We start from the raw sequence: 57,671 nt of genomic DNA, 5'->3' as shown, positions 1-57,671 counted from the left end.
ACTCGAATCATGCCCCCAGAAGAGACCGAGCAGTCGTTGACTCAGGGTTCCATCGACACCCCTGACGAAGACTATCGCCTGCTCATCGAGAACCAAACGGATCTGGTGGTGAAGGTCGACCCCGAGGGTCGCTTCTTGTTCGTCAATCCGAGCTACTGTCGTACCTTCGGCAAAACGAAAGCCGAGCTGCTCGGGAGTACCTTTATGCCGTTGGTCCACGAAGACGACCAGGCGGCGACTGCGGCGGCAATGGCGAAACTGTGTCAGCCTCCGTACACCTGCATTGTCGAACAACGTGCCTTGACCCTGGAAGGTTGGCGTTGGCTCGCATGGTCCGACACAGCGGTACTGGATGCCGAGGGTCGGGTCACGGCCATCATCGGCGTCGGGCGCGACGTGACGGAGCGCAAAGCGGCCGAGGCGGCGTTGGCGGAGGCAACCAGACGGCTCGAGCTTGCCGTCGAGGGTGGTGATATCGGCATTTACGACGGCTCTGTATTGCCGTTCGACGTGACGGTGGATGCTCGCTACCTGGCCATGCTCGGCTATGGCGTCGGCGAGATTCAGGTCGACCTGCAAAGCTGGCGGCAGATGCTGCACCCGGAGGATCTCGACCGCGTTCTGACTCTTGCCGAGCAGGTGACGAACGGCGAACTCGATCGGTTCGAGGCGGAATACCGAATGCGTCATCGTGACGGACACTGGGTCTGGATCCAGGACCGTTCGCGGATCTACGAGCGGGACGCGGATGGCAAGGCGATGCGGGTTGCCGGCACCCACATCGACATTACCCGGCGCAAGGTCGCCGAGCTGAAGCTCGCATATCTTGTCGATCATGACGAGTTGACCGGCCTGCTGAATCGACGCGGCGTTTGGCAGTCGGTGCAGCGGATTCATGCCCAAGGTCTGCGTTCGGGCAGGCCGTGCTGTCTCGCGATCCTGGATCTCGATCACTTTAAGCTCGTCAACGACGCCTATGGTCACGGTGTCGGCGACGCGGTGTTGAAACGGGTTTCGGAGACACTGCTCCGGGAGGTGCGGCAAGCCGATTGGTTGGGGCGTTGGGGTGGCGAGGAATTCGTAATCGCGCTGCCCGAGACAAACGAGGTGCAGGCCCGAACCGGCCTTGAACGCATTCGCGAGAGCGTTGCCGCGCGGCCACTCGAGATCAATGGCCAGGAGATTCGCGTAACCCTGAGCATCGGTTTCGCGACCTGCCATTCCCACGAGAGCGACCCGAGGGACGTTTTGGCCCGAGCGGATATGGCCCTTTACCATGCCAAGAACGCAGGACGGAACCGGGTGTGCTACGACGGGAACGACAGCGGCGTTTACGCCGTTTCGATGGCTGTCTTGGTCCAGTCCGCGCTTCAGACCGCACGCATTCTTCCGGCGTTTCAGCCCATCGTGGACCTTCGTGATCGCCGGGTGGTCGCCGAAGAGTCGTTGGCCCGCATCGTCGCTGCGGACGGCCGTGTCCTGGCCGCATCCGCCTTCATCGCGATCGCCGAACAGCTAGGCCTGCTGCATCGCATCGACAGCATGCTCCTAAATGCGACCGCTGCCCGGCTCAAATCCCCCGGTGAGTCAACAGAATGCCCGCTGTTGGACTTCGTGCACCTGTCGGGCGACTTGATCCGCCATCCGGATATCCTGAGGGCCTTGACGCGCGAGCTGGACGGGGTGTGCAAGGCGGCGAACGGCGTGCTGCCCTTGGTGCTCACGCTCAACGAGCGACAGATTACGGCAGAGACGGAGCAGGTCGTTCGGGCGCTGTCGCCTCTGCTGGATCTGGGATGCAAGATCGCCGTGAGCGACTACGGCGGGGACGATTCGTCGTTTCGTTTTCTGATCCATCTGCCGGTCAGTTTTATTCAGCTCGACGCGAAGCTCGTCCGGTTGGCCGGCGAGTCCGCGCGTGCGCGGTCCATCCTGGCGACCATTCAGAATACCGCGCAGGATCTCGGCGTCACGACCATTGCCAAGCAGGTCGAGGACGAGGCCACGTTGCAGCGGCTCGTCGAGCTGGGTGTCGATTGGGGTTCGGGGTATTTCTTCGGGCGGCCCTCGGAGCCGAGTTAAACCGCGTCCAGAGCGAGTGAGCGATGCAGGGCCAGCAGAGCGGCACCGTAAGCGGCATCCTGATGTTCGGCGCTCATCACCGGGATCCCGAGGATGCGGGTGCGCATCGCCGTCCACGTCGGATTTGCCGCGCCGCCTCCGATGCTCGCGATCCGACGAGGTGGCGGTGCGCCCAGCTCGGCCAGACGTGCGTAGCCTTCCGCCTCGATACGGGCGATGCCTTCCAGAAGAGCGTGCAGAAAGTCCCGCGGCTCGCTCGGGCGGGGCGAGAGTCTCGGTGCCAGATCGGGATCGTTCCTCGGGAAGCGCTCGCCGGGTCCGATGAGCGGGTAGTAGTCGAGGCCGGAGGGGCGCTTCGGGTCGATGCCGAGGCTGAGCGAGACGATCTCGGTATCGCTGAAGTACCTGCGCAAGACCGCGCCGCCGCTGTTGGAGGCGCCCCCGACTAGCCATGCGTCGCCGAAACGATGGCTGTAGATTCCGTAAGCGGATGCCGTCACCGGACGCTCCGAGAGGATCTTCAGCACCAGCGTGCTTCCCAGGCAGGTGACCGCATCGCCGGGCTGCCTTGCTCCGGCGGCGATTACCGCGGCCGTGCTGTCCGTTGTTCCGGCGAGCACCTGAACGGGTGATCGCCAGCCAAGCCGGTTTGCGAGTGTTGCGTCGAGGGTTCCGATCGGGTCACCGGGGGCGACGACCTGCGGCAGTCGGATCCCTTCGGGGATCAGTGCCGAGACCCAATCCGGCCAGCGCAGATGCTCGGCGTCGTACCCCAGTTTCAAGGCGTTGTTCCAGTCGCTGACTCCATGGTGGCCGGTTAGGCGCCCGATGATCCAATCCGCTTGGTGCAGTGCCAGAGCCGGGGTGCCCTGCGGATAGCGCCCAATCAGATGGAGGAGCTTCGCGAGACTCGCGCTCGGGCCGCAGGCGGGGCTCTCGGTCGGGGCCGCCCGGTCGATCGCGGCGGCTTCCGACAGCGCGCGCCGGTCGTTGTACATGAGGGCCGGGCCGCAGGGTTCACCGTCCGGCGTCGTCAGCAGAAGGGTTGCGGAGGTCGCATCGACACAGATGGAAACCGGCTCCCGGTCGGGCAGCGCGGCGCCGAGCTGTGTCAGGGTGTCGAGCACGGCCTGCCACCACAGCTCGGGATCCTGCTCGTGCCGGCCGGGAGCCGGGCTCAGCGGCTCGGCAAGGCAGGTGCGTGCACAAGCCAGCTCCCGGCCGGCGTCGTCGATCGCCACCGCGCGACATCCGGATGTGCCCAGATCGATGCCGATCCAGGCGGGACCCTGTGTCGACCTTGCGCTCGGGGACATCGCGCTTCGGGATCCCTGGCGGAGATCTGCCGAGATCAGGGGAGTTGAACGGGATCTGCGGGACGCCAACCGGCGGCACGGTGCTCGGCGACTACCGTCGTATAGATACCGCCGCGGACGTTGAAGGCCGCGGTCAGACGCATAAAACGCGGCTCGGTCGCTGCCACGAGGTCGCCGAGGATCGCGTTGGTGACCGCCTCGTGAAAGGCGCCTTGGTCACGATAGGTCCAGACATAGAGCTTCAGCGCCTTGAGCTCCACGCAACGCGCCTCCGGGACATACTCCAGCGTCAGCTCGGCAAAGTCCGGCTGGCCGGTCTTGGGGCACAGACAGGTGAACTCCGGGATCTGGATCCGGATGCTGTAGTCACGCTCGGGTTGAGGGTTGGGGAAGGTCTCGAGCGCACGGCTCGGGGTGGTGGACATGGTGCTTGGTCTCCGGGAAACAGGGAACTCGATTGCGGTCGCCGTGGGCGATCGATCGGGGGGTGAAAGTGACTGTGAAAGGTTACCATGCCATGCCCGCGCGGCGCGCTGCGGGTCGTGCCGCAGGTGGCTCTTCGGCCGGATCCGGGTCAGGTCGAGAGCGCCGATTTCGCCGATCGAGACTGTGTACAGCACCCGAAAAAGGTGATTTACCGGCATTTTACGTTCGGTCTCAGGCACCATCCCGGCCAAAAAAGGGTGTTTGCTCATGGCCCAGGAGTTGCGTTCCGATTTCCGAGAATCGGAAAGTATTTCGAGTCCGTCGGAATTGCGGAGATGCAAAATGGCTTCACGATGGCGGGTCAGCGACCTCGCATCCCTCGGTTTGCACCCGTGTAGCCCGGGGTGGAGCTACGATGTTGTATCGCGCTCTCAGCGGTTCGAGCGCAAGGGGTTGCGTCGCATCAAGGGTCATCGAGCGAGCGGATTTACGCTCGTAGAGTTGATGATCGTCGTGGCCATCATCGGGATCTTGGCGGCACTCGCCGTGCCGGCGTATCAGAACTATGTGATCCGAGCGCGCGTCAGCGAGGGCCTGGGGCTGATGTCCGGTGCCAAACCTTCGATTGCGGTTCACTATGCGTCCGCGGGAAAGATGCCGGCGTCGCTTGAAGACTTGGGGTGGAGCGATGTCGTTTTCTCGGATCCGGGGCACGGGGGGACAAAAACGAATCGTGCCGCGTTCGAGGACGTCTTCGGATTCAAAAGCGATCTCTGGAGCCATCTCGAATGGCAGGTCAAGACGAAGTGCCCCGAGGCCGGCAATTGCGGAATCCTGGTCCTGCGGACAATCGGGTCAAAGGTCACCGGCGGCGTCGATATCGGCCTCCATCTTCAGGCAAAGGGTACCGACGGCGGCGTGCGTTTTCGCTGCGTGGTCAACGATAACGTTGCTCGGCGTCCCTTTGTGCCTGCCGTGTGCCGGAACGGCAGTGCCGATGACTTTACGACCTGGTGATCTTCACGGTACCTAAGGTGATTTCCGGGAATAGTCATCCCGACTGCGTATGCCTGGAAAACCTGTTGGGACTTTAGGGGCGAATGAATTCGCCCCTACACGCAGGTTGATCCTTTCCCGGAAATCACCTAAACCGCGTCTAGCGCGGATCCCTCGGCATGGACCGGGATGCGTCTCTCAACGCACCCCGGTTGTCCGCTCCGGACGCGGTTTAGCTCAACACCCCGGCTTGTAACGCAGATCCAGCGTATAGGGATGCTCCCCGGCCGGCTCGTGTGGCGGCGGATCGATCGGCCCCGGGGTGTGACCCATCAATCGGAACCGGGCGATACGCCGACTCTCGGCTTCATAGCTGTTGACCGGGAAGTTGCTCTCGCTGCGACCGCCGGGGTGGGCGACATAGTAGGTGCAGCCACCCAGGCTCGCCCTGTTCCAAAGGTCGACGATCTCGAACAGGAGCGGGCTGTGCGCGGGGATGGTCGGGTGCAGACCGGATGGCGGGCTCCATGCTTTGAAGCGGATCCCGGCCACGAACTCGGCCTTGCGTCCGGTCGGGCGCAGCGGGACACGCCGGCCGTTGCAGACCAGGACATGACGGTCGCCGACCATGCCGTTGACCTTGACCTGCATCCGCTCCACCGAGCTGTCGACGAAGCGCGAGGTCCCTTGCGCCGTGACCTCCTCGCCCAGGACGTGCCAGGGCTCGATGGCGGCGCGCAGCTCCATGTCGATGCCGTTCTCGGTGACCAGATCCCCGTAGTGCGGGAAGCGGAACTCGAAGAAGGGATCGAACCAGGCCGGATCGAAGGGATAGCCGGCGCGCTGCAGATCGCAGATGACGTCGTTGAAGTCCTGCCGCACGAAATGGGGCAGCAGGAAACGGTCATGCAGCTCGGTGCCCCAACGCACGGGCTTGCGACGGTAGGGCTCCTTCCAAAAGCGCGCGACCAGGGTGCGCAGCAGGAGCAGCTGGGCCAGGCTCATGCGGGCGTGCGGCGGCATCTCGAAGGCACGGAACTCGACCAGGCCCTGACGCCCCGAGGCGCTGTCCGGCGAGTAGAGCTTGTCGATACAGAACTCGGTGCGGTGGGTGTTGCCGGTGACGTCCGTCAACAGGTTGCGCAGCACCCGATCGACCACCCAGGGCTGCGGCACCTCGCCGGGCGGCATCTGCTGGAAGGCGATGTCGAGCTCGTAGAGCCGGTCGTCGCGCGCCTCGTCGACCCGCGGGGCCTGACTGGTCGGGCCGATGAACATCCCCGAGAAGAGATAGGACAAGCTCGGGTGATGCTGCCAGTAGCCGATGAGGCTCTGCACCAGATCGGGCTTGCGCAGGAGCGGGCTGTCCGCCGGGGTCGGGCCGCCGAGGGTGACATGGTTACCGCCGCCGGTGCCCGTGTGGCGCCCGTCGAGCATGAACTTCTCGGTGCCGAGCCGGGCCTGGCGTGCCTCTTCGTAGAGGATATGGGTGTCGCGCACCATGTCGTCCCAGCTCTCGGACGGGTGGATGTTGACCTCGATGACGCCGGGGTCGGGCGTGACCGCCAGCTTCTGCAGCCGATGATCGCGCGGCGGCTCGTAGCCCTCGATGATGATGGGCATCTTGAGCTCGGCGGCCGTGTCCTCGAGACAGAGCACCAGATCCAGCCAATGCTCGAGATGCGTCAGCGGCGGCATGAAGCAGTAGAGCCGGCCTTCGCGCGGCTCGATACAGAGCGCGGTGCGGATGAGATCCGGATGCAGGTCGTCCGGGAGGGCCACCTGCGGATGGAGCGACTGGTGCGACTCGTCCAGCGGCGTCACCCGCCCGTAGCGTGCGGCGAGATCCTGCGGCCGGTGGCCCTGCTCGCGGATGGTCTGCGGCGCTTGGGCCGGCTCGACCACGCGGCTGTATCGACGCGCCACCTCGTCGAAGGGCGAGCGCAGCGCGGTGACCGGCTCGAGAGGATTGCGCTCGGGGACCGTGTCCAGCTCGCCCTCGGGGACGTAGGGCAGGGCATCCAGGGGCAGGCGGAAACCCATCGGCGAGTCGCCCGGGATCAGGAAGAGGTTGCCGTCGCGGAAGGTCCAGCGCCCGCTCTTCCAGCGACCCTCGGCACCGAAACCCCACCAGCGCAACGGAAGCACATAGCCCGCGACACGGTTCAGGCCCTGTTGAAACAATCGCGTCAGGCGTTTGCGTTCGTTGGGGTCCTTGAGCTTGTTGTCGAGCGGGTCGACGTTCGCCGGCAGGCGCGCCTCTTTCCAGAGGTAGTAGAAGACGTCTTCATGGGCCTCCGACGCGAAGCTCGGATCCACGCCCAGGTGACGGGCCAGCGTGCGCACGAAGGTCTCGGCCTCCGCGGGTCCGTGGCCGTATTGGGTGTTCTCCAGGCCGAACAGCTCGGGGTTGCGCCAGACCGGTTGTCCGTCCTTGCGCCAGAAGCAGGACAGCGCCCAGCGCGGCAGCTGCTCGCCCGGATACCACTTGCCTTGCCCGATGTGCAGCAGACCGCCGGGCGCGAAGTGGCGCTTGAGGCGCAGCATCAGGTCCTCGGCCAGAATCTTCTTGGTCGGGCCCAGCGCGGCGATGTTCCACTCCGCACCGTCCATGTCGTCGATCGAGACGAAGGTCGGCTCGCCCCCCATGGTCAGGCGCACGTCGTTGGCCTTGAGTTCGGCGTCGACCTGATGGCCGAGCGACTCGATCGCCGCCCACTGCTCGTCGGTGTAGGGCTTGGTGACGCGCGGATCCTCGTGGATGCGCGTGATCTCGTTGTGGAAATAAAGCTCGACCTCGCACTTGTCCGTCGCGCCCGTGATGGGCGCGGCGCTGCGCGGTGCCGGCGAGCAGGCGAGGGGGATGTGACCTTCGCCCGCGAACAGCCCCGAAGTCGGATCGAGCCCGATCCAGCCGGCGCCCGGCACATAGACCTCGGCCCAGGCGTGCAGGTCGGTGAAGTCGGCCTCCGGACCGGACGGGCCGTCGAGTGATTTGACGTCCGCCGTCAACTGCACCAGATAACCGGAGACGAAACGTGCGGCCAGACCCAGATGGCGCAGGATCTGCACCAGCAGCCAAGCGGTATCGCGGCACGAGCCCAGACGCCGAGTCAGGGTCTCCTCGCAGGTCTGGACCCCGACCTCCATGCGGATGACGTAGTTGATGTCCTGCTGAAGACGCTGGTTCAGATCGACGAGGAAATAGACCGTCTCGCGCTTGGTCCGGTCCACGGCGGAGAGCCACTCCTTAAGCAGCGGTCCGCTCTCGGTGACCTCCAGATAGGGTGCGAGCTCCTTGCGCAGGTCGGGCTCGTACTCGAAGGGGTAATAGAAGGCGTAGTCTTCGAGAAAGAAGTCGAAGGGGTTGATCGTGATCATCTCGGCGATCACGTCGACCTCGACGGTCAGCGTCGTCGCCTTTTCGGGAAAGACGAGCCGCGCCAGATAGTTGCCGAAGGCGTCCTGTTGCCAGTTGATGAAGTGTTCGGCAGGTTCGATCTTCAGCGAATAGGAACGGATCGGTGTGCGGCAGTGCGGGGCCGGGCGCAGGCGCACGACATGCGGCGCGAGGTTCACCGAGCGGTCGAAGCGGTATTCGGTCTTGTGATTAATGGCGACGAGGATCGACATCGGGGCTGGGTTCCTAACTGAAGTGTCGGGTTTCGACTCTGACTGTTGCACCGCTGCGCCGACGCCGGCGCGGCTGGCTCAGACAAAGAAAGGCGGTTCGAGGTGCTGCTGTCTTGCCGTGGGGTGGCGATCCGCGGTGATCACAAAGCAAAGATCGTTCCGTGAGATGGCCGAAGGATTCGGTTCAGGTGTCAACGATCCCACAAAAGACCGGCGCTGTCTTGCGAAACGGCTTACCCGTCTGTTGCCCGGGGGTCTCGAGGTCAACGCATTTGGAGAGTTGGCTGCGCTCGGGCACGCGCCGTTCGGTCAAGCTCAAGACGGGCGCGGGGGCGGGGCCGTTCGCAGATCCAGCGGGGTGCCCCGAGTTGGCCCAGTCGGCTTGCCCGTTGTTGGTGCGTTCTCTGCTTAAGGCACGGTCCAATGCCGGTCTTTGAAGCGGGGACCGCGAACCCGGACGCAACGGGTATACCATTCACCGCATCTTGAGTGTTCTCCGGAGAAGCTTACGCCCATGGACCTGCGCGCCCTCTACCTTGCCCTCTTGCTGATCCCTTTGGTTCAGGCCTCGGATGTGCTTGCCGAGACGGGTGCACCCCGGCCGACAGCGCATGAACCGTCTCCGGACCCGCATCTGGACCCGGAGCGTGCGCAACGGGGTTATGTCGGTGCTGCGGTCTGCGCAGAGTGCCACCAAGCCGAGTTTGACCTTTGGGAGGGGTCCGACCATGACCTGGCGATGACCCAGGCCACGCCGCAGACCGTCCTCGGCGACTTCGACGACGCGCAGGTCGAGGCCCACGGCGTCGAATCCAGATTCTTCCGTCGAGACGGCGGCTACTTCGTCCGGACCGACGGACCCGACGGCGAGCTTCGGGACTATCCGATCCGCTACACCTTCGGCCGGTCGCCGCTGCAGCAATATCTGATCGCGTTTCCGGGCGGCCGGCTCCAGGCGCTCGGCTTGGCTTGGGACACACGTTCGCCGGAGCAGGGCGGACAGCGCTGGTTCCATCTCTATCCCGACACCGATCCGAGCGCGCCGATGGACCACCGCAACCCGCTGCACTGGACTGCCGCAGAGCAAACCTGGAACTATCAATGTGCGGACTGCCATTCGACCGATCTGCAAAAGCGCTACGACGCCGAGCAGCAGGTCTACGACACCCGATATGCGGAGATCAACGTGGCCTGCGAGGCGTGCCACGGACCGGGTGCCGGCCATGTGGATTGGGCCAGGCAGGAGGCCGCCGGAGAGAACGTCGAATCGGCTGCGGTGACCGATGCCGCCGGCCGAGGGCTGCTTGTGGACCTGAAGGATCGCGACGGCGGTATCTGGCAGATCGATCCCGAGACGGGAAAACCGCAGCGATCCGTGATCCGCTCGCCCCGGGGTGGTCCCCGCGTCCAGACCGAGACCTGTGCCCGCTGTCATTCCAGACGCGGACGCATCCAGGATGAGCTGACCCCGGGCGAACCCCTGCATCAGGGTTTCCGCCTTGCCCTGCTTGATCCCGCGCTCTACTTCCCTGACGGCCAGATCAAGGACGAGGTCTTCGTTCATGGCTCCTTCATCCAAAGCCGGATGTACCATCAAGGCGTCGTCTGCAGCGACTGCCACGAGCCCCACAGCCTTGAACTGCACGCCGAGGGCAACGCCGTCTGCGCTCGCTGCCATACCGCTGCCCGTTACGATGCACCCGAGCACCATCATCACCAAGCCGGCTCGACCGGTGCCGCCTGCGTGGCCTGTCATATGCCGCAGCGCTATTACATGGTCGTGGACGAGCGCGCCGATCACAGCCTGCGCGTGCCCCGGCCGGATCTGACCCTGACGCTCGGAACGCCCAATGCCTGCAGCGCCTGTCATCAGGACAAAGATGCCGCCTGGGCGGCGAACGCGGTGGGGACCTGGTATCCGGACCCGGCGTATCGGGGACCTCACTTCGGCGAGGCCCTGCACGCCGCAGACGCCAATGCCCCGGATGCAGGCGAGCGACTGCTTGCACTCGCGGCCGATCCGGCACAACCCGCCATCGCCCGTGCCAGTGCCCTAGACCGGCTCCGTAACCACGCGGATCCGGCGGCACTCATGACGGTGCAGCGCCTGCTCGCTGACCCGCAGGTGCAGGTACGCGCACAAGCGGTGCGCTTTCTGGATCTCGCGGACCTGCAGACTCGGGTCGAGCTGGCCTGGCCGCTGCTGTCCGATCCGGCGCTCACGGCGAGACTGGAGGCCGCTCGCGTGCTGGCGCCGGCCATGACTCAAGGGATCGGCGGCGAGCTGGCGGACCGCTTGAGTGCCGCCTTGGAGGACTACGCGATCGCCGAGATGGTGAATGCCGACCGACCCGAGGCACATCTGAATCTCGGCCTGCTGGCGTTCGAGGCCGGCGAGCCTCGCGTGGCCGAGCAGGCGTATCGCACCGCCCTGAGCCTGGATCGGCGGTTCACCCCGGCGCGGGTGAATCTGGCCGATCTCTATCGGGCGCTGGGCCGCGAGTCCGAGGCCGAGGCGGAGCTGATGGCCGGACTTGCGGCCGAGCCCGTCACGGCGTCCGAGCGCGCCGACCTGCACTACGCCTTGGGTCTTGCCCAGGTCCGAACGCAGCGCCTGGATGCGGCTGTGGAAGACCTGGCGCGTGCGGCCGAGCTGGCGCCGCAAAACAGTCGCTATGCCTATGTCTATGCTGTTGCACTCGACGGTATCGGCCGCACCCGGGAGGCCCTTTCGGTTCTGGAAGCTGCCCAAGGGCAAACCCCGTCCGATCGAGACGTCTTGATCGCACTGATCCAATACAATGCCAAGCTCGGTCGCGCGGATGCCGCCGAGCGCTGGCTCGATACGCTCCGTACCCGGACCCCCGGCGATCCTGTCCTGATGCAGCTCGAGGAGCAGATCAAGAACCTGCAGGACGCGGGCGCGAGCGAGATCCCGCCCAACGGCTGACGCCGTGCTCCGCGGCGGCCATTTGCGAAAACCCGCCGGGTAGGGTGGACGAGCGAGAGCGAAGTCCACCAAGCCCCGCTCCATGGCTCGCCGACCGTGCCGCGTCTCGTCCTCATACTCCGAGTCATCGAAATCGCCGGACTCAAGATCATCGCACCCCGTTTCCTGGAAGGACCCGCATGCCCAGCCTGAATCGCATCATTCTCATCAACACCCATCTGCAGGGTGTGGTCGAGCTTCGCGTCGACAACCACACCAACATCTGCGGCACCAATGCCTCCGGCAAGACGACCCTGCAGCGGCTGGTACCCGTGTTCTACGGCGAGTATCCGAGCCGTGTCGTGCCCGCCACCCGGGACAGTTTCCAGCGTTGGTACCTGCCCACCGAGCAGAGCTTCATCATCTACGAATACCTGAGCCTGGACGGCGAGCTTTGTCAGGCCGTGTTGGCCGCCGCCGCGGACGGAAAGGGTGTCGCCTATCGTCTGATCCGCAAGGTGTTCGACCTGGGCGACTACACCCGCGCCCGCCCCGGCGACACCTTGATCTGTCTCGGCATGGCCGAGTTGGGTCGTCAACTCAAGCAGTCCGGTGTGAGCGTCAGCGGCTTGCTCAATACACGCGAGTACCGCGCCATCCTGCAGAACGATCGTGGCCAGCTTGCCGCGCGCGGCAACAGCGGCGAGCTGCGCGCGCTGGCCCGGCAGTTCTCGCTTTGCGAAACCGGGCATTCGCTGCGTCATATCGAAAAGCTCGCCCAGGCCGTGCATTCGCGGGAGGGCAAGATGGAAACCGTCCGCTCCATGATTGCGGCCATCCTCGAAGAAGACGGTGTGAATCCGCCGACCTCGCAGCTCAAGCCACAGCAGGTGGAGACCTGGATTCGCGAGAGCCAGCTCGTGCAGGGGTTCGATGCCCTGCGTCCCGACTTCGAAAAGCTGGAGCGCGAGTACCAGGATCTGCTGGACTGCGAGCGGCGCCTCGGCGGACTGCTGCGGGGCTACCGGATCGACGAGCCCCGGCTGCAGCAGACCCGGGACGAGAGCAGCGCGGCCATCGAGCAGGCCGGTTTCGCACTCAAACAGTTGGAAGACGGCTGGAATGAGCGGCGCGACGCGCTCAACCAGGACCTCTCCGTCGCCCGCGCAGAGATCAGCCGCGCCGACGACGAGCTCAAGCAGATCGAGCAGCAGTACCAGGTCTTTTTGGATGCCGATATCGAGCAGGCGCGCGCCGATCTGGACAAGATCCCGGTCTGGAGCGACGCGCTGGACAACCTGCGCGCTCGCTTTCGTCTGCTCACCGAGCAGCATCAGGATGTGAAGCAGGCCTATCTGGAGCGCTGCGACGCGATCAAGGAGCAGCGCGAGCGTCGCCTGGAGCAGTTGCGCCATCAGCAGACCGGTCTCGGCGAGCAACGCACCGCCCGGGTCGAGCAGCGCAACAGCGAGCTCGAAGCCTTGAAGCAGCGCCAGCACCAAGAGCGCGAGAGCGGGATCGAGACCTTTCGCAAGCAAGAGGGTCAGTACGCGCTCGAACGCGAGCGTCTGGACGTCTGGATCCAGAGCGCCGGCTTCACCGAGGAGGAAAACCGTTCGCTGGCGATCCTTGATCAGCGTTTGGAGGAGGCCGAGGCCGCGGTCGAGGCTACCGATGTCCGGGTGCGCGAGCAGGACGGCCGCGAACAGACTCTGCGCCGACAGCGCGATGACGCGAATGCAGCACTGCGCGAAGCCGGTCAGCGGGTCACCCAACGTCAAGCGCAGCGCGAGGATGTTCAGCGCTTGCTCTATCCCGGTCGGCACAGTGTGCTGGAGTTTCTGCGCAGCGAGCAGCCGGGCTGGGAGGAGCATCTCGGTAAGGTGATCGAGCCGACCCTATTGCAGCGGGCAGACCTCAAACCGGCGTTGATCGAGCCGACGCAGGAGGCGCTCTTCGGCGTGCGCTTGGATCTCTCGGTCATCGATCCGCCCGAGCATGCCGCGTCCGAGACGCAGCTGCGTCAGCGCCTGCAACTCGCCGAGGATGCGCTGACGGACGCGGAGAATCGAAAGCAGGCCGCCGAGAAGGTCCTGAGCGATCTCGTCGGCACCTTGGAGGAGCAACATCGCGCGCTGACCCTCGCCCGCGCCAAGCAGCGGAGTCAGCGCGACGATTTGCGCCGCCTCAAGGACGAACGGCGCGCCCGCAAGGAACAGCTCGACGCGACGCTACGCGAACGCAAGAGTGCTGCGCGCGCGTCACTGACCGAGCTGGATACGCGGACACGGCAGCTCGCCGGCGAGCACCGACAGTGGCTGGACGACCTCAAGGCCCGGCACGGCGACGCAGACTTGGAGCTCAAGGCACACTGGCAGGAGGTCATTGGGCGGCTGGATCTCGAACTCGTGCAGTTGCGCGACTCCATGAATGAGAGCACGCGCGCCGCCAAGACCGAGCTGGACGCCTGTTCCGCCTGGTTCAACGGCGAGCTGAAGTCGCGTGGCGTGGATGAGCAGGACATCATCGGGCTGAAACAACAGATCGACGCCTTGACCGCGCAGATCCAGACCGCGGAGCGTCGCCGTGCCGAGGTGCGGGACTACGACGACTGGTTTCGGCTCAGTTGGGTCACGCGCAAACCGAAACTCCAGGGCGAGCTCGACGACAGCCGCCGCCGCGCAGCGACACTCGACCAAACGCTCAAGTCCGTCACCGGCGACTTCAAACGCGAACGCGGCCGACTGACAGAGGGTCGGGAGCACGCCAAGCGTCGCAAGGACGAGACCGAGGCGCGGCTGACCCGCCTCAAGGTCTTGCTCGCCCGTCTCAACGCCCTGAAGCTACCCCGCGACGACGTGCCTCCGGAGGGCGAGCTCGACGAGCGTCTGCGTCTCGGCGACGAGCTGTTGTACCGCCGCGAGCGGGTCATGGACGCGGTCAAGGCGCACGTGGAGCGTTTCGACACCCTGATCGCCGGTCAGTCCGGCTCCAGCCTGGCTGAATTCTGGGAACGCAGCCGCGAGGAGAGCCTGCTGGTCGGCGAGCAGGGGATTCGCCGAATGGATCACCGCAAGCTGGTGCCGCACCTGGAACAGCTGCTCACCGTGATGGTGCCTCAGAGCCTGACCGCACTGCGCGAGCAGGGTCGGCTTTTCGGCCTCGACCTCAACAACTACTACGACGTCCTGGCCGATATCGATCGGCGTATCGCCGCGCAAAGTGCGCGCATCACCCGCGAGGTCAGCGAGGATCTGTGCCTCGACGGCGTTTCGGACTCTGCGGTACGCATCCGCTCGCGCATCGCCGAGCTGGAGTTCTGGCCGGACCTGCGGGCCTTCATCTCGGCCTTCCATGCCTGGCGCGAGGACGACTTCAACGGCCTGCCCGGCGAGGACTACATCGGCAGCCTGCGCCGGGCGCTGGACATCATCGGTCGCTCGGCCCTGAGCGGAGGCGTCGCCGGGCTGCTGGAGATCGAGCTGCGCCTGCGCGAGGGTCACAGCGACCTGGTGATCCGCACCGACCGTCAGCTCAACGAATCCTCCAGCCACGGCATGGCCTATCTGATCCTCTGCAAGTTCCTGCTTGCCTTCACCCGGCTGCTGCGCGGCGGCGCGCCCGTCACCATCCATTGGCCGATCGACGAGCTGGGGACATTGCACCATCAGAACGTGAAGAAGATCTTCGACGCCTGCACCAGCAACAACATCCGCGTGCTCGGCGCCTTTCCCAACCCGGACTCCGAGGTCTTGGGACTCTTCGCCAACCGCTATATCGTCGACAAACAGACCCGCCAACTCCAGATCGTCAAGCCGCGCGCGGATCCCATCGCGGCCAAGCTGCGTGAACGCCGAACCACGGAGGTGCTTTAGATGTTGTCGACCAAGGGACAGGTCATCGAGCGACTGCTCGGTGGCGCCTTCATCTGCCGCACCACCGACGAGGACGGCTGGCGCTTTTTGCGGATCCCGGCCAATCGCGAGCAGGTGGACGTCTATCTCGGGCAGCTCAACCGATTGGTGGCCACGATCGGCACCGGCCCGGACAGCGAGGTGTTCTTCTGCGGCTACGGCACCTTGGGCGACGCCGAGCGCAAGACCATCAGCGAGCAGTTTCGCGACATCTGCCAGGCCCTGACCCCGCTGGTCGAATGGCTGGTGCTGGTGCAGGACGCCGCCGGCCAGGACGCGCCCTTGACCGAGGGCATGCCGGTTCGCCTCAACGAGCTGCAAACCGTCATCGAGGACACGCCGGCCTTCCGCGAGCAGTTGAGCCACCTTTGCCGCCATCGGTTGTTCAACTCGAAAAGCGTCGACGTCGATGGCCAGATCAAGCAGATCTTCAAGCGGCTGTGCGATCTGGGCTACCTGATCCGTCCCAACCCCGAGAAGCAGATCTATCTGGCCACCGGCAAGCTGGATTATCTCTACGAGGTCATTCGCTTCATCGACGACGCCGAGGGTCTGAACCTGGAGGGCCAGGCCGAGTCCGCCGTTCAGGGGCAGTTGCTGTGAGCGACCACCTGCAGCAGGCCGGACTGCGCTTTCTGCGCCGGCTCGCCCGCCATGCCGAGCCCATCATGGACGCCTATCTGGCCGGCTCGATTGCGGATCAGGCGCTCGAACCCAGCGTGCGCGAGCGCCTGCTCAAGGACAGCATCCTCTATCGGCCCGAGCCCGGCGCAGATCTGCATCTGCGTCGCGCGGTGCGGGCGCTGCTTGAAGAAGCCCTGCGCGATGACCGCAACCGCCGGATCGATGCCAACACCGGCTCGGCGCTGGCGACCTTCAAGACACTCGCCGACCACTACAAGGAGGCCCGTCACCAGGGCGACTATGCCGCCGCCGAGGCCTATTTGGGCGATCTGAAGGAGCACGTCTATGCCTTCGGAGAGACCCTGAGCCACGGCATCCGGGTGCTCTGGAGCCGCATCAACAATGAGTTCGGGTATGTCGGCACGCTCGACGCCAAGATTCGCGAGAACGAGCTGGCGCAGTCCCAGGTGAGCGAGCTGCTCGCCGGGTTGGAGCTGGTCAGCTTCGAGTCGCTCGCCGAGACTGCCGGCGACCTGCGCGAGCTGCGTCATCTGCTGGTGACCAACCTGCAGCGCACCATCGGCAGCTGTGCCCAAGAGCTGAGCATCGTGCAGGGCCGGCTGCTGGAACTCCTGGGACGCTTCCGCGAGATCCGCGGGCGCACCCGGCTGATCAAGGGTTGGCTGCTGCACCTGAACCAGCACCCGGAGTATCAGGTGGGTCCCCACGCCGCCGGCAGTGCTATCCCGACGCTGGTCAACCGCGCCGAGCCTGCATTGGCCCCGGCAAGTCTGAGCCTGCATGACCCGACGCAGGAGGCCGACCTGCTGGCCCTGCTGGCGCAGGTCCGATCCCTGCACCCGCGCGAGTCGAGGGTCCAAGCCCTCGCCGATGCACCCGCGCTGACGCTGACCGTCCCCGATGACTTCGAGGTGCGCAGCAGCGCGATCCGTGCCGCCGTGGACGCCTATTTCTGCGAGGTCATCGACAGCGGCGAGGCGCTCTCGGCACTGGAGTATCGCGATCGCCGGTCGCTGTCCGAGGACGCCGAGAGCTGGCTGTATCAGGTGCTCGGCGGCTATGAAGGTCTGCCCGAGGAGCAGAAGCGTTATTTCGAGCTGGAGACGATCGGCGAGGTCCATCCGCTCTTCAGCGGCAACTTCATCATTCGGGACCTGCGTCTGTGCCTGGCCTAAGCAGGCGCCACATGCAGGCGGTCCATCGCCTGTTGCGCGAACGTCTCGACAAGGTGCCGCGCTCGGCCGTCTGGGAGCAGATCAACAGTGCCTTCGAGATCGGAGAGCCGAGGGGCCGAGATCTGCATTTCAGTGTCGAGCAGCGCCAGCTCCTGCGCGAGCAGTGCCGGTCGGCCTGGGGCTTCGATCCTCTGGAGGGGGTTCCGCACGGCAATCGGCGCGAGGTCGCGGCCGCGGCCATCGACGAGAAGATTGCCCGTGAGCGCCCCGACGATCGGTATGTCCTGGTCAAGGGTTGCGTACCCGAACCCCTGCCGCCGCTCGGGTCCGATCTGAGCCTGCGCGTGCCCATCTCCGGCCTGAACCCGGACGCGATCGGTCAGGTCGTGGTCATCGAAAACCTCGACAGCTTCGATGACTGGTACGCCTTCCGCTCGCCCCCGGAGCTGGCGGACGCGCTGGTGATCTATCGCGGCCACGGTGGATTGGCCCGAGGTACTCGGAACCTGCTGTCCGTCTTGCCCGAGTCCGTCACCGTGACGGTCTTTCCCGATTGGGATCCGGCCGGACTGCTCATCGCCCGGACCTTGCCCCGCGCCGATGCCCTGCTTGTCCCTGTTTTGAACGAGACCTTGCTGGCCAAAGGCAGCCCGGAGCATTTCGCCGGGCAGTATCGGGAAGCCCGTTATCTGGACAAGGCCGATCTGGGGGGTTGGCAAGCCGTCTGGGACGCGATGAATGCCGCGCGGACCAGCCTCAAGCAGCAGCATATGCTGGCGCTCGGAGTTGCGTTGCGGAGGATTTCCCTCGGCGATCGTACAACGACCTTACAGATGGGCGACGACGCTGAGTGACCAAGCCGCGCCGTCATCGTCCTTCGCGGCGCAGCGCAGCGCAGTGAAATCCATCCTTCCAAGCCGCGCCGGTGACGGGGTTCGGTCTGATGCGCGGCCTCGCTCCTAAGACCGTTGCGCCAGGCAAAGCCTGGAAGGAGAGGAAGATAGCGAACGGATAAGCCAATCGGAAACTCCTTTTTGCGACCCACCGGGTGCAAGTCCCGAGCCGGTAAGGAGTGGCCATCCACCGGAACCGAGTGTTGTGTGGTGCGGGAGCGATCCCGCCTGCGAAGCGTACACAGGGGGCGTGCAGGCCGTGTGATGGAGCCCCGTTACTGAGTTCAGCGGAGCCGACGTATTCGGAACACCGGAAGGCAACAGTTTCGGCATCGTAACGGCCTGATGTCGAGACTCCGCCGGGGTCTAAGAGCAGGGCATGTACGCACGGGTCGTCCAGGAACCTGGGAGCGCTCAGTTGCTCCTTGCCCGAGACGCGGCGCGGGCACCGCGTAAGAAGCCGCCCCGGCCCGACGGCGCTGGTCCGGCCGACGGGAGCGAACAGGACCGACGGCAAGGTAGCGCCAAGCGAAGGCAACGAAGTGCGGCGCGATGGCGACTGAGCAGTCAGAGTCGGCTGATAGTACCGTTGAGCGTGGGGAACGCACCCGAGCGGACCCATGGGAGGGAAGCGGCCGATCGGTTGAGACACCTTCTGAAGGGACGATGGCGTGAACATCGAGTCACCTGACCATCTGAACAGAACGACAGGAGATCGCGACATGGGCTGAATGGTCCATCGGGTGTGCGACAGTTGTCGTGCAGCGAGCGCTCAACCGAGGAGCCGGATGCGGTAGTCCCGCACGTCCGGATCTGTGGGAGCCGCGGGTGGGTAACCACCCGCGGCCACCCGGTGCCACCCAAAAAATCACGCGCTCGTGACACCCGCTCTGCGGTGTCACGTATGCCCCCGGAGCTCTGCACCACGTACCACGATGGACGAAGTTACGAGCAATGCCTGATGCGCTTGGTGCGGGCTGGATGGGTTTCGCTTTGCTCTACCCATCCTACGCGTTTCGGTTTTTTTGAATCGTTGCTTACGCGGTCATGGCCAGGGGAGGACCGTCGAGGGCGGCGACCAGATGTGGGATTTGCGACAGGGCCGGCGCGCCGTCCATGAGCAGGGCGATGGGCATGACCTCGAAGATCTCCTCGGGCGGTGCACCGAAATCGAGCGCGGCACGCGCGTGCAGATGGATATGGTCGCGGCGCTGCTCCACCAGTGCGATGCCCAACGCGATCAGCTCGCGGACATGATGCTGGATCGGTCCGCGGCCAAGGACGTATTCGCGCCAGGAATCCTCCCAAGAGTCCCACATCTCGCCGCCTTCGCGTGGGCTCGCCTTGAGAAAGAGTGCGATCTTGCGGACTTGCGTGAGCTCGCCGGGCATCACGTGCAGGCGAATGGCCTCCTTGGTGTGGATATCGATGCAGCGTCTGCACTGCTTCGTCAAGGCCATGCCCAAGGTGATCAGCTCTTTGTTTTTACGATCGATGATGCCCTTGCGGGTACTGACCTGAGACATCTCGCTGATGATCTCGAGAAACTCCTCGAGACCGTACTCGCGTGCGCGGGTCAGGGACTGCTTGAAGGTGTCGATACTGCTCATATTCGCTGCTGCCGATGGATGCGTGGATAGAACGTTAGAGAATTAGCAACTATTGTACCGCAAATGGTGCGGTGCAGCAGGCGTCGGTTTGTCAGGGGTGCGTTTGATACGAGCCGATCGACTCGGGTGATCGTCGCGAAGCGGCAACCTCCCGGGATCGACGACTTGCAGTCGTCTTCTTCGGCCGGCCTGACGGCTCGCAGGGTTGCGTGTGCCCGGTTTGACCGCGGAGATTCGGGTTCAGGCGCGCCCGGGAAAGGTCCGGGAGGGACGGGTCGACTCTCTCTACCCTGAACTCGATCCGAAAACCCTTGCCGAGGCTCTTCGCCACCTCGGCCATCTTCCTCATCCGACACCGACGTGCGTTTCGCTCTACATAGCATACAAATGTATGCTATAAAATCGGTCATGGGATTCTCCGACGGAGCGAGGGCAAACTGATGGGTCGAACACCGACCGGACAGACGCGCGAGCAGGTGTTCCAGCTCATGCGCGAACGGCTCCTGGCCGGCCAACCGCCGACCGTGCGTGAGGTCCAGGAGGCGTTCGGTTTTCGCTCCGTGCAGACCGCGCGCGCGCATCTCGAGGCACTGGTGTCCGAAGGTCGCCTCGACAAACAGTCGGGTCGGGCGCGCGGCTATCGGCTCGCCGACTCGGCGGTGCTGGCGCTCGGCGAAGACCGGATCGCGCCGCCGCGATTGGTCCCCTTGCTCGGGCGCGTCGCGGCCGGCGCCTTCGGGTTGGCGGTCGAGGATCTCGAAGGTTATCTCCCGGTGCAGTCCGATCGTGTCGGCGCGAACGAGGAGCTGTTCGGTCTGCGTGTGCGCGGCGAGAGCATGCGCGACGCCGGCATCCTGCCCGGCGACATCGTCATCGTGTGGCGTCTCCCCAGTGTCGAGGACGGTGCGATCGTCGTCGCCCTGGTGGGCGAGGAGGCGACGATCAAGCGTCTGCGGCGGCGCGGCGAGCGGATCGAGCTGCATCCGGCAAACCCCGATTACGCGGTGATGACGCCGGATCCGGATACGCTTCAGGTGCTGGGGCGGGTGATCGAGGTGCGGCGTTATCTCGATTGAGAGGGGCTTTCGGCCTCCAGCCTCCAGCTATCAGCCTCCAGCTATCAGCTATCAGCTATCAGCTATCAGCTATTAGCTATTAGCTATTAGCTATTAGCCGTCAGCTTCCAGCTAATAGCTAAGGTGATTTCCTGGAAGGGATCTCCCGGGATAGACGACTTGCAGTCGTCCTCTTCAGCCGACCCGACGGCCCGAGAGCGTCGGGTGGAGCGCGACCCCGCCGGCACTCGGGACGCGGAACGCTTGAAAGAGGACGACTACAAGTCGTCTATCCCGGGGAGCGCCGCTTGGCGGCGTTGCTTCGGACCGATCGGATGTGCAATGCACGATCGACGTGTCGATGCGCATTCAGGCGCACCTTGGGCTTCTTCAGGTCGTGCGGGCATGCGCAGTCGGGATGCTGATTTCCAGAAATACCCTAACAGCTAACAGCTAACAGCTAACAGCTAACAGGCATCGGCCTTCGGCCAGTCAAGAGTCATGTCACACGATCGGAGCATCTCGATGAAGGCGGCCTTTTCTGATCTTCAAAGAGGGCTTGAGCCGAGCCGGACGCCTGTCTCTTGGGGGCTTGCGTCCTTTCGCGGTCGCTTTGCCGAGATCTCGGGCGGGGAGGCGACGGCGGCGCTGACACTCACCATGGGCCTGGTGGCGGAGGCTCAGCAGTGCGAGGAGCCGGTGGCCTGGGTGACGGGGCGCGACAGCAGCTTTTATCCGCCGGATGTCGCGGCGGTCGGGATCGATCTGAGTGCCCTTGTGGTCGTCTGGGCGCAGGGTGCGCTCGAGGCCGCGCGGGCGGCCGACCTGCTGTTGCGCTCGGGTGCCTTCGGTTTCGTCGTGCTGGATCTGGGCTCCGACGATGACCTTCCGCTTGCCGCGCAGACACGCCTTGCCGCGCTCGCGAAGAAGCACGAGACGGCACTTCTGTGCCTGACGCGCAAGGGGCGGGAGCGTCCGTCACTGGGGTCGCTGATCTCGTTGCGTGCCGAGGCGACGCGCACGGAACGTGCGCCGCCACTGTTCCGCTGCGAGACGCTCATCCTCAAGGATAAGCGCCAGGGACCGGGTCGGACCTACGCGGAGCTCTGTTATGGACCGGATGGCCTGTCTTGATCTGCCGGCCTTCCCGCTTCAGCTCCTGCTGCGGCAGCACCCCGAGTGGCGGGGGCATCCGGTCGCCGTCGTCGACAGCGATCAGCCGCGGGGCATCGTCTTGTGGGTCAATGCGTCCGCACGCGCCGCACGTATCCTCTCGGGCATGTCCTTTGCCGCGGCCCTGTCGTTGAGCGGGGATCTGCGCGCCGCGCCGGTGCCCAAGACGCAGATCGATCGGGCCGTTGTCGCCGTCTCTCGCCGGCTGCGCGAGCACAGCCCGCATGTCGAGCCGTCCGCGGAGGAGCCCGGTGTCTTCTGGCTCGATGCGTCCGGGCTTGAGCCGCTCTACGGGTCGCTCGACGCCTGGGCCGCGGGGATCGAGACGGATCTCTCGGCGATCGGTTTGAGCGCCGTCGTGGTCGTCGGCTTTCGCCGCTTCGCGACCTATGCACTCGCCAAGTCCGGCGGCGGGGTACGCGTCCTGCGCGAGGCGGGAGAAGAGCAGGGCGCCTTGCAGGATGTGCCCCTGGAACGGCTGGCGATCGCGCCCGGGACACGGGACGCGCTCGCCAAGCTCGGCGTGCACGACCTCGGGGCCTTTCTCCGGCTGCCGTCCGAGGGCATCCGTCGGCGCTACGGGAAGGCCGCCTTCGACCTGCACCGGATGGCCTCGGGCGAGCTGAATCTCCCGCTGCAGCCCGAGCGACCTGGCCCGCCGGTGACGGCACACTTGATCCTCGATCGGCCCGAGACCGATGTCGATCGTCTGATGTACCTGATCGAGACGCGGCTGCCGCCGCTTCTGGAGGCGCTCGCCGGGCGCGGTCAGGTCCTCGAAGAGCTGCGGCTGCTGTTTCGTTTCGAGCGTCTGGGCGAGCATAAGGAGCGCATCCGTCCGGCTGCACCGACCCTGGATGTCCGACAGGTTCTGGAGCTGATCCGTTTACGTCTGTCGGCGACACGCCTGCCGGATGGTGTGGAGGAGCTGCATCTGCTGACCCGTGCTGTCAACCCGGAGCAGCGCCAGCTCGAATTGCTCGCCGCCCGGCCGCGCCGCGACCTGGAGGCGGCCAATCGTGCCCTGGCGCGCGTGCGGGCCGCATTCGGCGAGCAGTCGGTGGTACGGGCACGACTGCGCTCGGGTCATCTGCCCGAGAACAGCTTCGCCTGGGAGCCCTTGTCGCGACTGGAATCGGCACGCCCGCGCACGCGTCTGCAACGCCGTCTGGTGCGCCGTCTCTACAGGCGCCCGATCCCCTTGCCGCCGCGCCCGCGCCACGAGCCGGACGGCTGGATGCTGCATGGCTTGGAGCAGGGGCCCGTGGTGCGGGTCTGGGGCCCCTATGTGATCGCCGGCGGCTGGTGGGTGCGTGCACTGCACCGGGAGTATCACTTCGCCGAGACCCGCAAAGGCGAGCTCTTGTGGGTCTTTTACGATCGGGTGCGACGCGGCTGGTTCGTGCACGGGCGGGTGGAGTGATCCCGGGATGGTCCCGCTCTGGTGCAAGAGCCATTTCTCGTTTCTCGAAGGGGCGAGCCACCCCGAGGAGCTGGTGGAGACCTGCGCCGCGCTCGGGCTCGCCGGTCTGGCCCTGACGGATCGCGACGGCGTCTACGGTCTGGTCGAGGCCCATGTGAAGGCGCGCGAGCTCGGCGTGCCGCTGATCGCCGGGGCCGAGGTCTCGATCGAGGACGGCTCGACCCTGATCCTCCTGGCGCAGAGCCGCGACGGCTACGCCAATCTCTGTCGACTGCTGACCCTGGGCCGACGCCGTTGCGCCAAGGGCGAGAGCCGGGTCGGCTGGCGCGAGGTCTACGCCCATGCCGGCGACCTGATCGCGCTCTGGGGCGGTGAGTCCGCCCTGCTCTGCGGGGAGGCCGATCCCTTCTTCATCGCGCATCAGTTGCGCGAGGCCTTCGACGATCGGCTCTATGCCTTGGCGGCGCGTCATCGTCGCGCGGACGAGCCGGGGCGCGAGGCGCGCTTGCGACAAAGGGCCGCACGTTATCGGCTGCCGATCGTCGCAGGTTATGAGGTGCTCTATCACGCCCCGAGCCGACGCGAGCTGCAGGACGTGCTGACCTGCATCCGCCAGGGCATCCGGCTCACCGAGGCCGGGCGCCGGATCAAGCCCAATGCCGAGCATGCACTCAAGACCGTTCATGCCTTCGCCAAGCTGTTCGAGGACGACCCGGGCGCCGTCGCCCGTACCTTGGAGATCGCCGAGCGCTGCCGCTTCAATCTGGATGCGCTGCGGTATCGCTATCCCTCGGAGCATCTCCCGGACGGCTCGACCTCAGCGCAATGGCTGCGGAGGCTTACGCTCGAGGGGGCGCACGAGCGTTACGGGGCTGCACTGCCCGAGGCTGTCTCGGCTCAGGTGGCGAAGGAGCTGGCGCTGATCGAGGAGCTGGATTACTGCGGCTACTTCCTGACCATGTGGGAGATCGTCCAATTCTGCCGACGCGAGCGCATCCTCTGCCAGGGCCGCGGCTCGGCGGCCAATTCCGCCGTCTGCTACTGCCTGGGCATCACCGCCGTGGATCCGGTGCGCATGGGGCTGCTGTTCGAGCGCTTCCTCTCGCGCGAGCGGGCCGAGCCGCCGGACATCGATCTGGATATCGAGCACGCGCGCCGCGAAGAGGTCATCCAGCACGTCTATGCCAAATACGGCCGAGATCACGCGGCGATGGTCGCCAACATCATCCGGTATCGGGTGCGCTCGGCGGTGCGCGACGTGGGCAAGGTGCTTGGTCTCTCCGAGACCTCGCTCGATCGTCTGTCGAAGCTGCTGGCGCACGCGGGCGACGCGCTGTCGGGCGAGGTGCTGCGCCAGTCTGGTTTGGATCCCGAGCAGCCAGTGCATCGGCACCTGATCCGGCTCGCGACCGAGATCCTGGATGTGCCCCGTCACCTCTCGATCCATCCCGGCGGTTTCCTGCTCGGACACGAGCCGGTTTCGACCCTGGTCCCGATCGAGAACGCCGCGATGCCCGACCGGACGGTGATCCAATGGGACAAGGACAGTCTCGAGGCACTGGGGTTGTTCAAGGTCGACCTCTTGGCGCTCGGTGCGCTGCATCTGCTGCATCTCGGCTTCGATCTGATCCGCGGCCATTACGGGCGCGACGAGACCATGGCGAGCATCCCCGCCGACGACGCGCCGACCTTCGAGATGATCCGCCGGGCCGACACGCTCGGCGTCTTCCAGATCGAGAGCCGTGCCCAGATGGCGATGCTCCCGCGTCTGCGGCCGCGCACCTATTACGACCTGGTGATCGAGATCAGCCTCGTGCGCCCCGGTCCCATCACGGGCGGCATGGTGCATCCCTATCTGCGCCGTCGCGCCGGCCAGGAGCCCGTGATCTATCCCCATCCCTGTCTGGCGCCCGTGCTCGAGAAGACACTCGGCGTGCCGCTTTTTCAGGAGCAGGTGATCCGCTTGGCGATGGTCGCTGCCGACTACACCCCCGGCGAGGCCGATCAGCTGCGCCGCGACATGGCCGCCTGGCGCTGCAGCGGTCGAATCGAGCGCCATCACGCGCGACTGGTGCAGCGCATGATCGCCAAGGGCATCGACGCCGCCTTTGCCGAGCAGGTGTTCGAGCAGATCCGCGGCTTCGGCGAGTACGGATTCCCCGAGAGCCATGCGGCCAGCTTCGCCCTGATCGCCTACGCCACCGCTTGGATGAAGTGCCGATTCCCCGACGTCTTCGTCTGCGCATTGCTCAACGCCCAGCCGATGGGTTTCTATTCTCCCGCGACCATCATCGAGGACGCCAAGCGCCACGGCATCGAGGTGCGTCCGATCGATGTGGTCCGGAGCGAGTGGGACTGTACGCTGGAGCCGGGGCAAAACGGGTCGGTAGCGGAGGTCGGTAGGGTGGACTGCGCTGCGCTTGTCCACCCTACGGCGCTTGTCCACTCGACCGATCGGGTCAACGACATGGCCGGGCCGGAGACGCGGCGTTTCGCCGTGCGCATGGGCGCGCGCTATGTGAAGGGTCTGGCCAGGGCACAGTGGGAACAGCTGACGGCGGCGCGGGCGGAGGGCACTTTCGCGTCGGTCGAGGATCTGGTGCGGCGCACCGGGCTGAATGCCGGCGTGCTGTCGCGCCTGGCCGAGTCGGGGGCCTTGAGTGCCTTGGAGCCGCAGCGCCGCTCGGCCCTGTGGCAGGTTGCCGGGGCCGTTCACGATGAGGATGCACCGCTCGATCCGGGACCCCGAGAACACGCCGCGCTCTTCGACGATCTGGATGCCTTCGATGCCATTGCCTGGGATCACCGCGCCAGCCTACACAGCACGCTCGGGCATCCCTTGGCGCCCTTGCGCGAGCGGTTTCGCGCCCAGCGTCTTCCCGATGCCGCCGCCGTGCGGGCGATGCCGCATGGCCGACGCACGCGCTACGCCGGTCTGGTGATCTGCCGTCAGCGCCCCGCGACCGCATCGGGCGTCCTCTTCATGACGCTCGAAGACGAGACCGGCTTCGTCAACCTCGTGGTCTGGAATCAGGTGCTCGAACGCTACGCCCGCCTGATCAAGACCACGAACCTGCTCGGCGTGACCGGACGGATCCAGCAGCAGGATGGCGTACCGCACCTGATCGCGGACGCCTTCTGGGATCCGCAGTCCATTCTGCAGGTCCGGATCGCGGCGACCTACAGCCGGGATTTTCATTGAACCTAAACCGCGTCCAGAGCGACATGCGTCGTTTTCATTGTTCGTTTGGCTTCGGAGATATCCTTCATCCCAGAGAGACGCGGTTTAGAATTTAAGAGCAGTTGAACCGCAAAGGCGCAAAGGACGCAAAGAAAAACAACGATGTGTCTTGTCGCTCACCTTCACCTGTCGGGTGAGCCTCGCTCTGCCGGCAATCGATCGAAATCCTTCGCGTCCTTTGCGCCTTTGCGGTTCCAATTGCCGAATTTAGCCCAAACCCAAGCGCCGGCCCGCTAGTTGCTCAGGTCTCTGCCGGCGACGCTGTCGGCGTTGCTACAACCGCCTGCCCCGATGCCTCCCGAGCCGTCCGCCGATCAAGCCGCGACCGGATCGCCACGAAGAAGAGCGGCACGAACAGGATATTAAGTAGGGTACCGGCGATCACGCCGCCGAGCACGCCGGTACCGATCGCATTCTGCGCCCCCGAGCCCGCCCCCGAGCTGATGGCCAGCGGCACCACGCCGAAGCCGAAGGCGAGCGAGGTCATGAGGATCGGCCGCAGCCGCATCCGCGCTGCCTCCAGGGCCGCGGCGACCGCGTCCTTGCCTTGCTCCTGCAGGGTCTTGGCGAACTCCACGATGAGGATGGCGTTCTTCGCAGAGAGTCCGATGGTCGCGAGCAGTCCGACCTGAAAATAGATGTCGGCCGGCAGCCCGCGACCGGTCACGGCGAGCACGGCGCCCAACACCCCGAGCGGCACCGCCAGGATCACCGCGAAGGGCACCGACCAGCTCTCGTAGAGCGCGGCGAGCGCCAGGAAAACCACCAGTGCCGAGAGTGCATAGAGCAGGGGCGCCTGGGCACCGGCGGCGCGCTCCTCGAACGACAGCCCGGTCCATTCCAGACCGATCCCGGGCGGGAGCTTGGCGACCAGCGCCTCGACCGCGTCCATGGCCTCGCCCGAGCTCACCCCGGGCGCGGCCTGACCCATCACCTGCGCAGAGGGCAGCCCGTTGTAGCGCTCCAGGCGCGGCGAGCCGAAGACCCAACTGCCGCTGGCGAAGGCGGAGAAGGGCACCATCTCGCCGTCGGCGTTGCGCGCATGCCAGTCGTCCAGATCCTCGGGCAACATCCGATAGGGCGCGTCCGCCTGGAGATAGACCTTCTTCACGCGGCCCTCGTGGACGAAGTCGTCGACATAGGCGCTACCCCAGGCGGCGGAGAGCGCGGTGTTGATGTCCGACAGCGAGAGCCCGAGCGCGCCGGCCTTGGTGCGGTCGATCTCGACCTTGAATTGCGCCTCGTCCTCGCGTCCGTTGGGTCGGACCGCGGCGAGCGCGGGATCGGCGTTCGCCATCCCGAGGAACTGACCGCGCGCGGCCATCAGCGCCTCGTGGCCCACCCCGCCGCGGTCCTGAAGCTGTGCGTCCCAGCCCGTGCCGGTGCCGAGCTCGATGACGGCCGGCGGCACGAAGGCGAAGACCTGCGCATCGCGGATCTGCGAGAACGCCTTCATCGCCCGTCCGGCGACCGCCTTGACCTTGAGGTCCGGCCGTTTGCGCTCGTCCCAGTCCTTCATGCGCACGAACCCGAAGGCCATATTCTGGCCCTGTCCGGCGAAGCTGAAGCCGGCCACGGTGATGAGCTCCTGGACCGCCTCGGATTCGTCTTCGAGGAAGTGGCGCTCGACCTCGCGCAGCACCTCCAAGGTCCGCTCGCGTGTCGCACCCGCGGGCAGCATCACCTGGGTGATGAGGATGCCCTGATCCTCGTCCGGGAGGAACGCGGTCGGCAGGCGCGCATAGGACAGACCCAGACCCACGACGAGCATGAGATAGACCACGAGGAACAGCTTGCGCCGTCCCAGGATGCCCTTTACGCCCTTGATGTAGCCGCCGGTGCCGCGGTTGAAGTTGCGGTTGAACCAGCCGAAGAAGCCGCGTCGCTCGCCCTGATGTCCGGGCTTGAGCAGGGTCGCCGCCAAGGCCGGGCTTAGGGTCAGGGCGACCACCACGGACAGCAGCATGGCCGAGACGATGGTGATGGAGAACTGTCGGTAGATAACCCCGGTCGAGCCGCCGAAGAAGGCCATGGGCACGAACACGGCTGAGAGCACCAGCGCGATGCCGATCAGCGCACTGGTGATCTGATCCATGGAGCGGCGTGTGGCCTCCTTGGGCGGCAGGCCCTCCTCGTGCATGACGCGCTCGACGTTCTCGACCACCACGATGGCATCGTCGACCAGCAGACCGATCGCCAGCACCATCGCGAACAGGGTGAGCGTATTGATCGAATAGCCGAAGGCCGCCAGCACGCCGAAGGTGCCGAGCAGCACGACCGGGACGGCGAGCGTCGGGATCAGGGTCGCGCGGAGGTTCTGCAGGAAGAGATACATGACCAGGAAGACCAGGATCACCGCCTCGATCATGGTCTTGATGACCTCGCCGATGGAGATCTTCACGAAGGGCGTGGTGTCGTACGGGAACACCGCCTCGACCCCGGCCGGAAAGAAGGGTGCGAGCTCATCGAGCCGTGCGCGCACGGCCGCGGCCGTCTCCAGCGCATTGGCCCCGGTCGCCAGGCGAATCGCCATGCCTGCGGACGGGCTGCCCTTGTGGAAGGCGACGGTGTTGTAGCTCTCGCTGCCCAGCTCGATCCGCGCCACGTCCCGCAGATAGACCGTCGAGCCGTCGGCCGTGGTACGCAGCCGGACTGCACCGAAGGCTTCGGGCGTGTTGAGCCGACTCTGCACGTTCACGGTCGCGTTGAGCCGCTGGCCGGGCTCGGCCGGGACGGCGCCGAGCTGACCTGCCGAGATTTGGGCGTTTTCGGCCTTGATGGCGGTTGCGACATCGGTCGGTGTCAGACCGTACTGATTGAGTCGGTTCGGATCGAGCCAGATCCGCATCGCATACTGGGCACCGAAGAGGGTGATCTCGCCGACACCGGGCACGCGGCTGAGCGGATCCTTGACCAGACTGGCCATGTAGTCGCTCATATCCGCGCTTTCGAGCCGCCCGTCGCGCGAGACGAAGGCGACGACCATCATGAAGTTGCGCACCGATTTGGCGACCTGCAGCCCCTGCTGCGTCACCTGCGCGGGCAAGAGCGCCGTGGCCGTCTGCAGCTTGTTCTGGACCTGCATCTGCGCGGTGTCGGGGTCGGTGCCGTTGTCGAAGGTTAGGGTCACGGTTGCGATCCCGGTCGACTCGCTGGTCGAGGACATGTAGCGCAGCCCGTCGAGTCCGTTCATCTGCTGCTCGATGACCTGGGTCACGGAGTCCTGCAGCGTCTGGGCCGAGGCACCCGGATAATTGGCGGTGACGGAGATCGCCGGGGGCGCGATGCTCGGATACTGGGCGACCGGCAGGGTCAGGATGGACAGCACCCCGGCCAGCATGATGACGATCGCGATGACCCAGGCGAAGACGGGTCGATCGATGAAGAAACGGGCCATGGGGTTGGGGTCCTTGGTTCGGGAGTGTGCGGCGCGAGGGGTGAATGGCGTGACCAGCTCTCAGCTCTCAGCTCTCAGCTCTTAGCCATCAGCTCTCAGCTCTCAGCTCTCAGCTCTTAGCCATCAGCTATCAGCCGTTGGCCCAGAGCCATTTGCTTTCGGAAACCCGCCGGTATCTCGTAGCTGACAGCTGACAGCTGACAGCTGACAGCTGACAGCTGGCGGCTCACCTCACCGCCGCAAAGCCCGGCTGATCGCTCATGTCCATCACCCGGACCTGCGTTCCCGGCCGGGCCTTCTGGCTGCCCTCGACGATGACGCGATCACCCGGCTCGAGCCCGGCGTCGATCAGCCATTGGTCGCCGATGGTGCGCGTTGTCTCGATCTTGCGCTCCTCCACCGTGCCCTCGTCGTTCACGACCAAGGCGATCGGGTTGCCGCGGCGATCGTGTTGGACACCTTGCTGCGGAACCAGGATGGCGTCCGGGCGGATGCCTTCCTCCACCCGAGCGCGGACGAACATCCCCGGCAGAAGCTCTTGCTCGGGGTTCGGGATGGTGGCACGCAACGTGACCGTGCCTGTTCCCTGATCGACCGTGACCTCGGAGGATTCCAGGCGTCCCGCATGCGGATGGATCCTGCCGTCCTCCAGGATGAGTGTCACCTTCGCCTGCTCTCCGTTGGGGCTCTGAAGACGGCCATCGGCCAGGGCGCGGCGCAACTTGAGCAACTGGGTGCTCGACTGGGTGAGGTCGACGTAAATGGGATCGATCTGCTGCACGGTCGCCAACTCCTCGGACTGGTTGGCCGTCACCAAGGCACCTTGGGTGACGGTCGAGCGGCCGATCCGTCCGGCGATCGGCGACTCGACCCGACTATAGGCGAGGTCGATTCGCGCACGCTCCAAGGCGGCCTGATCGACGGCGACACTGGCCGCAGCCTCCTTGAGCGCCGCCTGGGTGTCGTCGTTGTCCTCCTGGCTCACCGCCTTGGAGTTGGCGAGACGCGCATAGCGATCGGCCTTCAGCCGCGCCCGATCCAAGGTGGCCTGCGAGCGTGCCAGCGCGGCCTCGGCGCTGTCGTAAGCCGCCTGGTAGACGGCCGGGTCGATCTGATAGAGCACTTGGCCCGCGCTGATTTCGCCGCCTTCGGTAAAGAGTCGATCCTGGATGAGGCCGCTGACGCGCGGTCGCACCTCCGCGATCCGATAGGGTACGGTGCGGCCGGGAAGCTCGGTCGTCAGCGTGGTCGGGCGGGCGACGATCGTGAACGTGCCGACCTCGGGGGGCGGGGGTGCTGCGGCCGCGACCGCGCTGCCGGGGGTTTGATTGCAGCCGGCGAGGAGCAAGGCGATACCGATCGGCAAGGCCAGAGCGATGCCGATCTGAAGGCGGGCGGATCCCATGAGATACCTCGAAGTGCGGTGCCAGAGTCGACTGTTTGAGGTGTCGACCGTTGACTCTTCTAGAGTGAACGTTCATTCTAGTTCTTGTCGGAACTTTAGACCCGCAAGTCGACGAGGTCAAGGTGTCAGGTGGTGTGCGCGGCTCGTGCCGTTGCGGCGCTGTCATCGAAGAGCGCCCGCGCAACGGCGCGAACAATCAACGGAGGAACAAGAATGCATGGACCGGATCAAGATCAGGAACCCAGCCGCGGTCAGGCGAGGCGCCAACAGATCCTCGATGCGGCGGCCACCTGTTTCGTGCGCGAGGGATTTCACGGGACCAGCATCGCGAAGATCTCGAAGGCGGCCGGGATGAGTCCGGGCCACATCTATCACTTCTTCGAGAGCAAGGAGACGATCATCGGCGCCTTGGTGCAGCGCAAGCTGGAACGCTCGCTTGAGATCGTCCTTCAGTTCGAGAGCGAAGAGGACCTCTTTCAGGCGATGATCGACCGCGTCGAGGTGGGCCTGAACGAGAAGACAGACCTGGACACCGCAGCACTGGAGATGGAGATGCTCGCCGAGGCCGCCCGCAATCCGGCGGTGGCCGAGATCGTCCGCGCCGCCGACGCCGCCAAGCGCGAGCGCCTCTGCGCCCTATATCGCGCCGCCCGGCACGCCCGCGGGATGGACGTCGGCGACGCCGACGCCTCGATCGAGGTGATCATGGCCCTCTTCGACGGGCTGTCGGGTCGCGCCATCAGTCATCCCGATCTCGACAAAGCGGCGTTGCTGCCGCTGCTGCGAAGCGCCCTGCGCGCACTCCTCTGACCCTTGGTCCGCCCGATGATCGGAAACGCCTGTGCCATGTGGCCGGATCCGAGCGGGCGGACATGCATTGCACGTCGTCCGAGACATGGTTCGCCGTCAGCTCCGGCGATTATCGGAGCCGGGGCGGCCAAGCCAATCCGATAAACCAAGTATACCGCTCTGGCTGCGGTTTAGAGTCGAATGAACTCAACGCGCCTGTTTTCGGCTTTTCCGTTCTCGGTCGTGTTGTCGGCGACGGGTTTGGAAGCGCCCCATCCTTTTGACGTCAGGCGATCGGGACCGATTCCCTTCTCGATCAGCGCACGGACGACGCTTTCAGCTCGCTGCTGAGAAAGACGCTGGTTGAGTTCGCCGTCTCCGTCTGAGTCCGTATGGCCTTCCACCGAGAAACGGAGGTCTTGGTGATCCCGCATAAGCTGAACGACTTGGTCGATGATCCCCGCGGATTCCGGTTTGATGTCGGCCTTGTTGACGTCGAACTGGATGTCGGTGGTTGAAAAACGTCCTTCCGACATGACTGTTTCATAAAGCGGCATGCCGCCTTCGGCGACAACCACGTTTGTGATGAATGTATCTGAATTGGGTCTGGCGTTATTGGGACGCCCTCCCTGGATCTGAAAACTTCGCAGTTCCTCTTCGAAACGAGGCACGTTCAAAATACGGACACCATTGGAAAAAACCCGCATTTCATGTTGATTGAACGAGAGGGCCAGTCGTCTCCATCCCGGCTGAAATCCGGCTCTGGTCTCGGTGGTTTTGCCTTCAGAGACGGCGCCGCCGCGCGATGAAACCAGTATGAAGCGTTCCCCGGTAAATCTCAGCGAACCGGATCTTCTGCCTGTGTCGTTGAAGAAAGTAATTTCGTAAGCATGCTGCCTGAGCTCGTTCATCAAATAATCGAACTCAATCGTGAACGCCTGGGGTAAGGAGTTGTTTTCCTCCATGAGCGGCGCGACTTGCGTCTGGGTAATCAGGAATGAAAGCGCGTTTTCCCCGTCGTGTCTGGCGACTTCCGCGCTTCCTTTGACCAGTCGCCACTTTGAAGGGAACTCTCCGACCCTTTCGTGCTTTAGACTGTCCTCGAAAATGATAGTGGATCCACGTGTAAACTCGGTCTGACCATAAGCCGCGGCTGATATCAGGATGAACGCGGCCACGCTGATGAAGCGCTTCAGAAGAATATGTTGCATGCTGTTTCCTTTCTATGACAAGCGATACACGTCAAGTGGCACGGGTATCGGCTCACGGGTTTCATGCTGAAGTCTAGAGAAAATCATCCTCATCGTCGTCATGCCCAAACACCTCTTGCAATTGGGGCATGTAAGGGGTTATGGCTTGAATATGCGACTCAGGCACGGATGCAAGCTGAATTTTCATCTCCGAGACCATCTGAAACACCGGGGAGCCTTGGAATGATTGCCGTTGTTCCGGGCTCATGGAGGCCATTGAACTTTCAAGTTCGCCGATTTGCCCTCTGGCGGAAGAGGCTATGTATGCACGAATGATGTGCGCGTATTGTTCCGCATAGTCTTCCATTGAAGCGTATCCGTTGCTCCCGACGATATTCCGCACCTCGGGTTTCCCGGACATGTCTTCCAATATCAACTGCTTTGTGCTCTCGACGTCCAAGATGCCTATATCGTCTTCTTCTTCATCATCATCATCATCATCATCATCTCGGTCGTCATCGAGCTCGTCGAAATATGGCGCAAGCGCTTCAGTCGTCGTGATGAATCGCTCCATGTCCGACGAGGAGAGATTCATTGCATAAGCGCCACTGAAAACGAACAACGAGACAAAGACGAACAGCACTACTTTTTTAACCATGGAAACGACCTTGTTGGGTTGGGGGTGAACAGGGGCCGCCGTAAGGCGATCCATCCCGGCTTCGAGCGCTGAGCCGCGTCCCGGCCGTGAAGACAGGGCGGGGTTCTCCGACGCGAATCCCGGGCTCGGCAGCACGGAAAGATCCAGGCGTCCGTGGGGCCTCGGCCACCACCTCGGCCCGGGGCGGAATCTCCCAGCGCACCAGCGCCTCAACCGACCGCAGCGCATCGGGGTCGACCAGCTCCCCTTTGTTCAGAAGCACCAAGTCCACCCCGGAGAAACGCTACACACATGTGATGTTTCCGCTCCGCCGCCGGTCTGCCCGCTGAGGGTGGATCAGGCATCCTGCAGGCCGGTCTCCGGGCTCGTGGCTGTGAGGAAGAACGCACGCGAGTGCGGGGGCAGTACCGGCCTAGTCGCGCGGGCGACGCCACCGGCTTGCCGTTTCGCCCGAAAGGCACGACCTTTCGGGCGCTTGCTGGAAGATTGGATAAACCATGCAAGTTTACCGGGAATGACGCGATTCGGCCAACCCGGATCCATCGCTTGGACCCCAACGGTCTGACCGGCCGTCACATCGCCGGGCGTGGCCGGCTTCGAGGTGCACCTTGCGCAGACCCTGGTTCTGCTGGATCTTGCGGTGCGCGGTGCATGGCCTCCGCAAAGGCGTCCGAGTCGAAAAGACCTGCTGCTTGAAGCACTCCCACGGGGGCTAGCCGCCTTGCCGGCGGCCTCGAAGGAACGGTGCTCCGCGAGCGCTTGCGCTTCCGTCCGACCGAAGGCCGAGAGGATCGCGCGCGTGTCAGTCAGACGTCAGTTCCTGTATTTGGCCTTACTCCGCTTTCATCGATCGTCACTCGTCGTCAGTGCTTTCGGCGTTCGCTTCCGGCGCGACGTCGGGACTGATCTCGATCTCTACGCTGTCCGGGAACGAAACCGCACCCCCACCCGGTGCCGGTGCAGCGTCCCTGGCCCCAGCGGTCTTGTTGACGGCGCTGAATGCTGCTTCAATTGTTGCCGCCATCGCCACCCGCTCGCCGACGATCGCAATGAAACGGACCAACTCCGGAAAGCTGGCGCCGGTTTGGGCCTTTAGAAACACGCCCTGTACAGAGGCGATGACACCATTGACCGGCATCACGACCAAACTGCCTCGTTCCGCCTGAGCGCCCTGTCGATTCCAGAGCGCGAACTCTTGTGTGATCCGGGGGTCCTGTTTCACGAAAGCGTCTCCCTGGGCCGGGCCGTAGACCAAGGTTCCCCGTGGGAAGCTGTAGGCGACGATCCGACCATAATTCTCGCCGTCGTTGCCGGCGACCACGAGGGCGCGCATGTTGTTCTTGCCCTTCGGGTTCATCGGCGCGAGCAGGCTGAACTCTAACCGCTCAGGATCCAACAGGTTCAGCGTCACGTAATAGGGCTTGATGACACGAACCTCATTCTCCCATTGCACCTCCGGATAGACCCACAGATCTTCCTGTTTGAAAAACGTGCGGGGATCGCGCTGCTGATAGCGTCCATAGATTCCCAACTGGATGTCGAACAGGCGCTTCGGATAACGCACGTGTTGCTGCAACTGGTCCGGCATCTCTGAGAACGGTTTGAACACGCCGGGATACGCTCGCGCATAGGCCCTGATGATCGGGTCATCGGGTTCGGACACATAGTAGCTGACGCTGCCATCATAGGCATCGATCACCACTTTTGCAGAGTTGCGGATCGTGTTGAAGGTGTGTGGGACGCCTGCGAAATCGGCAGTGGCCGTGTAGGAGTAGGGATACCATCGGGACAGGGTATAGGTATCCTGAATCCAATAGATCCGTTCCGGCGTGACCACGGCGTAGGGATCGGGGTCCAATAACAGGAATGGTGTCAATGTCGAGACGCGTTCGACGATATTGCGGCGAAACAGGATGCGGCTGTCCTGGTTAATCTGATTGGTAAGGAAGATGTTGATCTCGCCGAAATAAAGCGAAAAGACGATCCGGCGAAACCAGTTCGAGATCTTCACACCACCGGTGCCGTTGTAATCCGACAGGACGATCTCATCGTCGCCGGCATAGTCGATCTCCCGGCTGTTATTCGGCGCGATCACCGGCGAATAGTTGCTGGCGCCAAAATAGATACCGGGCTGCTCGATGGTTAGACCGAATGCCGACTGCGGCGGGATCCCCTGCATGAGCCAGCGGATGGCGCCCGCCGCCCGTTGCGCCGTCGGTGCCATCACGGCGCCATAGCCGTGTGTGTACTTCATCCATTCGTTGACCCAGTTGCGGGAGCCCTCCGGCAGATTGTCGAGATCGATCTCGCGCGGCGATACCGCAACCTGCTGATAGACGCCATCGACGGTGTAGCGGTCGACATCAATGCTGTTTAAGGTGTAGTAACTGCGAATCTCTTGGAGTTCCTGGAAGACCCTGTGCAGGCGGAACTCATCCCAAATCGGGATGTTGACAATCGTTTCCTGGAATTCGGGCGATGTCGTATCCCAGGGAATATCCTGGATCGGGTATTGGCGGGTTTCGACCTCGTTCAGATCATAGGCGGCCAGCGTCGCCCGGATGTTGTGGTCGATAAAGGGCGATTGAAGCGAGAGCTCGTCAGGCTTGACAACGTACTCTTGCAGCAGACCCGGCACCACCGGCGAGTAGCGCAGGGCCAGTGTTCCGGCAAACAAGACCGCGACAATGGCGAGGGCCGGCAGTCCTTTGCGGGTGTTGACGAGCCAGATGAACAGAGCGCCCAAGGTCAAGGCCAGGATCATCGCGGTCCAGATCAGCGGCAGGATGTAGTTCATCTCGACATAACCCGGACCAGAGAAGACCGGGAGGTGTGGGTCGGCGTAGAGCAGCAGATGACGGTCGAGCATGAAATACCAGGCACCGATCAGCACCACGCCGCCTGCCGCGAGGTTCAGATGCAGCTTTGCGCCCCGCCGCAGTGGCCGTCCGGACCCGTTGACGATCCATCGTTCGAGCCAGTACAGCAGTGCAAGGCCCAACAACAGGACCATCGAGGCAAACAGCAGGCCACGCCAAAGCAGCAGATAGAAAGGCAGGGCGAACAGGTAGTAGCTGATGTCGTGACCGAACGCAGGGTCGGTGATGCCGCTGTCCCGGGAGAAAATGTACAGTATTGCCGTCTCCCAGTGCCCGTAGACGGGAAGTGCAACGAGCACCGCAAGTCCCAGCGTCAGTGGCAGATAGAACAGCAATGAACGGCGCTGGAAGCGATCGTAAATGCGCTGGTATCGCGTCGTCCGCGCCGGACCGGCAGTCGTCGGCCGGGATGTCCCGTATGAGCCGCCGGCCGAACTGGGGGTTGGAGCCGATGCGCGCGGTTCTCCGTCTGCTTCCGCGGGGACCGCGGCGCCGAGGTATCTTGACCCGACCCAAAAGTTGAGAAAGAAGACAAGAAACAAGAACAGGGTGACGACCAGAAACATCACTGACTGGTAGAGCAGCCGCAACCAGAAGTAGAACCCATAGTCCAGTGCCTGGAACCACCAAAGGTTGGCGATGAAGTCATCCGTGATGTACACCGCAATCAGGATCGCCGAGACGACGACCGGAATGAGCATCGCAAGGGTCAGGCGCTTCCAGGTTTTCATTGTTTGCTCCGCGTTGATGCAGGGCCCATTGCCGACACTGTCGCGACAGGGCCGCAACGCAGCGGGACCCTAGTCGTCGGTTCGGACGTCGGCCGGGGACAGGTAATCGGGGCGGGAATACCACGAGGTACTCGCTGAATGATCAGCGTTGGCCGCGCGCCGGCGTCGCGAGCGGCTTTCGGGCGCCGATCGCCCCCGAGGATGGGCGTTTTCACTGTCTTGCCAGTCACAACGTATGGCCCCGGGCGGGTAGGATGAGCAGCGATCGGTCGGACCCTTCATATGCCTGGGATATGCCTGTGATATGCCTTTGATATTCGCCTGCTGCAAGGAAACAATCAGCCATATGCCCGCATCGCTCGATGCAATATCGACCAGCAACGATGCCCGAAGGGTCAATGCTTCGAGGGCCAATGCGTCGATCAGGTTCCCAAGGCGGGGAGTTGGGTGCGCGGTGTCGAAACCTGCGGGGCCACGCCTGGTAATCCAAGCCCCCCACAGATGGACAGGATGCGGCAATCGGGCGCGCGGAATCGGGCGAGCAATCCGTCAACACAACATCGGCCCTTCGGATACTTCACGGAAAAGGCTAGACCACGACCCGTTGTCGGTCAAGCCCGCGCGGGTCGTGCGGGTTGGCTCGCTCGATCGGCGGCGGTCCGACGCTTTTCGGGCGCTACCGGCAGGGCGCAATGATCAGGCTTCAATGAATTAAAGGGCACTGGCGCGGGCATGGAGCCGCCCTTGGGTGCGCAGGACCGTGACGGTGCTTGGCACGATCGACCGATCGTCCACCCATCCAGCCGATGAGATCCGGTGCGCCGGGAACGCCTGGTCGCTGGGAATCGTCAAGCGGAGCTTGGCGTGAAATCTCGTCTATACTGAAATGGATTGGCCCGCCGATCGGATCAAAACGTGTCCAGTCGAGTAACTTGAGTTCGAGTCAGTGGCGAATTGTTATTGCCTCATCACGAATCACTAGTCTGGGGGAAACGATATGCACGGTTTCGAGAATCGCGGTTGGGATGTCCAGCGTGGACGCTTTGTTCAAACGGGCCGCTTCGGCCGAATGTTCCCGGAATTACGCAGCCTCACGGAGTTCAAGCCGGGAGCGGCGGAACTCGGCAAGGTTGGCGGGGCTATGGATGGCGGAAACCCGCCGCCGACCGATACCAGCCAGAATAATCCGCGCATCAAGGCGGGGTATACCTTTCTCGGCCAATTCATCGATCACGATCTGACCCTCGATACCACCTCGGTCCTGGAACAACAGATCGACGTCAATGCCACCCATAATTTTCGCACGCCGGCGCTGGAACTCGATTCGCTCTACGGCCTGGGCCCGGCGGCTCAACCCTTTCTCTACGACCGGAACAATCCGTTTCGCTTCCTGCTCGCGCCCGATGGGCAAGATCTGCCGCGTAATTCGCAAGAGGCAGCACTGATCGGCGATCCGCGCAACGACGAGAACATCATCGTTTCGCAGCTTCACCTGCTTTTTCTCAAGTTCCACAACAAGGTATTCAACGACCACACCGACCCGGCATTGGGCGACCAGGAACGCTTCGAGGCGGCGCAAACCCTGGTGCGCTGGCACTATCAATGGATCGTTCTCAACGAATTCCTGCCACGGACCATCGGCACGAAAACGCTCGCCCGAATCGTGACGGAAAAGCCTTTCACTTATTCGGGCGAGGCGTTCATGCCGGTCGAGTTCAGTGTCGCAGCTTACCGCTTCGGTCACAGCCAGGTCAGGCCCGGCTACCTGATCAATACCCGCGGCGCGGCGCTCTTCCCGGACAATCCCGCAGAACCATTCGGCATTGGCGATCTTCGCGGCGGACGCGCGGTGCCCCCGGAACTGGTGATCGACTGGTCGACCTTCTTTGGCCCGAGCGCTCAACCGAGCAAGTTGATCGACACCAAACTTTCCACGGTCGTGCTTCGCCTCCCGGACACCGTCGTTCCGCCCGACACGCCCGTCTCCCAGCGCTCGCTCGCCACGCGCAATCTCCAGCGCGGCCTGGACGCATGGCTCCCCGCCGGTCAGCACGTGGCCTGTTATCTTGGCATCCCGCCGCTGGACGAAAAGACACTCTGGGCCGGCGTCGACGGCGGCGAGGGATTGGCGCCGCTGTGGTTCTACATTCTGCGAGAGGGCGAGGCGCGCGGCCAAGGACATCGGCTTGCCGGAGTTGGCGCTGAGATCGTCGGGCGCGTGTTCGTGGCCATCCTGTTGGCGGATCGGGCCTCCTTTCTCGCCAGCAATCCAAACTGGACACCGGTTCTGCCCAGTGCCGTTCCCGGGCGCTTCACCATGACCGATCTGGTGAATCTGACGCTTGAAACCGCAATCCCGTCCGAGGCGACGGGTGGCTTGCCGGGTGACGATTGACCTGATGAGCCAGTCGCGACACCGAGTGTCAAGGACTCGCATCTGATCGGATCGCGCATCGCAACCCGTCTGCCAAGGCCCCGCAAGGGGCCTTTCATTCGTCCGGACAGCAGTTTGGCCCGAGACTTGGCAGACGCACGCGCAATCAACCGAGCCAAATTGATCGGCCGCGGCTTTATGGCTCAGAGATCGCCGCTCATAAGATCCTCTTATCGTTGGTCGAGCCCAACGGAAGAAAGCCGGGGTCTCGACTTGCCCTTCGGCCCTCGCGGTCACTAAAATCGTCGATGAGAGAAAAAGAAAAGGCATACCGATATGGCAAAAAAGATGTGGGTCTTTGATCCGCAGGCCGGGGGGCAAAAAATCCCGGATTCAATCAAGCCGCTGCTTACTCGGCGCATCTTGAATCATGCCGCGGAGAATTACGCGGGAAAGTACAATAAGATCGATGTTCGGTTCCGGGGCCAGTTTTGTTACATTGACGCCTACACGGAGCCGTATGTTCCGGCAGATTACGATCCGACGTTTTTCGGGGAATCCCGAGAAGCCCGCATCGAGCGGCTGCGTAATTTTCCGACTCATCTATGTCGCCTTCGATACTTCGGTGATCAGGACCGGTGGTCAATGGCGTTCTATACTTACAGTCACGACGAATACGAGCCTTGCGTTTTCGACAACGGGAGTTGGTATGGGACACCGGAAGAAGCATTCGACGCTTCCGCGATTTATTTAATGGAATAAGATAACCTTTCGGCACTGCCGGAGGATCCGCCGTCGGCGTGGATGTTGGAGAGCCGCCCGTGAGCAGAGTTTACATTCCAACTTCAAGTGCGGAGCAATGGTAGCAATTTCTTGCCGAGCCCGTCAGGCATTGGCGTCGGGGATATTCCGCCCGCACCCTAGCCTATTCGTGGCAGGAGGCTAATGGGGGCCGGCGCAGCAGAGGACAGAATGGTGTCGGTGGGTTCACGTTCCGGTGTCTCGCTTCATCTGGCATGGGTTCGTGGCAATGCCCACTATCTTTCCCGATAGACCGCGGCAGGGCCGATCATCGCCATGTACCGGGACGATCATGATCCGCTAAGGTTCTCTCGCGGGTGTTGTTCATAAGCTCGTCCGGTAGGGTGGACGAGCGAGAGCGAAGTCCACCGAATCCCGCGCCGGCGCTGGTGGACTGCGCTGCGCTTGTCCACCCTACAGATCCCCCCTACAGATCCGATCAGCGACGTGACCGGGGCTGAGCACGAGGCATCATCGGCGCAGTGCGGGGCTGCGCGGGGGTGGTGTCGTCACAAGGAACCGATGCGCCTCGTACCTCAGAACCTGACCTGCACCCGCCAGCTCAGGGTGGTCGAGCCGTCGGCGGGGATCTCAAGCGTCCAGGAGGCGAGATTCGATGCTGCCTTGTCGTGAGGTTGACTCTCGTTCTGCATGGTCCAGTCGCCCGGGATTTGCTCCGTGACCTTGACGTTGACCGGGATCTCTTTGGCGTTTTTCAGCTCCAGCTCGAACGCGGTCTCGTAGGCGTAATCGTAGGCGCTGGTACCGGCGAGCTTCTTGAATTCGGTCTGGCGACGCCGTGCGGTCACGTCGAAGCTCTCGCCGAGCTTGAGCGTGACGGTCTCGTTCTTCGGGGTATGGTCGAGGGCGTCTTCGCCGACGAATTGGGCGTTGCCTCGGCTGTCTTTGGCGTAGACGCGCATGATCCCTTTCGGAAGCGGGATGCCGAGGCTGCCGTCCTTGTTGTCGAAGCGCAGGGTTGCTGCGACCGGCAGCTTGGTCCAGCCGTCCGAGGAGCGGGATTGATAGGCATAGGCTTGGCCGCTCACGACGAGCTCGCGCGTGACCGGCACGCGCGGTGCACTCAGCAAGGCGACCTGCTTGGTCTGGTTGTTCAGAATGTCGGTGGGGCGGGGCAGGGTGTAGAGATGGTACTCGGCGAGACTTTCTTCCTCGGGCATCGCTGCATCGGCAGACATGACCATGCCGCGCGCCATCATCGGCACCGGCACCTGTTGAACGACTTGATTGACCTCCCCTGCCACCAACTGTACCTGAGCGCCGCGATAGGCGATGCCGCTCTGGTTGGTCAGGGTGACCCATCCGTTGATGTCCATCTGCTCTGCGTCGGCGGAGAGATCTGCGACATAGTCCGCCTTCCAGGCGAGCCCGCCGGTTAGGTAGGACAGCTCGAAGAGTCCTTCGCCGCCGGTCGCGGCATTCAGATGCAGAACGAGTGTGGGCTGATCGCGCAGATCCGCCGGCACGTCGGGGAAAGCGAGATGGCCGACGACCTTGGTCTCGATCCGATCGGCATAGCGCAGGACCGGAGCAGGATTCGCGGCGAGGACGATGGCGTCTTCGATCTCCTGCTCCCCCGCGTCGTTGGTGCGGATCACCTGCACGGTTCGCCCGACATATTTCTGGAGCAGGCTTTCGGGGGTCAGCAGATCGAAGTCGAAGTTCTGCTCCAGCAGGTTGACCGACAGTGTCCCCGAGGTCTCGGCGAGTAGGGCGGTTTCGGGTCGGATGCGTTGGGAGACGTTGCGCCATGCGAGACGGTTCTCGGCGGCGTTCAGGGTGGCGCGTCGGCGGTCCTTCACCAGGGCGAGATCGGCATTGTAGATGGTGACCGCGAGCGCTTCTTGGGCGTTCTCGTCGATGCGTTGTTCCTGATCCACGGCGGCTCCGATTGTGGCGAACATCATGAGGCTCGCCGCGATGCCGGCGAGTACGGGCGGGCTCGCGGGTAAATGATGTGGTTCGAAGAGATGCGGTGACTTAGGCATGGTGTGCTCGTCGTGATCGTCGCCTTAGGCTCGGTTCTGTCGGCTCTCGGTCCGGCGGAAGAGGGCGACCTCGAGCCGTTTTCCCCGGGTTCTTGCCGTTTCGGGACGATCGCCGGCGTCGCCTCCGGCCGGTCGGATCAACAAGGCCGACGGAGGCGATCTCTCGGGCTATTTGAAGCGAGAGAAGGCGTCCATGAATGCCTTGCTCGTGGCGTCCCAAGCGGTCTCCATGCCCTTGCGCATGTCTTCCCAGGCCGCTTCGCTCGCGTTGGTCATCTTGCTCAACATCTCGCGGGCTTCGTCCTGTTGTTGCTTCAGGCGCTCCATCTGCTCCTCGTATTGCAGCCTGATGTCGGCCTGTGCACTCTCGGATTTGGCCTGCAGCTTCTCCATGTCCGCGTCCCACTCGTCCATCTTGGCCTTCATCTTTTCGATGTAAACTTTGCGGTCGATCATTGTTGTTTCCTCCATCGAGACTTATCAGGGCATGCACGGATTGCGGGTCGGAGTATTCCGCGTCCCCGTGCCGAAAGCAACCGGGTCCGGCGAGGTCATCGGGTCGGATCAATCCAGCCGAGAGCGATGCCCGTAGATGCGCGACAGCCTGTCCGGGTGGACGCCGAGTGCATAGGCCAATCGCAACGACCACATGAGCAACAGGGTGCGAACGACACCCGTGCTCTCCCAGCGACGCCCGGAGGTGACGACGCGATCACGAACGCACAAGGGTGGGCCGTCGCGCTTGAGTCGACGCGAGAGTGCGATGTCCTCCATCAAGGCGATCTCGGGATAACCGCCGACGCGTTCGAACAGTTCCCGAGCCACGAAGAGGGTCTGATCCCCGGTGGCGATGCCCGTGAGACGCGAGCGTTGGCTCATGCTCCAGGCGATGAGCGTGAAGAGCGGATGGCGGCCCTCGATCCGCACGTCGAAGCGGCCCCAGGATCGCCCGCTGCGCGCGAGCAGATCGGGAAGTCGGAGCAGTGTCTCGATCGGCGCTCGCGTGTCGGCGTGCAGAAAGACAAGAAGATCGCCGCGGGCCGCCGCGGCGCCCGCGTTCATCTGGGCGGCACGGCCGCGCGGCGCGCTCAGAACGCGGTCCGCATGGGGTGCGGCGATATCGGCCGTGCCGTCCGGACTGGCCCCGTCGACGATCAGGATCTCGCCGCCGGCCTTGCGAACCGGCGCGAGTGTCGCGAGAAGCGAGACGATGCCCTTCGCCTCGTTGAGGGTCGGGATAATGACGGAGATGATCGATTGTGTGCGCATCGCTTCGTTAAACGCCTCGGTACTTTCACGCGGATGTGTGGGCTGAGTGTTCATGCTAGCCTCCGCCATGGCCCATGACATCACAGGGAATACGATGAAAGACGCATCAGGTACACCGATCCTCGTCACCGGCGGCGCAGGCTATATCGGCAGCCACGCCTGCAAGCTGCTGCACCACGCCGGTTATCGACCCATCGTCTACGACAATCTGGTTTATGGCCATCGCTGGGCGGTGCGTTGGGGGCCGCTCGAGGAGGGCGATATCCAGGATCGCGCGCGTCTGGATGCGGTGTTCGAGAGCCATCGACCCGCGGCGGTGATGCACTTCGCCGCATTTTGTTACGTCGGCGAATCCGTCAAGGACCCAGGCAAGTACTACCGCAACAATGTTGCCGGGACCCTGACGCTGCTCGAGGCGATGCGCGATCACGGCGTTGCCCCGCTCGTCTTTTCGAGCACCTGCGCTACCTATGGTGTTCCGCGCAGCGAGCGCATTGCCGAGGATCATCCGCAGAACCCGATCAACCCTTACGGTGCATCCAAGCTGATGGTCGAGCGCATGCTCGCGGACTTCGACACGGCCTACGGTCTGCGCGCAATTGCGCTGCGGTATTTCAACGCCGCAGGTGCGGACCCGGACTCCGAAATCGGCGAGGACCATGATCCGGAGACGCACCTGATCCCGCTCGCCATCGCGGCCGCCGCCGGAACCGGACCCGGACTCACCGTCTACGGCACCGATTACGACACGCCCGACGGAACCTGCATCCGCGACTACATCCACGTCGCCGATCTCGCCCAAGCGCACCTCCGGGCGCTCGACGCGTTGCTCGGCGGGGCGTCGAGTCGCATCTACAATCTGGGCAACGGTCAGGGCTTCTCGGTGCGCGAGGTCATCGCGGCCACCGAGCGGGTCACGGGTTTGACCGTACCTGTCGAATACGGTGCGCGGCGTGCCGGGGATCCTTCTCGACTGGTCGGGGATGCGAGCCGCATCCGCAGCGAGTTGGGTTGGGTGCCCGCCTACGCGAGCCTCGATGCCATCATCCGCACCGCGTGGGATTGGCACCGCGGGCCGGCGTTGGAGCGAAAGGGCACGGGTTAGTCCCTTTCGCCGCAAATTTCGAGCAAACCGTCTCGGAATTTTTAGTTGTCGTCCGGAATCCGATTACGACAACGACAACGACAACGACAACGACAACGCATGTAGGGGCGAATGAATTTGCCCCTACATGTCATCCACTTTGCATCAATGCTCGTGCCCGACATACAGTCGGGTGAGCGCCTCGTGATAATCCGCCAGGATCTTGGCCCGTTTGAGCTTCATCGTCGGGGTCATGCGGTCGTTCTCGATCGACCAGGGACAGGCGGCGAGTGCGATGCGGCGGATCTTGGCATGACCGGGGAAGCCGGTGAGCCGGCTCTCGATCCGCTTGTGCAGGATGGGCTCGAGTCGGCCGTCGGCATCGGCGACCATGGGATCGCTCGGCAGTCCTTCGGCCCTCGCCACCTCCATGTAGACCTCCGGGTTCAGCACCACGAGCGCACTCAGGAAGGGACGCCCCTCGCCGATGACCAGGACCTGCTCAAAGAGCGGATCGCCGGTGATGGCCATCTCGATATCCGCAGGCGGAACCTTCTCGCCGTTGGCGAGCACCAGGATGTCCTTGATGCGGCCGGTGATGACGATGTGGCCGTCTTGGACGCGGACCTGGTCGCCGGTTCTGAGCCAACCCTCGCCGTCGAGCACCTCGGCGGTCGCTTGTGGCTGTTTCCAGTAGCCCGACATCACGCCGGGCGAGCGCACGATCAGCTCGTCGAGGTCTCCGATCCGGTACTCGAGTCCGGGCAGCGGCCGGCCGACGCTCTCGGGGATGTTGTCTTCGAGGGGGCTGACGCTGATGACGGGGCTGGTCTCGGTGAGGCCGTAACCCTGGACGAGCGGGACGCCGAGCGCGATGAAGACGCGCGCGATGTCCGGTGCCAAGGGGGCGCCGCCGCAGACGGCAACCCGCAGTCGTCCGCCGAAACGCGCGCGAATCTTGGCGCCGACCAGCGCATCGAGCAGCGGTGCTGCGAGGAGCAGACTCGGGTGCCCCTTCGCGCGGCCTTGGCTGTGCTCGAAGCGAGCCCAACCCGAGCTGACGGCGTGCTCGAAGAGCCGGCGCTTCAACGGGGACTCGCCGTCGAGCCGTTCGCGCAGTTTTGCATGGACCCGCTCGAAGATGCGCGGGACCGCAATCATCACGGTCGGTTGGATCTGCAGCAGATCCTCGGCCAATTGCGGGATCGACCGGGCAAAGGCAACGCTGCAGCCGGCCATGATGGGTAGAACACAGCCGCCGGTGCGTTCGAGGGTATGCGAAAGCGGGAGGAAGGACAGGAAGCGATCATCGGGTCGTGCCGGAATGAGCTTGAGCGATGCCTCGGCGTTCCAGAGGATGTTGCGATGACTGAGCATCACGCCTTTCGGATGTCCGGTCGTGCCCGAGGTGTAGACGATGGTTGCCAAGGCGTCGGGGTTGTCGGCCCGATCGATGGGCCGATGATCGGCGGGGGGCAGCGCCTCGTCGAGCCACTCGCTTACGGCGCGGGTGCCCTCGGGCAGTGCCGCTTCGCCCGGTTCGAGCACCAGCAGACGCTTGAGCTCGGCGAGCGTCGGATCGATTGCGGACAACCGGGCACGTTGCTCGGCGCTCCCGAGCAGCAGGAGGCGAACGCCGGCATCCTCCAGGATGTGCCGGACCGCCTCTGCGCGGTCGTCGGGATAGAGCGGCACCGTGACCAGGCCCAAACCGAGCGCGGCCAGGTCGAAGGCGATCCATTCGCGCCGATTGCGCATCATGACGGCCACACGGTCGCCGGGGGAGAGACCTTCGCGCGTGAAGGCGGCCTGCCAATGCGCGACCGCCCGGGCGGTGTCGCGCCAGGTGGTCTCGATCCAGGTCTGGGTTTTCGCGTCGAATTGAAGGTAGGCCACCGCATCCGGGGTGCGCGCGACGCGTTCAAGCAAGAGGCCGCAGAGGCTGCCTGCCGCCTCGGCCGAGATGAGATCGAGCAGGCGGGTCGAGACGCCTGTCGTTGCGGTTTGTTCGAACAGCAGCATGTCAGTGTCCTCCTCGATAGAGCCCGGCCGGTGTCAACTTCCATCCCCGGTCCGGTCTGAAGTGGCGGCCATGGTCGCGTTGGAGTGTATCGAGACGCTCGCGCATGCGGTTCCAGCCGCCTTGGGCGATCTCGTGAAGCGGGCCGCCGCGATGCGGGGCGAAGCCGGTGCCGAAGACGACGCCTGCGTCGAGCAGGTCAGGATCCTCGACGATGCCCTCGCGCAGGCAGGCGACACACTCGTTGAGCAGGCGGAAGATCAGCCGCTCGGTGAGATCATCCGCCGGTCGGGCGCCGCGCGGGATGGGCTCGCGCATGGCCTGTCCATCGCGGTAACGATAGAACCCTTGTCCGCTCTTCTTCCCGAGCCGTCCGTCCGCGACCATTCGACGCAGCCGCTCGGGCGTCTCTTCCGGGGCGGTCAAGGCGGGTCCGAGCGTGTCGGCGACGGCCAGACAGATGTCGAGCCCGACCGTATCGGCGAGCGCCAGCGGACCCATGGGCATCCCGTAGTCGAGCGCGGCCTTGTCGATGGCGGCAATGGAGACGCCCTCGTCGAGCAGATCGACGGCCTCGAGCAGATAGGGCATGAGGACTCGGTTGACCAGAAATCCCGGACTGCTGCGCACCGGCAGCGGGAGCCGGTCGAGTGCGCGGACCGCCGCGAGTCCGCGCTGAAGCGACTCGGGTCGTGTCGAGGTGCCGTGGACGACCTCGACGAGCTGCATCCGCGCGACCGGGTTGAAGAAATGCAGGCCGATGAGGCGTCCCGGATCCCGGAGACCCTCGCCGATGCGCTCGAGCGGGATGCTCGAGGTATTGGTGGCGAGCAAGGCATGCTCGGAGACGCGCTCCTCCATCTCGGAGAACAGACTCTGCTTGAGCTCCGCCTGCTCCGCGACCGCCTCGATGACCAGGTCGGTGCGTCGCAGCCCCTCGCCGTCGGGGTCCGGGATCAGGCGGTCCCAGGCCGCGCGGACCATCCGGGGGTCACGCAGGCGTTGCTCGAAGAGGCGATGGGCGCGCTTCATGGCTTGTCCGATCTGATCGAGCGAGAGGTCCTGCAGGGTCACTGTCAGACCGCTGAGTGCGCACCAGGCCGCGATGTCTCCGCCCATCACGCCGGCCCCGACCACGTGGATCCGCTGCGGACGCGGGACCTCGACGTCGGACAGGGCCTTGAGCCGTTCTTGGAGACGGAAGACGCGGCGAAGATTCGTCGAGGTCTCGCCGAGCAGCAGCTCGGGTACGCGTCGGGCCTCGCCGTCGAGCAGACCTCGTGCGTTCTCGCCGTTGGCGCGCCAGTGCTCGATCAGAGCGAAGGGGGCAGGGTAGTGCTCCTGCCTGACCTTGGCCGCCGTGCGGCGGGTCATCCGGCGCGCGACCCAGCCGCGCACCGGAGGGAGATTGGGCAGACGCTGCGAAAAGTTCGCCCGGCTTGGTACGGGTGCGGCGCGAATCAGATCGCGAGCGCCTGCCTCCAACTGACGTTGCGGTAGGACTCTATCGACCAGACCCATCCGTTGGGCTTGGCGGGCCGAGTAGGTTTTCCCGGTCAACATGGCCTGCATGGCCGGGATGGGGCCAAGCGTGCGGATGGCGCGCCAGGTGCCGCCGTAGCCCGGAAAGATCCCGAGCCGCACCTCGGGGAAGCCAAGCTTGGTCGCGGGGTCATCGCTTGCGATGCGGTAGCGGCACGCGAGCGCCAGCTCCAAACCGCCTCCGAGACAGATGCCATTGATCAGCGCCAGCGTCGGGATCGGCAGATCCTCGATGCGTGCGAGCAGGGCATGGACCCGGCGGATGTGGCGCTCGGCCTCTGCGGGATTTGCGAGCCGATCGAACTCGCCGACATCCGCACCGGCAATGAATCCCTTGGGTTTGCGCGAATAGATGATCAGGCCCTTAATCGGGTGCGGGTGCGGTCCCGTCTCGATGCCTGGTTCCAGCTCGGTTTCCAGGCCGGTTTCGAGCCCGGTTTCGAGCCCGTTCTCGACTCGGTCGATGCAGGCGTCCAACGCATCGAGTGCGGCGACCGAGAGCAGGTTGACGGCGTGCGACGGGTCGTCGATCCCGAGTCTGCAGAGTCCGTCGGTGGCGTCTTGTTCGATCGTCCAGAGTGTCTTCATGAGATACCTCCTTCGGCTCGAAGCAACAGGGCGCCGCCCTGACCGCCTCCGATACAGAGGCTTGCAACGCCCAGGGCCAGCCCTCGACGCTTCATGGACAGCGCCAGATGCAGGGCCAGACGAGCGCCGCTCGCACCGACCGGGTGACCGATGGCGATGGCGCCGCCCTCCGGGTTCAGGGCATCGTCCGGGATCGCTTGGTCCGGCTCGTCGCCGAGCACCTCTTCGCGATAGTGGCGATCCGACCAAGCCTCCTGGCAGGCGAGGATCTGCGCGGCGAAAGCCTCGTTGATCTCGAAGACGTCGATGTCGCCGGTCGCGAGTCCCTGGCGATGCAGCAGCGGGGCCATGGCGTGGACCGGCCCGAGACCCATCTCGGTCGGGTCGAGCGCCGCCCACTGGATATCGACGAGCTGCGCGATCACGGTCAGATCCCACCGCGCGACCGCCTCCTCGGAGGCCAGCAGGAGCAGCGCGGCGCCGTCGGTGACCTGTGCGCTGTTGCCGGCGGTGACTGCGCCCGTGGGTCGGTCGAAGACCGGGCGCAGTGCGCCGAGCTGCGCGAGATCCGTATCGGCGCGATAGCCTTCGTCTTGAGTATAGGCAGTCCCGTCGGACGCGATGAGCGGCGTGATCTCGGCGGAGAAGACATGGTCGGAGATCGCGGTCCCCAGGCGGTGGTGGCTGCGCAGCGCGAACCGATCCATCGCCTGGCGATCGATCCCGAACCGCCACGCGAGATGCTCGGCGGTCTGCCCCATCGAAAGCCCGACGATGGGGTCGATGAGGCCCTTGAGCAGGCCGATCACCGGGGTCAGATCGTGCGGCCGCAGATGCGCGAGCAGGCGCCCGCGGGCCGTCAGGCTGCGCGCACGCGACCAGCGCCCCAGCCATTCGACGAAGGCACGCCCGAACAAGACCGGGGCCTGGCTCATGGCCTCGGTGCCGCCGGCGAGGACCAGATCGGCTCGGCCGGAACCGATCGACTGCGCCGCGCTGTCCAGGGCCTGAAGCCCGGAGGCGCAGTTGCGCTGGACCGTCCAGGCCGGGGTGCGCTCGCTGCAACCGAGCCGAAGTGCAGCGATTCGGGCGACGTTCATCTCCTCCGGGCTCGGCACCACGCATCCCAGGATGACCTCGTCGATCGCCTCCGCCGGGAAGGGCTGGCGCAGCAGGAGTGCACGGCCGGCGCCGACGGCGAGATCCGCCGCCGTGAAGGGGCCGGGGGTACCGCGCGCCTTCAGAAAGGGTGTCCGGCAGCCGTCGACCAGATAGACCGGCCGGGTGTTCGGGCGTGTGTGTTGGTTCATCGCGTCCTCCAGTCGGAGTTTAGGCCGCTGCTCTCGACTCATCCTGAATCCGCCGCTGCCGTGGCCGGAGCTCGACAAAGCTGTCGACCCCGATGACGGCATCGCGAAGCTGCTCCGCCTCGCGAACCGCTGCCGCGTCTTCTGCAGTGATGAGCCGGGCCGCGACCGCGTCGCGCAGTCGCGTCGCGGCGTCGTGATCGGCTAAGCGGCCCTGTCGAACGGCCGCACGCAGCACGCCCTGGACCTCGTCCGCGTGCGTTGCGGCCGCGAAGGCCAGCTCGATGCGGCCGACGGCCAAGCTCGGATCGCGGCTGTCGAAGATGCCCGCCGTCAGGCGATCGCGCGCCGCGCCCGGCTCCATGATCAGGCGGGCGACACGGTGATCCAGCGCATCGCTCGGCCCCTCGAATGGCAGGCCGGTCGGGAAGGTGACGATCCTCAGGAGTCGCGCGATCCCGCGCCGGGGGAAATTCGGCCAGAGCGCGACCAGCGCCTCCTGGATGCGGATCAGGTGGTCCGCCATGGCCCACTCGACCAGATCCCGGTCGGCCTCCGGTCGGCCCTGATCCTCGTAGTGTTTGAGCGTGCAGGAGGCCATGAACAGCAGGCTCAGGATGTCGCCGAGCCGCGCGGAGAGACGTTCGCGCCGTTTCAGGCTACCGCCCAAGGTCATCATGGCGAGGTCCGCGTTGAGGGCGAAGACGCTGCTCAGCCAGTCCAGGCGCTGATAATGGCGACCCAGCCAGCTTTCGGCCGGCCGTGCGGCGAGACGCCCGCCGGAAAGTCCACCCCGCAGGGTCCGCAAGAGGTTGCGGATCAGGAAACCGATATGTCCGGCGATGGCTCCATCGAAGCGTTCCAACGCGCGCTTCGGATCCGGATCTTCCGCGGCACGAAACTCCTCGAGCACATGCGGATGACACCGCAAGGCACCTTGGCCGAAGACAATCAGATTGCGGGTCAGGATGTTCGCGCCCTCGACCGTGATGGCGATCGGGATCGCCTGATAGACCCGCCCCAGCGGATTGGCCGGTCCGAGACAGATCCCGCTGCCGCCTTGCACGTCCATGGCGTCGTTGATGACCTGCCGAAAACCTTCGGTGAGCTGGTACTTGAGCACGGCGGAGAGTACGGCCGGATGCTCGCCGGCCTGCAGCGCGGCAAGAAAGACCCGGCGCGCGGCGTCCATCTGGTAGGTGCGACCGGCGATGCGCGCGAGTGCTGCCTCAACCCCTTCGAAATCCCCGATCGGTCGGCCGAACTGCGTGCGGATCCGCGCATAGGCCCCGGTGTAGCGTGCGGCCAGCTTGCCGCCACCGGTGGAAAGCGCTGGCAGCGAGATGCCGCGACCCTCCGAGAGCGACTCCATCAGCATCCGCCAGCCCTTGCCGATCCCGTCTTGGCCGCCGATGACCCATTCCACCGGGATGAAGACGCCGCGCCCGACCAGCGGTCCGTTCTGGAAAGGGATGCCGAGCGGCAGGTGACGGCGCCCGCGCTCGATGCCGGGTGTGTCGGCCGGGATCAGGGCGAGGGTGAGGCCGGGCCGCGGGTCGTCGCCGAGTAGCCGGTTCGGGTCGGTCAAGCGGAAGGCCAGTCCGATCAGAGTCGCGACCGGTCCCAAGGTGATGTAGCGCTTGTCGAAATCGATTCGGATGCCGAGTGTCGGACGGCCTTTGAAGACGCCCTGACACGCGATCCCGATGTCAGGTGTCGAGGCCGCGTCGCTCCCGGCCTTTGGGCCGGTCAATGCGAAGCAGGGAATCTCCTCGCCGCTCGCCAGGCGCGGGAGCCAGCGGTCGCGCTGGGCCTGGGTGCCGTAGCGCAGCAGCAGCTCCGCCGGCCCCAGGCTGTTGGGCACCATCACGGTCACCGCAGCGGTAATGCTGCGGCTGGCGAGCTTCATGACGATCTCGGAATGGGCCGCCGGCGAGAAGCCGAGTCCGCCGTAGCGGGCCGGGATGACGAGTCCGAAGAGACGCTCGCGCCGGATGAAGGACCAGACCTCGGGCGGCAGGTCCATGTCCGCGTGCGTGATCCGCCAGTCGTCGAGCATCCGACAGAGCTGCTCCACCGGGCCGTCCAGGAAGGCCTGCTCGGCGGGGCTCAGACGGGCCGGTGGCAGGTTGCGCAAGCGCGACCACGCGGGACGGCCCGAAAAGAGCTCCGCATCCCACCAGGTGTCGCCGGCCTCCAACGCCTCCTGTTCGGTGCGCGACATCGCCGGCATGACGCGCCGGAACTGTTCCAGCAGGTGTCGGGTCACCAGACCCTGCCGGAGCGGGCCGATGAAGGTGACCGCCGCGATCGCCGCGGCAATGGTGCCGAGTGCAATGAGAGTGATGGTCATGTCAGGAGCCCTCGGTCGAGACGGCCTTCTTGGGCTGCGCCATTCCGAAGCGCGGTGTGGTCGGTTTGGAGTCTGTAAGGGATGTCGGCATGCGACGGGGCCGTTTCCGAGCACCCGCAAGGCAGAGCGCCGGTCGATGCTCGACCCGCATGATCGGTCATCCGGGCGGCACTCGCGGCGGCGCGATAGGAACGGCTTCGGTCGCTCAGGAGCACCTGTGTTCTGCACCAGGGCAAGCGGCGATAGAGGCCGATCTCGTCGATCCCGAGGAATGGATATTTGATGATGTCGAAGTAGGGCGAGTAGTCGAAGTCACGCGGCGTGAAGAGACGCGGATTGCGCTTGAAGAAACGCAGGGTGCCGTCGGCGTGCCGATCGATGAAGGGCAAAATCGGAAAATCGACCGCGGCGAAGGACTCAGCGATCAATCCGGCGCAGACCGTGCGGGTCACGCCGCCCGCGTTGACCTGGAAGAGGCTCGAGCGCCAGCGCCGCGGAACGATACCCCAAGGCAGGAAGAACCGGGCGAGGTCGAGCAACTGGCGCACGTCGTAGTCGCTGCCGAGTCGGCGAATGGCGTACCCGATCACCTGTTGCGCGTCCCCTCGGGAGAGACCGTGCGGCCGACAGATCCGCAGATGATCGTTGGCATAGCGGGTCAGCGGGGTGATGCGTGTCCCTTGGCCGACCAGCGCCTCGAGGAGCAGTTGCTCGCTGTGGTCGCGCTGATAGTGCTGCACGACGAGGTTGCGCAGGGTGCGGTCTTCGATATCGTGTAGGCGCCCGAGGTAGAGCGCCGCATGTGTCCAGGCGCTTTGGGTGATCAGCTTGATGATGCCGCCCACACGCGTGCGCCCCTCGACCAGCACCACGTCGCCGGGCTGAAGCTCCTCGCTCAGGCGCTTGAAATCGCACAAGGGAACCTCGTGCGGCTCTCCTTCCTTGGTCAGCCAGCCGATCATCCATCCCCCGATGGGAGCGCGGAGTCGTGTCATGGCGAGTTACCCGACAAGCGAGCTGAGTTAATCACTCAGACCCTTGCCGGGCCGGGAATGTTTCAGTGAAGGTCGGGGCCATCCAACGTGCTCGGTCCTGCCCCGATCGCGCCGCGGCATCCGTCCCGCGATGTCCCGAAGCGGGTGGGGGCGGGATATAGGCCATCTTGTCAGGTCCTCGATGGCGGCAGAATGTATCGACATTGAAGATACGGAGGAGGTCGAAAATGCGTGTCACCGGTAAAAGGCATGTACCGCTCTGCTTGTGCGCGATGCGGCGAGATCCTTGTTGCTCCGCCGATGGAACCCCTCGAGCGGCCGCTGGCCCTTGCGGCTGCGGCGACGTATTATCGCCAGGTGCGCCGGGGTCATGAGACGTCGTGACACCGAAGCACAGGAGACCGGAAAACGCGGTAAACACAACGTCTGGTGTTAATGGAAATCAATCGGAGCGATCTAAAATGAACGTAAAAGAGACGATCACCATTGCGGCTTCGGCCTTGGCCTTGGTCCTGTCGACCGGCGTCGCCGCCGAGAGCGCAAAGGCACTCGAGAAGGCACATGAGAAGGCTGAATCGGACCTGACGCTCGACCCCGCGCACGCGAAGGCGGAAGCTGATCTGAAGAACATGGACGCTAAGGGAGAAAAGAAGCTCGAGGCGGCCCATGAGAAATCCGAAGAGCACCTGAAGGCCATGGACGAGAAGAAATAGGCCGAGAGACGGCCCAGAAGGCCGGTTGCGGTTCCACGACTCCGTCCGTCGACGCATTCGGACGGGCGGAGTCCAGAGACACGCAGTGCAAGTGGCCATCGGCATATTGCGCGCCCATGCGGCCACTGACTGAAAGAGCCTCAGGCTTAGTTCAGAACATCAGCCGCTCGCCGGGTCCACGGCATGGCGCCACGGTAGCCGCAGCCACTGTAAAGATCGAAGCGGCGGTTGAAGCGATGGGCGATCGCGCCCCCATAGCTCGCGGCAGACGCGCTGAAATCGAACCCGTGTTACCCCCTCCGAAGCCGGTCGTTCGACATGGCCTGCATCCGTAGGCCGCTCGTCATCATTTGACTACAATCCGGATTCCGTCACCCGATCGCCGGTAAAAAACCATGGACAACGCGATACAAATGGCGCCCGGGCCACTCCCGGAGCAAGGTTCAATGCTCAGGGTCGCCGAGCCTGCCTCATCAGGACCGATCCGGGTCGCCCTCTATATCGACGCGGATAATCAATCGCCGCAGACTGCATCCTCGCTTGTTGATTTGCTGTGCGCTGGACTGGGCGCACGCATCGTTCATGCGACGATTGCGGGGAACTCCGACGGAAAAGTCAGCGCGGGCTGGTCGGCAAACCTGCGCGAGCAGATTCCCGCCCTGCCGATTAGTATGATTGTTGTGCCCTGCCGCAAGGATGCGGCGGACGCCGCTCTGATTCTGGCTCTGGGGGCTGATATTGCCGACCACCTTCGGCTCGGCACCCGTGTCGTGTTGGTCTCTCGCGATGCATTACTCCTTGCCGCAGCTGAGCGTGCCAGATCGGCCGGGTGCCGGATCTATGTGGCTTACAGCGACTCCGGAAGCCTAACCGCGCGAGATCCTGGGCTCACGACCTTTTTGCTCCCGGCACTTTCTGCCTCGGGCGCACAAGCAGAGAAGCCGCCGCTGGTTACGTTCGTGCCTAAAGCACCTGCGGAACCATCCGCACCGAAAGCAGAGGTTGCAAAGGTGATCGCTCAGGTGCGAGGCATGTGTAAACAACAGCCTGGAGGCGGATACAGCGCAACGGATGTTGGACAAGCCCTCGCAAAAATCGGTTACAAGACACCCGCTGAGCGCAAACGAGTCATCGCGACCTTTCCCGGACTTCGGGAACGAGGAGCCCACCCCCACAAGCTACTGGTCTTCTAATCATGGTCGCCGTCAATTTCAGTGCTCCGGACGCGTCAAGCTAGCCTTCAACGCCGAGGAGGTCGTGCGGCAGCCCTTCACCGCATCCTGGTCGAGCACTACGGTTACAGCCTGGATCAGTTGGATCAGGCGCGCCGGACCCAGCACGGGCACAAGAACCGGCGTGCCGACATCGTGATCTGGGAGTCAGCTGCGGACAAAGCGGCCAACCGCGTGCCGGTGATGGTGGTCGAGTGCACGACCGACAGCATTGAGATCCAGGAGCGCGACTACTACTTCCGAGCGGCTCCATTGGCGTGCCTACGATCTGGACTGAAGAGCTGCACGACCTTCAGGCCCAACCCGGTGACCGGCGAGATTCTGAGCCACGATCGCGAAGCCCCCACGCCGGAGGAGTCGGGGTCCTGCTGCGGATCGGATCGGGAGGGGGACTGAGGCATGTCCTTCCACCCCGCAGTTAAGCCGCTCATGCAGCCGGTTCGTCCGGCGATGGTGCTGCATCACCTGGGTCAGATTGCGTTGATTCTGGCGGTGCTCTTTTCGGTGCCGTTGGCCTTCGCGGCGGCGACCGGTGACTGGGAGTTGGCGCGGCGCCTCCTGATCGCGGCGCTGCTGCCGGCCTTGGCGCTCGGCGCCTGTGCTCGGATCCGCCCGAGCGACCGGCCCCTGCAGGCCAACGAGGCGCTGGTGATCACGGCCTTGACCTTCATCATCGCGGCGGCGCTCATGACCTATCCTCTCGCCGCGGAGGGTCTGTCGCCTTTGGATGCCTGGTTCGAGTCGGTCTCGGGCGTGACGACCACTGGTCTTAGTCTGGTGCCGGATCCCGAGCTGCGCTCCGATGCCTTCCTCTTCACGCGCGCTTGGATGCAGTGGTTCGGCGGCTTGGGCATCGTCGTCTTGTCCCTCGCCCTGGCCTTCGGGAGGACCGAGGACATGCGTCGCCTGGCCGACGCCGGGGCGGACGAGGACAGTCTAGCTCAAGGGACGCGGATCCATGCCCGGCGTGCCTTTGCGATCTATGTGCTGCTCACGGTCGCCGGCTTGCTGCTGGTCCAGCCGACGGATCTGCCGCCCTTCGACGCACTCATCCATACGCTGGCCGCGATCTCGACCGGGGGGTTCGGCGGTGTCTCCGACAGTTTGGCCGGCTTCGGCCGAGGCGCTCATTTCGCGCTCTTTGCCGTGTCGCTGCTCGGCGCCTTGCCGCTCTTTTTGTATTACAGGGCTTGGAGGTCCGGTGTCGTCTCTCTGCGGTCCGATCCCGAGCTTCGGGCACTGATCATCGCCGTCGTACTGGTGGCGGTTCTGCTCTGGTGGCTCGGGGGCCTGTCGCCCGCGGACGCGCTGCTCCAGGCCGGCTCCGCCCAGACCACGACCGGATTTGCGACGCTGGATCTGAGCGCGATGGATCCGGCCGCCAAAGGTGTCCTGATCTTCTCGATGGCCACCGGCGGCGGTGTCGGCTCGACCGCCGGCGGCATCAAGCTCCTCCGCCTGCTGATCCTGATTCGTATGATCCAGCTCGCCGTGATGCGTGCTCAACTGCCGCGTCATGCCGTGATCCAGCCGGCGATCGGCGGCCGAACCCTCGACGGTCTCCAGATCGAGCATGCCCTGGTGCTGATCCTGCTGTTCGTATTGCTGGTGCTCGGGTCATGGATGGCCTTTCTCGTCGCCGGCTATCCGGCGCTGGATGCACTCTTCGAAGTGGTGTCGGCTACGGCGACGGTCGGCCTGTCGGTGGGGATCACAGATCCCGATCTCGAGCCCGGACTCAAGCTGCTGCTGAGCCTGAACATGTTGGCGGGGCGCCTGGAGATCATCGCCTTGCTGGTCCTGCTGTTTCCAGGGACTTGGTAT

General features: G+C 64.4%; 37 protein-coding genes, 1 pseudogene and 1 riboswitch (1 of these 39 cut by a window edge). Of the genes and pseudogenes, 21 read left to right on the top strand and 17 right to left on the bottom strand.

Going from position 1 to position 57,671, the window contains the following annotated elements:
* Positions 1 to 9 precede the first annotated feature (9 nt).
* Positions 10 to 2,082, top strand: coding sequence for a sensor domain-containing protein (locus BDD21_RS00720; RefSeq protein ID WP_120795525.1), 2,073 nt, complete (start codon positions 10 to 12; stop codon positions 2,080 to 2,082).
* Here the strand turns inward: BDD21_RS00720 and BDD21_RS00715 are convergent.
* Both BDD21_RS00715 and queF read right to left on the bottom strand, forming a co-directional pair.
* On the bottom strand, positions 2,079 to 3,398 hold the full coding sequence (locus BDD21_RS00715; protein WP_120795524.1) for an FGGY-family carbohydrate kinase: 1,320 nt from the start codon (positions 3,396 to 3,398) through the stop codon (positions 2,079 to 2,081). The genes BDD21_RS00720 and BDD21_RS00715 overlap by 4 nt on opposite strands.
* Before the next feature lie 35 nt (positions 3,399 to 3,433).
* On the bottom strand, positions 3,434 to 3,823 hold the full coding sequence (gene queF / locus BDD21_RS00710) for a preQ(1) synthase (RefSeq protein WP_120795523.1): 390 nt from the start codon (positions 3,821 to 3,823) through the stop codon (positions 3,434 to 3,436).
* A 505-nt stretch (positions 3,824 to 4,328) separates the two neighbouring features.
* Between queF and BDD21_RS28980 the strand changes: the two genes are divergently transcribed.
* Complete coding sequence (locus BDD21_RS28980; RefSeq protein ID WP_425470274.1) at positions 4,329 to 4,841, top strand: pilin; 513 nt, start codon at positions 4,329 to 4,331, stop codon at positions 4,839 to 4,841.
* A 216-nt stretch (positions 4,842 to 5,057) separates the two neighbouring features.
* Here BDD21_RS28980 and BDD21_RS00700 read toward each other — a convergent pair whose 3' ends face one another.
* Entirely contained in the window at positions 5,058 to 8,453 is a 3,396-nt protein-coding gene (locus BDD21_RS00700; RefSeq protein WP_120795521.1) for a transglutaminase family protein, read from the bottom strand.
* Positions 8,454 to 8,967: 514 nt separating this feature from the next.
* On the opposite strand from BDD21_RS00700, the gene BDD21_RS00695 reads away from it, so the two are divergent.
* The 5 genes from BDD21_RS00695 (at position 8,968) to BDD21_RS00675 (ending at position 17,970) form a co-directional block, all read left to right on the top strand.
* Positions 8,968 to 11,403 (top strand): tetratricopeptide repeat protein, encoded by a 2,436-nt coding sequence (locus BDD21_RS00695; RefSeq protein WP_120795520.1) that lies wholly within the window; start codon positions 8,968 to 8,970, stop codon positions 11,401 to 11,403.
* Positions 11,404 to 11,582: 179 nt separating this feature from the next.
* Entirely contained in the window at positions 11,583 to 15,257 is a 3,675-nt protein-coding gene (locus BDD21_RS00690) for an ATP-binding protein (protein ID WP_120795519.1), read from the top strand.
* Positions 15,258 to 15,899: a hypothetical protein gene (locus BDD21_RS00685; RefSeq protein WP_120795518.1), complete on the top strand. Its 642-nt coding sequence runs from the start codon at positions 15,258 to 15,260 to the stop codon at positions 15,897 to 15,899. It abuts the gene before it with no gap.
* On the top strand, positions 15,896 to 17,116 hold the full coding sequence (locus tag BDD21_RS00680) for a phosphoenolpyruvate carboxylase (protein ID WP_120795517.1): 1,221 nt from the start codon (positions 15,896 to 15,898) through the stop codon (positions 17,114 to 17,116). The genes BDD21_RS00685 and BDD21_RS00680 overlap by 4 nt, the downstream gene beginning before the upstream one ends.
* An 11-nt stretch (positions 17,117 to 17,127) precedes the next feature.
* The gene (locus BDD21_RS00675; protein WP_120795516.1) at positions 17,128 to 17,970 is read left to right on the top strand and encodes a DUF7281 domain-containing protein; all 843 of its coding nucleotides are present in this window, start codon (positions 17,128 to 17,130) and stop codon (positions 17,968 to 17,970) included.
* Positions 17,971 to 19,046: 1,076 nt separating this feature from the next.
* Here the strand turns inward: BDD21_RS00675 and BDD21_RS00670 are convergent.
* Positions 19,047 to 19,619 carry a carboxymuconolactone decarboxylase family protein gene (locus tag BDD21_RS00670; protein WP_120795515.1) on the bottom strand — a complete coding sequence of 191 codons (573 nt, stop codon included), beginning with the start codon at positions 19,617 to 19,619 and terminating at the stop codon, positions 19,047 to 19,049.
* A gap of 211 nt (positions 19,620 to 19,830) precedes the next feature.
* Here BDD21_RS00670 and BDD21_RS29355 point away from each other — a divergent pair, with 211 nt between their 5' ends.
* From BDD21_RS29355 to BDD21_RS00645, 5 genes are all read left to right on the top strand, one after another.
* Positions 19,831 to 20,019: a hypothetical protein gene (locus BDD21_RS29355; protein ID WP_484421898.1), complete on the top strand. Its 189-nt coding sequence runs from the start codon at positions 19,831 to 19,833 to the stop codon at positions 20,017 to 20,019.
* A 40-nt stretch (positions 20,020 to 20,059) separates the two neighbouring features.
* Positions 20,060 to 20,695 carry a transcriptional repressor LexA gene (lexA, locus tag BDD21_RS00660; RefSeq protein WP_120795513.1) on the top strand — a complete coding sequence of 212 codons (636 nt, stop codon included), beginning with the start codon at positions 20,060 to 20,062 and terminating at the stop codon, positions 20,693 to 20,695.
* A 504-nt stretch (positions 20,696 to 21,199) separates the two neighbouring features.
* The gene (locus BDD21_RS00655; protein ID WP_120795512.1) at positions 21,200 to 21,808 is read left to right on the top strand and encodes a P-loop NTPase family protein; all 609 of its coding nucleotides are present in this window, start codon (positions 21,200 to 21,202) and stop codon (positions 21,806 to 21,808) included.
* Positions 21,786 to 23,270 (top strand): DNA polymerase Y family protein, encoded by a 1,485-nt coding sequence (locus BDD21_RS00650; RefSeq protein WP_120795511.1) that lies wholly within the window; start codon positions 21,786 to 21,788, stop codon positions 23,268 to 23,270. Before BDD21_RS00655 ends, BDD21_RS00650 begins: the two co-directional genes overlap by 23 nt.
* A gap of 7 nt (positions 23,271 to 23,277) precedes the next feature.
* On the top strand, positions 23,278 to 26,472 hold the full coding sequence (locus BDD21_RS00645) for an error-prone DNA polymerase (RefSeq protein ID WP_120795510.1): 3,195 nt from the start codon (positions 23,278 to 23,280) through the stop codon (positions 26,470 to 26,472).
* 280 nt (positions 26,473 to 26,752) lie between these two features.
* Here BDD21_RS00645 and BDD21_RS00640 read toward each other — a convergent pair whose 3' ends face one another.
* Together BDD21_RS00640 and BDD21_RS00635 are read right to left on the bottom strand one after the other, a co-directional pair.
* The gene (locus tag BDD21_RS00640; protein WP_120795509.1) at positions 26,753 to 29,908 is read right to left on the bottom strand and encodes an efflux RND transporter permease subunit; all 3,156 of its coding nucleotides are present in this window, start codon (positions 29,906 to 29,908) and stop codon (positions 26,753 to 26,755) included.
* A gap of 226 nt (positions 29,909 to 30,134) precedes the next feature.
* Positions 30,135 to 31,313, bottom strand: coding sequence for an efflux RND transporter periplasmic adaptor subunit (locus BDD21_RS00635; RefSeq protein WP_120795508.1), 1,179 nt, complete (start codon positions 31,311 to 31,313; stop codon positions 30,135 to 30,137).
* Between the two features lie 213 nt (positions 31,314 to 31,526).
* Between BDD21_RS00635 and BDD21_RS00630 the strand changes: the two genes are divergently transcribed.
* Entirely contained in the window at positions 31,527 to 32,123 is a 597-nt protein-coding gene (locus BDD21_RS00630; RefSeq protein ID WP_120795507.1) for a TetR/AcrR family transcriptional regulator, read from the top strand.
* Positions 32,124 to 32,293: 170 nt separating this feature from the next.
* Here BDD21_RS00630 and BDD21_RS00625 read toward each other — a convergent pair whose 3' ends face one another.
* From BDD21_RS00625 to BDD21_RS00615, 3 genes are all read right to left on the bottom strand, one after another.
* On the bottom strand, positions 32,294 to 33,313 hold the full coding sequence (locus tag BDD21_RS00625; RefSeq protein WP_120795506.1) for an OmpA family protein: 1,020 nt from the start codon (positions 33,311 to 33,313) through the stop codon (positions 32,294 to 32,296).
* A 73-nt stretch (positions 33,314 to 33,386) separates the two neighbouring features.
* Positions 33,387 to 34,085, bottom strand: a complete 699-nt coding sequence (locus tag BDD21_RS27665; protein ID WP_170164653.1) for a hypothetical protein — start codon at positions 34,083 to 34,085, stop codon at positions 33,387 to 33,389.
* A gap of 198 nt (positions 34,086 to 34,283) precedes the next feature.
* Positions 34,284 to 34,444: riboswitch (cobalamin riboswitch) on the bottom strand.
* A gap of 359 nt (positions 34,445 to 34,803) precedes the next feature.
* Entirely contained in the window at positions 34,804 to 37,560 is a 2,757-nt protein-coding gene (locus tag BDD21_RS00615) for a UPF0182 family protein (RefSeq protein ID WP_120795504.1), read from the bottom strand.
* A 997-nt stretch (positions 37,561 to 38,557) separates the two neighbouring features.
* Between BDD21_RS00615 and BDD21_RS00610 the strand changes: the two genes are divergently transcribed.
* The 3 genes and pseudogenes from BDD21_RS00610 to BDD21_RS29145 all read left to right on the top strand — a co-directional run.
* Positions 38,558 to 39,955 carry a peroxidase family protein gene (locus BDD21_RS00610; protein WP_120795503.1) on the top strand — a complete coding sequence of 466 codons (1,398 nt, stop codon included), beginning with the start codon at positions 38,558 to 38,560 and terminating at the stop codon, positions 39,953 to 39,955.
* 327 nt (positions 39,956 to 40,282) lie between these two features.
* The gene (locus BDD21_RS00605; protein WP_120795502.1) at positions 40,283 to 40,696 is read left to right on the top strand and encodes a hypothetical protein; all 414 of its coding nucleotides are present in this window, start codon (positions 40,283 to 40,285) and stop codon (positions 40,694 to 40,696) included.
* 116 nt (positions 40,697 to 40,812) lie between these two features.
* Positions 40,813 to 41,031, top strand: a pseudogene (locus tag BDD21_RS29145) (DUF6946 family protein); the annotation flags it as partial.
* Between the two features lie 240 nt (positions 41,032 to 41,271).
* On the opposite strand, the gene BDD21_RS00600 reads toward BDD21_RS29145, so the two are convergent.
* The 3 genes from BDD21_RS00600 to BDD21_RS00590 all read right to left on the bottom strand — a co-directional run bounded on the left by BDD21_RS00600 (position 41,272) and on the right by BDD21_RS00590 (position 44,067).
* Positions 41,272 to 42,744, bottom strand: coding sequence for a DUF4139 domain-containing protein (locus BDD21_RS00600; RefSeq protein ID WP_342769582.1), 1,473 nt, complete (start codon positions 42,742 to 42,744; stop codon positions 41,272 to 41,274).
* Positions 42,745 to 42,912: 168 nt separating this feature from the next.
* Positions 42,913 to 43,200, bottom strand: coding sequence for a sll1863 family stress response protein (locus tag BDD21_RS00595; protein WP_120795501.1), 288 nt, complete (start codon positions 43,198 to 43,200; stop codon positions 42,913 to 42,915).
* A 108-nt stretch (positions 43,201 to 43,308) separates the two neighbouring features.
* On the bottom strand, positions 43,309 to 44,067 hold the full coding sequence (locus BDD21_RS00590) for a TIGR04283 family arsenosugar biosynthesis glycosyltransferase (RefSeq protein WP_120795500.1): 759 nt from the start codon (positions 44,065 to 44,067) through the stop codon (positions 43,309 to 43,311).
* Between the two features lie 40 nt (positions 44,068 to 44,107).
* Here BDD21_RS00590 and galE point away from each other — a divergent pair, with 40 nt between their 5' ends.
* Complete coding sequence (gene galE / locus BDD21_RS00585) at positions 44,108 to 45,118, top strand: UDP-glucose 4-epimerase GalE (protein WP_120799668.1); 1,011 nt, start codon at positions 44,108 to 44,110, stop codon at positions 45,116 to 45,118.
* A gap of 144 nt (positions 45,119 to 45,262) precedes the next feature.
* Here galE and BDD21_RS00580 read toward each other — a convergent pair whose 3' ends face one another.
* The 5 genes from BDD21_RS00580 to BDD21_RS00560 are packed head-to-tail and all read right to left on the bottom strand — an operon-like array spanning position 45,263 to position 53,902.
* Positions 45,263 to 47,119 carry an AMP-dependent synthetase/ligase gene (locus tag BDD21_RS00580; protein WP_120795499.1) on the bottom strand — a complete coding sequence of 619 codons (1,857 nt, stop codon included), beginning with the start codon at positions 47,117 to 47,119 and terminating at the stop codon, positions 45,263 to 45,265.
* 1 nt (position 47,120) lies between these two features.
* Positions 47,121 to 49,247: a 3-hydroxyacyl-CoA dehydrogenase NAD-binding domain-containing protein gene (locus tag BDD21_RS00575; RefSeq protein ID WP_120795498.1), complete on the bottom strand. Its 2,127-nt coding sequence runs from the start codon at positions 49,245 to 49,247 to the stop codon at positions 47,121 to 47,123.
* The gene (locus BDD21_RS00570; RefSeq protein ID WP_120795497.1) at positions 49,244 to 50,557 is read right to left on the bottom strand and encodes an acetyl-CoA C-acetyltransferase; all 1,314 of its coding nucleotides are present in this window, start codon (positions 50,555 to 50,557) and stop codon (positions 49,244 to 49,246) included. Before BDD21_RS00570 ends, BDD21_RS00575 begins: the two co-directional genes overlap by 4 nt.
* A gap of 19 nt (positions 50,558 to 50,576) precedes the next feature.
* Entirely contained in the window at positions 50,577 to 52,907 is a 2,331-nt protein-coding gene (locus BDD21_RS00565) for an acyl-CoA dehydrogenase (protein ID WP_120795496.1), read from the bottom strand.
* Complete coding sequence (locus BDD21_RS00560; protein WP_211334951.1) at positions 52,904 to 53,902, bottom strand: YiiX/YebB-like N1pC/P60 family cysteine hydrolase; 999 nt, start codon at positions 53,900 to 53,902, stop codon at positions 52,904 to 52,906. Before BDD21_RS00560 ends, BDD21_RS00565 begins: the two co-directional genes overlap by 4 nt.
* Before the next feature lie 461 nt (positions 53,903 to 54,363).
* Here BDD21_RS00560 and BDD21_RS00555 point away from each other — a divergent pair, with 461 nt between their 5' ends.
* The 4 genes from BDD21_RS00555 to BDD21_RS00540 all read left to right on the top strand — a co-directional run.
* Positions 54,364 to 54,615, top strand: a complete 252-nt coding sequence (locus tag BDD21_RS00555; protein WP_120795494.1) for a hypothetical protein — start codon at positions 54,364 to 54,366, stop codon at positions 54,613 to 54,615.
* A 446-nt stretch (positions 54,616 to 55,061) separates the two neighbouring features.
* Positions 55,062 to 55,808 (top strand): NYN domain-containing protein, encoded by a 747-nt coding sequence (locus tag BDD21_RS28175; protein ID WP_211334950.1) that lies wholly within the window; start codon positions 55,062 to 55,064, stop codon positions 55,806 to 55,808.
* A 21-nt stretch (positions 55,809 to 55,829) separates the two neighbouring features.
* Positions 55,830 to 56,243 (top strand): type I restriction enzyme HsdR N-terminal domain-containing protein, encoded by a 414-nt coding sequence (locus BDD21_RS00545; protein ID WP_211334949.1) that lies wholly within the window; start codon positions 55,830 to 55,832, stop codon positions 56,241 to 56,243.
* 3 nt (positions 56,244 to 56,246) lie between these two features.
* Positions 56,247 to 57,671, top strand: the 5' portion of a protein-coding gene (locus BDD21_RS00540; RefSeq protein ID WP_147430943.1) for a TrkH family potassium uptake protein. Its footprint extends 9 nt past the window's final position; the window shows 1,425 of its 1,434 coding nt (coding positions 1-1,425); its start codon is at positions 56,247 to 56,249; the stop codon falls past the right edge of the window.

The organism is Thiocapsa rosea (assembly GCF_003634315.1).
Taxonomy (GTDB): Bacteria; Pseudomonadota; Gammaproteobacteria; order Chromatiales; family Chromatiaceae; genus Thiocapsa; species Thiocapsa rosea.
This window is presented reverse-complemented; position numbering and strand designations above follow the sequence as displayed.

Excerpts from the sequence above, each read along its gene's own strand:
- BDD21_RS00635 (WP_120795508.1), bottom strand. The coding sequence starts at position 31,313 with ATGGGATCCGCCCGCCTTCAGATCGGCATCGCTCTGGCCTTGCCGATC.
- BDD21_RS00640 (WP_120795509.1), bottom strand. The coding sequence starts at position 29,908 with ATGGCCCGTTTCTTCATCGATCGACCCGTCTTCGCCTGGGTCATCGCG.
- BDD21_RS28980 (WP_425470274.1), top strand. The coding sequence starts at position 4,329 with ATGATCGTCGTGGCCATCATCGGGATCTTGGCGGCACTCGCCGTGCCG.
- BDD21_RS00655 (WP_120795512.1), top strand. The coding sequence starts at position 21,200 with ATGAAGGCGGCCTTTTCTGATCTTCAAAGAGGGCTTGAGCCGAGCCGG.
- BDD21_RS00605 (WP_120795502.1), top strand. The coding sequence starts at position 40,283 with ATGTGGGTCTTTGATCCGCAGGCCGGGGGGCAAAAAATCCCGGATTCA.
- BDD21_RS00670 (WP_120795515.1), bottom strand. The coding sequence starts at position 19,619 with ATGAGCAGTATCGACACCTTCAAGCAGTCCCTGACCCGCGCACGCGAG.
- BDD21_RS00625 (WP_120795506.1), bottom strand. The coding sequence starts at position 33,313 with ATGCAACATATTCTTCTGAAGCGCTTCATCAGCGTGGCCGCGTTCATC.
- BDD21_RS00720 (WP_120795525.1), top strand. The coding sequence starts at position 10 with ATGCCCCCAGAAGAGACCGAGCAGTCGTTGACTCAGGGTTCCATCGAC.
- BDD21_RS00570 (WP_120795497.1), bottom strand. The coding sequence starts at position 50,557 with ATGAACCAACACACACGCCCGAACACCCGGCCGGTCTATCTGGTCGAC.
- BDD21_RS28175 (WP_211334950.1), top strand. The coding sequence starts at position 55,062 with ATGCTCAGGGTCGCCGAGCCTGCCTCATCAGGACCGATCCGGGTCGCC.
- BDD21_RS00600 (WP_342769582.1), bottom strand. The coding sequence starts at position 42,744 with ATGCCTAAGTCACCGCATCTCTTCGAACCACATCATTTACCCGCGAGC.
- BDD21_RS00610 (WP_120795503.1), top strand. The coding sequence starts at position 38,558 with ATGCACGGTTTCGAGAATCGCGGTTGGGATGTCCAGCGTGGACGCTTT.
- BDD21_RS00590 (WP_120795500.1), bottom strand. The coding sequence starts at position 44,067 with ATGAACACTCAGCCCACACATCCGCGTGAAAGTACCGAGGCGTTTAAC.
- galE (WP_120799668.1), top strand. The coding sequence starts at position 44,108 with ATGAAAGACGCATCAGGTACACCGATCCTCGTCACCGGCGGCGCAGGC.
- BDD21_RS00630 (WP_120795507.1), top strand. The coding sequence starts at position 31,527 with ATGCATGGACCGGATCAAGATCAGGAACCCAGCCGCGGTCAGGCGAGG.
- queF (WP_120795523.1), bottom strand. The coding sequence starts at position 3,823 with ATGTCCACCACCCCGAGCCGTGCGCTCGAGACCTTCCCCAACCCTCAA.
- BDD21_RS00685 (WP_120795518.1), top strand. The coding sequence starts at position 15,258 with ATGTTGTCGACCAAGGGACAGGTCATCGAGCGACTGCTCGGTGGCGCC.
- BDD21_RS00700 (WP_120795521.1), bottom strand. The coding sequence starts at position 8,453 with ATGTCGATCCTCGTCGCCATTAATCACAAGACCGAATACCGCTTCGAC.
- BDD21_RS00595 (WP_120795501.1), bottom strand. The coding sequence starts at position 43,200 with ATGATCGACCGCAAAGTTTACATCGAAAAGATGAAGGCCAAGATGGAC.
- BDD21_RS00575 (WP_120795498.1), bottom strand. The coding sequence starts at position 49,247 with ATGAAGACACTCTGGACGATCGAACAAGACGCCACCGACGGACTCTGC.
- lexA (WP_120795513.1), top strand. The coding sequence starts at position 20,060 with ATGGGTCGAACACCGACCGGACAGACGCGCGAGCAGGTGTTCCAGCTC.
- BDD21_RS00560 (WP_211334951.1), bottom strand. The coding sequence starts at position 53,902 with ATGACACGACTCCGCGCTCCCATCGGGGGATGGATGATCGGCTGGCTG.
- BDD21_RS00690 (WP_120795519.1), top strand. The coding sequence starts at position 11,583 with ATGCCCAGCCTGAATCGCATCATTCTCATCAACACCCATCTGCAGGGT.
- BDD21_RS00580 (WP_120795499.1), bottom strand. The coding sequence starts at position 47,119 with ATGCTGCTGTTCGAACAAACCGCAACGACAGGCGTCTCGACCCGCCTG.
- BDD21_RS00715 (WP_120795524.1), bottom strand. The coding sequence starts at position 3,398 with ATGTCCCCGAGCGCAAGGTCGACACAGGGTCCCGCCTGGATCGGCATC.
- BDD21_RS00695 (WP_120795520.1), top strand. The coding sequence starts at position 8,968 with ATGGACCTGCGCGCCCTCTACCTTGCCCTCTTGCTGATCCCTTTGGTT.
- BDD21_RS00555 (WP_120795494.1), top strand. The coding sequence starts at position 54,364 with ATGAACGTAAAAGAGACGATCACCATTGCGGCTTCGGCCTTGGCCTTG.
- BDD21_RS00565 (WP_120795496.1), bottom strand. The coding sequence starts at position 52,907 with ATGACCATCACTCTCATTGCACTCGGCACCATTGCCGCGGCGATCGCG.
- BDD21_RS00675 (WP_120795516.1), top strand. The coding sequence starts at position 17,128 with ATGCAGGCGGTCCATCGCCTGTTGCGCGAACGTCTCGACAAGGTGCCG.
- BDD21_RS00650 (WP_120795511.1), top strand. The coding sequence starts at position 21,786 with ATGGACCGGATGGCCTGTCTTGATCTGCCGGCCTTCCCGCTTCAGCTC.
- BDD21_RS00615 (WP_120795504.1), bottom strand. The coding sequence starts at position 37,560 with ATGAAAACCTGGAAGCGCCTGACCCTTGCGATGCTCATTCCGGTCGTC.
- BDD21_RS00645 (WP_120795510.1), top strand. The coding sequence starts at position 23,278 with ATGGTCCCGCTCTGGTGCAAGAGCCATTTCTCGTTTCTCGAAGGGGCG.